At 53.1% G+C, this 57,671-nt stretch carries 55 protein-coding genes (2 of these 55 cut by a window edge); 13 read left to right on the forward strand and 42 right to left on the reverse strand.

All coding sequences use genetic code 11. The annotated features are described in order from the left end of the window. From hscA to trmJ, 7 genes are all read right to left on the reverse strand, one after another. Positions 1–1,071 carry the 5' portion of a Fe-S protein assembly chaperone HscA gene (gene hscA, locus QVF11_RS20905; RefSeq protein WP_287858987.1) on the reverse strand. The gene continues 780 nt to the left of window position 1, outside the view, so the window shows 1,071 of its 1,851 coding nt (coding positions 1–1,071); the start codon lies at positions 1,069–1,071; its stop codon lies off the left edge, out of view. A 15-nt stretch (positions 1,072–1,086) separates the two neighbouring features. Then, entirely contained in the window at positions 1,087–1,602 is a 516-nt protein-coding gene (gene hscB, locus QVF11_RS20910) for a co-chaperone HscB (RefSeq protein ID WP_112215457.1), read from the reverse strand. A gap of 75 nt (positions 1,603–1,677) precedes the next feature. Further along, a complete protein-coding gene (gene iscA / locus QVF11_RS20915; protein WP_110272092.1) occupies positions 1,678–2,001 on the reverse strand; it encodes an iron-sulfur cluster assembly protein IscA in 324 nt (107 codons plus the stop codon). A 15-nt stretch (positions 2,002–2,016) separates the two neighbouring features. Next, a complete protein-coding gene (iscU, locus tag QVF11_RS20920; RefSeq protein ID WP_005120408.1) occupies positions 2,017–2,403 on the reverse strand; it encodes a Fe-S cluster assembly scaffold IscU in 387 nt (128 codons plus the stop codon). A 26-nt stretch (positions 2,404–2,429) separates the two neighbouring features. Beyond that, the gene (gene iscS / locus QVF11_RS20925) at positions 2,430–3,644 is read right to left on the reverse strand and encodes a cysteine desulfurase (RefSeq protein ID WP_112215456.1); all 1,215 of its coding nucleotides are present in this window, start codon (positions 3,642–3,644) and stop codon (positions 2,430–2,432) included. Positions 3,645–3,822: 178 nt separating this feature from the next. Continuing rightward, positions 3,823–4,314, reverse strand: a complete 492-nt coding sequence (gene iscR, locus QVF11_RS20930) for a Fe-S cluster assembly transcriptional regulator IscR (protein WP_112215455.1) — start codon at positions 4,312–4,314, stop codon at positions 3,823–3,825. 206 nt (positions 4,315–4,520) lie between these two features. Further along, entirely contained in the window at positions 4,521–5,258 is a 738-nt protein-coding gene (gene trmJ / locus QVF11_RS20935) for a tRNA (cytosine(32)/uridine(32)-2'-O)-methyltransferase TrmJ (protein WP_287858989.1), read from the reverse strand. A 120-nt stretch (positions 5,259–5,378) separates the two neighbouring features. Between trmJ and suhB the strand changes: the two genes are divergently transcribed. Continuing rightward, on the forward strand, positions 5,379–6,182 hold the full coding sequence (gene suhB, locus QVF11_RS20940; RefSeq protein WP_287858990.1) for an inositol-1-monophosphatase: 804 nt from the start codon (positions 5,379–5,381) through the stop codon (positions 6,180–6,182). Positions 6,183–6,229: 47 nt separating this feature from the next. Here suhB and QVF11_RS20945 read toward each other — a convergent pair whose 3' ends face one another. The 3 genes from QVF11_RS20945 to QVF11_RS20955 form a co-directional block, all read right to left on the reverse strand. Next, on the reverse strand, positions 6,230–7,057 hold the full coding sequence (locus tag QVF11_RS20945; RefSeq protein WP_287858992.1) for a hypothetical protein: 828 nt from the start codon (positions 7,055–7,057) through the stop codon (positions 6,230–6,232). Between the two features lie 105 nt (positions 7,058–7,162). After that, a complete protein-coding gene (locus QVF11_RS20950) occupies positions 7,163–8,143 on the reverse strand; it encodes a nickel/cobalt transporter (protein WP_287858994.1) in 981 nt (326 codons plus the stop codon). After that, the gene (locus tag QVF11_RS20955) at positions 8,134–8,772 is read right to left on the reverse strand and encodes a DUF1007 family protein (protein WP_112215451.1); all 639 of its coding nucleotides are present in this window, start codon (positions 8,770–8,772) and stop codon (positions 8,134–8,136) included. The genes QVF11_RS20950 and QVF11_RS20955 overlap by 10 nt, the downstream gene beginning before the upstream one ends. A gap of 124 nt (positions 8,773–8,896) precedes the next feature. Between QVF11_RS20955 and csiE the strand changes: the two genes are divergently transcribed. Continuing rightward, positions 8,897–10,174 carry a stationary phase inducible protein CsiE gene (gene csiE, locus QVF11_RS20960; RefSeq protein WP_287858996.1) on the forward strand — a complete coding sequence of 426 codons (1,278 nt, stop codon included), beginning with the start codon at positions 8,897–8,899 and terminating at the stop codon, positions 10,172–10,174. Here csiE and QVF11_RS20965 read toward each other — a convergent pair. From QVF11_RS20965 to QVF11_RS20995, 7 genes are all read right to left on the reverse strand, one after another. Next, a complete protein-coding gene (locus tag QVF11_RS20965; protein WP_287858998.1) occupies positions 10,171–11,304 on the reverse strand; it encodes a 3-phenylpropionate MFS transporter in 1,134 nt (377 codons plus the stop codon). The two genes, csiE and QVF11_RS20965, sit on opposite strands and share 4 nt — an antisense overlap. Before the next feature lie 91 nt (positions 11,305–11,395). Beyond that, the gene (locus QVF11_RS20970) at positions 11,396–12,277 is read right to left on the reverse strand and encodes an aldose 1-epimerase (RefSeq protein WP_287858999.1); all 882 of its coding nucleotides are present in this window, start codon (positions 12,275–12,277) and stop codon (positions 11,396–11,398) included. Between the two features lie 9 nt (positions 12,278–12,286). Then, a complete protein-coding gene (locus tag QVF11_RS20975; RefSeq protein ID WP_287859001.1) occupies positions 12,287–13,348 on the reverse strand; it encodes a zinc-dependent alcohol dehydrogenase family protein in 1,062 nt (353 codons plus the stop codon). Between the two features lie 17 nt (positions 13,349–13,365). Next, positions 13,366–14,364, reverse strand: a complete 999-nt coding sequence (locus QVF11_RS20980) for an ABC transporter permease (RefSeq protein WP_287859003.1) — start codon at positions 14,362–14,364, stop codon at positions 13,366–13,368. Positions 14,365–14,391: 27 nt separating this feature from the next. Then, positions 14,392–15,906: a sugar ABC transporter ATP-binding protein gene (locus QVF11_RS20985; protein WP_287859005.1), complete on the reverse strand. Its 1,515-nt coding sequence runs from the start codon at positions 15,904–15,906 to the stop codon at positions 14,392–14,394. 33 nt (positions 15,907–15,939) lie between these two features. After that, positions 15,940–16,923 carry a substrate-binding domain-containing protein gene (locus tag QVF11_RS20990; protein ID WP_287859006.1) on the reverse strand — a complete coding sequence of 328 codons (984 nt, stop codon included), beginning with the start codon at positions 16,921–16,923 and terminating at the stop codon, positions 15,940–15,942. 140 nt (positions 16,924–17,063) lie between these two features. After that, positions 17,064–20,345 (reverse strand): DUF5107 domain-containing protein, encoded by a 3,282-nt coding sequence (locus QVF11_RS20995; protein WP_287859008.1) that lies wholly within the window; start codon positions 20,343–20,345, stop codon positions 17,064–17,066. 115 nt (positions 20,346–20,460) lie between these two features. Here QVF11_RS20995 and QVF11_RS21000 point away from each other — a divergent pair, with 115 nt between their 5' ends. Together QVF11_RS21000 and QVF11_RS21005 are read left to right on the forward strand one after the other, a co-directional pair. After that, positions 20,461–21,654, forward strand: a complete 1,194-nt coding sequence (locus QVF11_RS21000; RefSeq protein WP_287859010.1) for an ROK family transcriptional regulator — start codon at positions 20,461–20,463, stop codon at positions 21,652–21,654. A gap of 74 nt (positions 21,655–21,728) precedes the next feature. Then, positions 21,729–22,151, forward strand: a complete 423-nt coding sequence (locus QVF11_RS21005) for a DoxX family protein (RefSeq protein ID WP_112215502.1) — start codon at positions 21,729–21,731, stop codon at positions 22,149–22,151. Positions 22,152–22,211: 60 nt separating this feature from the next. Here QVF11_RS21005 and glyA read toward each other — a convergent pair whose 3' ends face one another. Next, entirely contained in the window at positions 22,212–23,465 is a 1,254-nt protein-coding gene (glyA, locus tag QVF11_RS21010) for a serine hydroxymethyltransferase (protein ID WP_112215441.1), read from the reverse strand. A gap of 326 nt (positions 23,466–23,791) precedes the next feature. Here glyA and hmpA point away from each other — a divergent pair, with 326 nt between their 5' ends. After that, a complete protein-coding gene (gene hmpA, locus QVF11_RS21015) occupies positions 23,792–24,982 on the forward strand; it encodes an NO-inducible flavohemoprotein (RefSeq protein WP_287859012.1) in 1,191 nt (396 codons plus the stop codon). A 59-nt stretch (positions 24,983–25,041) separates the two neighbouring features. Here the strand turns inward: hmpA and glnB are convergent, their stop codons facing one another. The 5 genes from glnB to purL all read right to left on the reverse strand — a co-directional run bounded on the left by glnB (position 25,042) and on the right by purL (position 33,527). Continuing rightward, complete coding sequence (gene glnB, locus QVF11_RS21020) at positions 25,042–25,380, reverse strand: nitrogen regulatory protein P-II (protein WP_041146740.1); 339 nt, start codon at positions 25,378–25,380, stop codon at positions 25,042–25,044. A 213-nt stretch (positions 25,381–25,593) separates the two neighbouring features. After that, on the reverse strand, positions 25,594–26,931 hold the full coding sequence (gene glrR / locus QVF11_RS21025; protein WP_112215439.1) for a two-component system response regulator GlrR: 1,338 nt from the start codon (positions 26,929–26,931) through the stop codon (positions 25,594–25,596). Next, positions 26,918–27,622, reverse strand: coding sequence for a two-component system QseEF-associated lipoprotein QseG (gene qseG / locus QVF11_RS21030; RefSeq protein WP_112215438.1), 705 nt, complete (start codon positions 27,620–27,622; stop codon positions 26,918–26,920). The genes glrR and qseG overlap by 14 nt, the downstream gene beginning before the upstream one ends. Positions 27,623–27,639: 17 nt before the next feature. Next, positions 27,640–29,076, reverse strand: a complete 1,437-nt coding sequence (locus QVF11_RS21035) for a sensor histidine kinase (protein WP_112215501.1) — start codon at positions 29,074–29,076, stop codon at positions 27,640–27,642. A 563-nt stretch (positions 29,077–29,639) separates the two neighbouring features. Continuing rightward, complete coding sequence (gene purL / locus QVF11_RS21040) at positions 29,640–33,527, reverse strand: phosphoribosylformylglycinamidine synthase (protein ID WP_287859014.1); 3,888 nt, start codon at positions 33,525–33,527, stop codon at positions 29,640–29,642. Positions 33,528–33,699: 172 nt separating this feature from the next. Here purL and mltF point away from each other — a divergent pair, with 172 nt between their 5' ends. Continuing rightward, on the forward strand, positions 33,700–35,316 hold the full coding sequence (gene mltF, locus QVF11_RS21045; protein ID WP_287859048.1) for a membrane-bound lytic murein transglycosylase MltF: 1,617 nt from the start codon (positions 33,700–33,702) through the stop codon (positions 35,314–35,316). Here mltF and tadA read toward each other — a convergent pair. Together tadA and yfhb are read right to left on the reverse strand one after the other, a co-directional pair. Next, entirely contained in the window at positions 35,313–35,819 is a 507-nt protein-coding gene (gene tadA / locus QVF11_RS21050) for a tRNA adenosine(34) deaminase TadA (protein WP_220471462.1), read from the reverse strand. The genes mltF and tadA overlap by 4 nt on opposite strands. A gap of 59 nt (positions 35,820–35,878) precedes the next feature. Further along, positions 35,879–36,502 carry a phosphatidylglycerophosphatase C gene (gene yfhb, locus QVF11_RS21055; protein ID WP_167492856.1) on the reverse strand — a complete coding sequence of 208 codons (624 nt, stop codon included), beginning with the start codon at positions 36,500–36,502 and terminating at the stop codon, positions 35,879–35,881. Between the two features lie 225 nt (positions 36,503–36,727). On the opposite strand from yfhb, the gene QVF11_RS21060 reads away from it, so the two are divergent. Then, positions 36,728–37,576, forward strand: coding sequence for a MurR/RpiR family transcriptional regulator (locus QVF11_RS21060; RefSeq protein WP_287859017.1), 849 nt, complete (start codon positions 36,728–36,730; stop codon positions 37,574–37,576). Between the two features lie 39 nt (positions 37,577–37,615). On the opposite strand, the gene QVF11_RS21065 is transcribed toward QVF11_RS21060, so the two are convergent. Together QVF11_RS21065 and QVF11_RS21070 are read right to left on the reverse strand one after the other, a co-directional pair. After that, positions 37,616–38,533 (reverse strand): oxidoreductase, encoded by a 918-nt coding sequence (locus tag QVF11_RS21065; RefSeq protein ID WP_287859019.1) that lies wholly within the window; start codon positions 38,531–38,533, stop codon positions 37,616–37,618. A 21-nt stretch (positions 38,534–38,554) separates the two neighbouring features. Beyond that, complete coding sequence (locus tag QVF11_RS21070) at positions 38,555–39,751, reverse strand: L-lactate MFS transporter (protein ID WP_112215431.1); 1,197 nt, start codon at positions 39,749–39,751, stop codon at positions 38,555–38,557. Positions 39,752–39,867: 116 nt separating this feature from the next. Between QVF11_RS21070 and QVF11_RS21075 the strand changes: the two genes are divergently transcribed. Further along, complete coding sequence (locus tag QVF11_RS21075; RefSeq protein ID WP_112215430.1) at positions 39,868–40,794, forward strand: LysR family transcriptional regulator; 927 nt, start codon at positions 39,868–39,870, stop codon at positions 40,792–40,794. A 37-nt stretch (positions 40,795–40,831) separates the two neighbouring features. Then, a complete protein-coding gene (locus tag QVF11_RS21080; protein WP_110272062.1) occupies positions 40,832–41,092 on the forward strand; it encodes a YfhL family 4Fe-4S dicluster ferredoxin in 261 nt (86 codons plus the stop codon). Here QVF11_RS21080 and acpS read toward each other — a convergent pair. From acpS to rseD, 12 genes are all read right to left on the reverse strand, one after another. Then, positions 41,089–41,469 carry a holo-ACP synthase gene (gene acpS, locus QVF11_RS21085; protein WP_182207578.1) on the reverse strand — a complete coding sequence of 127 codons (381 nt, stop codon included), beginning with the start codon at positions 41,467–41,469 and terminating at the stop codon, positions 41,089–41,091. The two genes, QVF11_RS21080 and acpS, sit on opposite strands and share 4 nt — an antisense overlap. Beyond that, positions 41,469–42,200, reverse strand: coding sequence for a pyridoxine 5'-phosphate synthase (pdxJ, locus tag QVF11_RS21090; protein WP_287859023.1), 732 nt, complete (start codon positions 42,198–42,200; stop codon positions 41,469–41,471). The genes acpS and pdxJ overlap by 1 nt, the downstream gene beginning before the upstream one ends. A gap of 11 nt (positions 42,201–42,211) precedes the next feature. Then, a complete protein-coding gene (recO, locus tag QVF11_RS21095) occupies positions 42,212–42,949 on the reverse strand; it encodes a DNA repair protein RecO (RefSeq protein ID WP_287859049.1) in 738 nt (245 codons plus the stop codon). Between the two features lie 131 nt (positions 42,950–43,080). Beyond that, positions 43,081–43,986, reverse strand: coding sequence for a GTPase Era (era, locus tag QVF11_RS21100; protein WP_112215426.1), 906 nt, complete (start codon positions 43,984–43,986; stop codon positions 43,081–43,083). After that, positions 43,983–44,663, reverse strand: coding sequence for a ribonuclease III (rnc, locus tag QVF11_RS21105; RefSeq protein WP_110272057.1), 681 nt, complete (start codon positions 44,661–44,663; stop codon positions 43,983–43,985). Before rnc ends, era begins: the two co-directional genes overlap by 4 nt. Positions 44,664–44,888: 225 nt before the next feature. Further along, positions 44,889–45,863 (reverse strand): signal peptidase I, encoded by a 975-nt coding sequence (lepB, locus tag QVF11_RS21110; protein ID WP_287859025.1) that lies wholly within the window; start codon positions 45,861–45,863, stop codon positions 44,889–44,891. A gap of 15 nt (positions 45,864–45,878) precedes the next feature. Next, positions 45,879–47,678, reverse strand: a complete 1,800-nt coding sequence (gene lepA / locus QVF11_RS21115; RefSeq protein ID WP_110272054.1) for a translation elongation factor 4 — start codon at positions 47,676–47,678, stop codon at positions 45,879–45,881. A 186-nt stretch (positions 47,679–47,864) separates the two neighbouring features. Continuing rightward, entirely contained in the window at positions 47,865–48,344 is a 480-nt protein-coding gene (gene rseC / locus QVF11_RS21120; RefSeq protein ID WP_112215424.1) for a SoxR-reducing system protein RseC, read from the reverse strand. Continuing rightward, positions 48,341–49,297 carry a sigma-E factor regulatory protein RseB gene (gene rseB / locus QVF11_RS21125; RefSeq protein ID WP_110272052.1) on the reverse strand — a complete coding sequence of 319 codons (957 nt, stop codon included), beginning with the start codon at positions 49,295–49,297 and terminating at the stop codon, positions 48,341–48,343. The genes rseC and rseB overlap by 4 nt, the downstream gene beginning before the upstream one ends. After that, positions 49,297–49,947, reverse strand: coding sequence for an anti-sigma-E factor RseA (gene rseA, locus QVF11_RS21130; protein ID WP_112215423.1), 651 nt, complete (start codon positions 49,945–49,947; stop codon positions 49,297–49,299). The genes rseB and rseA overlap by 1 nt, the downstream gene beginning before the upstream one ends. A 32-nt stretch (positions 49,948–49,979) precedes the next feature. Beyond that, positions 49,980–50,555, reverse strand: coding sequence for an RNA polymerase sigma factor RpoE (gene rpoE / locus QVF11_RS21135; protein ID WP_110272050.1), 576 nt, complete (start codon positions 50,553–50,555; stop codon positions 49,980–49,982). Next, the gene (rseD, locus tag QVF11_RS21140) at positions 50,552–50,692 is read right to left on the reverse strand and encodes a rpoE leader peptide RseD (protein WP_167492730.1); all 141 of its coding nucleotides are present in this window, start codon (positions 50,690–50,692) and stop codon (positions 50,552–50,554) included. Before rseD ends, rpoE begins: the two co-directional genes overlap by 4 nt. Positions 50,693–50,977: 285 nt before the next feature. Between rseD and nadB the strand changes: the two genes are divergently transcribed. Beyond that, the gene (nadB, locus tag QVF11_RS21145; RefSeq protein ID WP_287859029.1) at positions 50,978–52,597 is read left to right on the forward strand and encodes an L-aspartate oxidase; all 1,620 of its coding nucleotides are present in this window, start codon (positions 50,978–50,980) and stop codon (positions 52,595–52,597) included. Here the strand turns inward: nadB and trmN are convergent. Beyond that, positions 52,582–53,319, reverse strand: coding sequence for a tRNA(1)(Val) (adenine(37)-N(6))-methyltransferase TrmN (gene trmN, locus QVF11_RS21150; RefSeq protein ID WP_287859031.1), 738 nt, complete (start codon positions 53,317–53,319; stop codon positions 52,582–52,584). The two genes, nadB and trmN, sit on opposite strands and share 16 nt — an antisense overlap. A 132-nt stretch (positions 53,320–53,451) precedes the next feature. On the opposite strand from trmN, the gene srmB reads away from it, so the two are divergent. Continuing rightward, entirely contained in the window at positions 53,452–54,783 is a 1,332-nt protein-coding gene (srmB, locus tag QVF11_RS21155; protein ID WP_112215420.1) for an ATP-dependent RNA helicase SrmB, read from the forward strand. A gap of 44 nt (positions 54,784–54,827) precedes the next feature. Here srmB and grcA read toward each other — a convergent pair whose 3' ends face one another. Continuing rightward, positions 54,828–55,211 carry an autonomous glycyl radical cofactor GrcA gene (gene grcA, locus QVF11_RS21160; RefSeq protein ID WP_110272046.1) on the reverse strand — a complete coding sequence of 128 codons (384 nt, stop codon included), beginning with the start codon at positions 55,209–55,211 and terminating at the stop codon, positions 54,828–54,830. A 311-nt stretch (positions 55,212–55,522) separates the two neighbouring features. On the opposite strand from grcA, the gene ung reads away from it, so the two are divergent. Beyond that, positions 55,523–56,212: a uracil-DNA glycosylase gene (ung, locus tag QVF11_RS21165; RefSeq protein WP_112215419.1), complete on the forward strand. Its 690-nt coding sequence runs from the start codon at positions 55,523–55,525 to the stop codon at positions 56,210–56,212. 109 nt (positions 56,213–56,321) lie between these two features. On the opposite strand, the gene QVF11_RS21170 is transcribed toward ung, so the two are convergent. Further along, the gene (locus tag QVF11_RS21170) at positions 56,322–57,392 is read right to left on the reverse strand and encodes a tRNA/rRNA methyltransferase (protein ID WP_287859034.1); all 1,071 of its coding nucleotides are present in this window, start codon (positions 57,390–57,392) and stop codon (positions 56,322–56,324) included. A 203-nt stretch (positions 57,393–57,595) separates the two neighbouring features. Here QVF11_RS21170 and trxC point away from each other — a divergent pair, with 203 nt between their 5' ends. Continuing rightward, on the forward strand, positions 57,596–57,671 hold the beginning of the coding sequence (gene trxC / locus QVF11_RS21175) for a thioredoxin TrxC (RefSeq protein WP_112215417.1). 350 nt of this gene lie beyond the right edge of the window; the window shows 76 of its 426 coding nt (coding positions 1–76); its start codon is at positions 57,596–57,598; its stop codon lies off the right edge, out of view.

Here is a 57,671-nt window from a genome sequence, read left to right on the forward strand (position 1 = left end):
CAGCGGCGTGCGGCCAAAGAACTCGCCAACGCGTTCACGGACCAGCGGTACGCGGGTTGAACCGCCGACCATCACCACTTCCAGCACCTCTTGCGCCTCAACGCCCGCATCTTTCAAGGCGCGACGGCAGGCCAGCAGCGTGCGTTTCACCAGCGGCGCGATCAGGTCATTAAACTGGTTGCGGGTAATTTCGCCCTGCCAGCCGCCAACGTCCACCCGCGCCACATCGGCATCGCTTAGGGCAATCTTCGCAGCGATAGCCGCATCGAGCAGCTCACGCTGCAGGCGGTTGTTGCTACGATCGGCAATACCCGCCTGTTCGCGGATATGATCGGCCAATAGGTGATCAAAATCGTCGCCGCCGAGCGCGGAATCGCCGCCAGTCGCCAGCACTTCAAACACACCGCGACTTAAACGCAACACGGAGATATCAAAGGTGCCGCCGCCGAGGTCATAAACCGCAATCACTCCTTCCTGACCGGAGTCCAGGCCGTAGGCAATCGCCGCCGCGGTCGGTTCGTTCAGCAGACGCAACACGTGCAGGCCCGCCAGACGCGCGGCGTCCTTAGTCCCCTGACGCTGGGCGTCGTCGAAGTAGGCCGGAACGGTAATCACCACCCCGTCAAGCTCGCCCGCCAGCGCTTCGGTAGCACGTTCGGCAAGTGCCTTCAGGATATCGGCTGAAACGCGAATCGGGTTGAGCAGGCCGCCAGCGGTGTGAATCAATGGCAGGCCGTTTTCACTGGCCTGCAGTTGATACGGTAGATGCGGATACCGAGCTTCGATATCCGCCAGAGAGCGTCCCAACATGCGTTTAACGGAGCTGATGGTGTTGACCGGATCCAGTGCCGCGTTCTGTCGCGCGTCATAGCCAACCGTCAAACCTGAAGCCTGATAGTTAACCACTGACGGCAGCAGGTAGCGCCCTTGATGGTCAGGCAACGTTTCGGCCTGACCGCTACGCACGGTAGCAACCAGTGAATTGGTGGTGCCCAGGTCGATACCGGCCGCCAGACGACGCTGGTGCGGCGCGGCACTCAGACCGGGCTCACTAATTTGTAATAAGGCCATAATTGCTTCCGAAAATTAAAAATCGAGCAGTTTTTCTTCGAGTTGTTCCGCACTGCTTCGCAGTTTATCGAGAAAACGCAGCTTGCGTACAGTATCCGCTGCCACATCCCACGCCTCGTTATTCAGTTGTTCGACCATCAACTGATGGCGGGTATCAAACAGCACTTTTACCCGCTTGATAAAGCTTTCCAGACGCGCTTCATCTTGCGCCTTTCCTATCTCATCGAGCTCTTCGCGAAGTTCCAGTTGTTCCATCAGGAACGCAGTATCACGCACGGTGTGCTGCTCGCTGGCGAGATCAAAACCGTGAAGCGAAAGGAGATATTCGGCGCGGGTCAACGGATGGCGAAGGGTTTGCCATGCCTGATTGATAGTCGCAGATTGCTGCACCGCTGCAAGCTGTTCAGCTGCGCTGCCGTTGGCGAATTTATCGGGGTGGTACTGGCGCTGTAAATCCTGATACCGGGCAGCCAGGGGTTCTAATGAAAGGGTATAGCTGGCCGGTAACCCGAAGAGGGTAAAATAGTCCATAGCAACCTCAGGGTTAACGAGATAAAGCAAACCCCACTTACGGACGTCCGCAGCGGGGTTTTGATTACATTGCAATTATACGTTAAAGCTTTCGCCGCAGCCGCACTCGTCTTTCACGTTAGGGTTGGTGAACTTAAACCCTTCGTTCAGACCTTCTTTGACGAAGTCCAACTGAGTGCCGTCAAGGAACTGCAGGCTTTTGCCGTCGATCACTACCTTGACACCTTTATCTTCAAACACGGTGTCCTCTGCCGCCGGCTCGTCAACAAATTCCAGCACGTAGGCCATGCCTGAACAGCCCGAGGTGCGAACACCTAAACGCAGGCCAAAGCCTTTGCCACGGTTGGCCAAGAAGGTATTAACTCGCGACGCTGCGCTGTCGCTAAGAGTAATCGACATACAATAACCTCTTAATTATTTCGCTTCACGTTTGCTTTTGTAATCCGCAATCGCGGCTTTAATCGCGTCTTCCGCCAGGATAGAGCAGTGAATTTTCACCGGTGGCAGTTCAAGCTCGTCTGCAATATCGGTATTTTTAATCGCCTGTGCTTCGTCCAGTGATTTCCCTTTCACCCACTCGGTGACCAGGGAGCTGGAGGCAATGGCGGAACCGCAGCCGTAGGTCTTGAAACGCGCGTCTTCAATGATACCTTCATTGTTGACTTTAATCTGCAACTTCATCACGTCGCCGCATGCCGGTGCACCGACCATGCCACTACCGACGCTTTCGTCGCTGTTGTCGAAAGAACCCACGTTACGTGGATTTTCGTAATGATCGATTACTTTTTCGCTGTAAGCCATGATGAATTCTCCTTATTGGTGCCGAATTAGTGATGTGACCATTCAATGCTGTTGATATCCACGCCCTGTTTGAACATTTCCCACAACGGAGAAAGATCGCGCAGACGGCCGATGGAGTTACGAACCAGCTTGATGGTGTAGTCAATCTCTTCTTCGGTAGTGAAACGACCTAAAGAGAAACGAATGGAGCTGTGCGCCAGCTCGTCGGTCATGCCCAGCGCGCGCAGCACATAGGATGGCTCAAGGCTCGCGGAAGTACAGGCTGATCCGGAGGAAACCGCCAGGTCTTTCAGCGCCATAATCAGCGACTCGCCTTCAACGTAGTTAAAGCTGACGTTGAGAATGTTCGGCGCGCCCTGCTCGAGGTCACCGTTTAGGTACACCTCTTCCATGTCTTTCACGCCTTCCCACAGACGGTTACGCAGACCGCGCAGACGGGCCATTTCGGTCTCCATCTCTTCTTTCGCGATACGGTAAGCTTCGCCCATGCCGACGATCTGGTGGACAGGCAGAGTACCGGAACGCATGCCGCGCTCGTGACCGCCGCCGTGCATCTGCGCTTCGATACGGATACGCGGTTTGCGACGCACGTACAGCGCGCCGATGCCTTTCGGGCCGTAAATTTTGTGACCAGAGAAGGACATCAGGTCAACTTTCAGCTGGCTCAGATCGATAGGCAGTTTGCCCACGCTCTGAGTCGCGTCAACGTGATAGATGATACCGCGGGCGCGGCACAGTTCGCCGATGGTCGCGATATCCTGCACCACACCGATTTCGTTGTTAACGTGCATGATGGAGACCAGAATGGTGTCATCACGCATCGCCGCTTCGAGTTCTTTCAGATCGATAATGCCGTTAGGCTGCGGAGCGAGGTAAGTCACTTCAAACCCTTCGCGCTCGAGCTGACGACAGGTGTCCAGTACGGCTTTGTGTTCGGTTTTGCTGGTGATGATGTGCTTGCCTTTTTTCTGATAAAAGTTGGCTGCACCTTTAATCGCCAGGTTGTCGGACTCAGTCGCACCGGAGGTGAAGACGATTTCGCGTGGGTCAGCACCGACCAGCTCGGCAATCTGATTACGGGCGATATCTACCGCCTCTTCAGCATGCCAGCCAAAACGGTGTGAACGGGAGGCCGGGTTACCAAAGTTTCCGTCCAGGGTTAAACACTGCATCATTTTCTCGGCAACACGCGGGTCCACCGGCGTGGTTGCGGAGTAATCGAGATAGATCGGTAATTTCATTGCTCTATAAACTCCGTACATCGCTTCAATGCAATGAACCAGGCTACCGGTTGGATGTACGACCGAGTAGACGGGATATCGAAACATCCCGGCCTGATTCGAAAATCTTTTTTATAATCTTTTCCCCTGCCTGTTTCAGCTTGCAGCCAGGTAGCCGCAAGATGAAACGAAGTGAGGACTACGCGCGCAGTTTAACGTCGATAGCGTCCTGAACACGGGTATTACGCTGGGATTCATGGCTATGCTGACGACCGGAAACATCAAGGATTTCCTGGTTATTCACCAGTTCGCCCAGCGTGATGTTATTCAGAAAACTGGTCAGCCGCTCGCTCAGATCGCGCCACAGCGCGTGAGTGAGGCACTTATCGCCACCCTGGCAGCCGCCTTTACCCTGACAACGAGTGGCGTCAACGGATTCGTCTACTGCGCTGATAACTTCGCCAACCGCGATGCTACCCGCTTCTTTACCTAACAGATAGCCGCCGCCTGGGCCACGGACGCTGGATACCAGGCCGTTTTTACGCAGGCGAGAGAATAACTGTTCCAGATAGGAGAGCGAAATTCCCTGACGCTCTGAAATATCAGCCAACGGAACCGGACCCGATTCAGAGTTGAGCGCAACGTCAAGCATCGCGGTCACGGCATAACGCCCTTTAGATGTCAGTCTCATGTCTTACTTAACCTCAAACTCGCCCCTGCCCGGGCTTTTTATTAATATGGGTATTGCATAGCAAGGGCAAGTCTGACATTCCCGAGTAAATTGGTCAACTATTTACTTGACTGTTTTAGTCAAGTATTTGGCTTTCAGTGCCGTTTTACCTCAGCACGACCAAATGCTCTCACCCCTGCCCTCTCCCACAGGGAGAGGAAGGGAGATTACTCTTTATTCTTTTGCTGCTGCTCAATCGACGCCAGCATCCCGCGCAGGATGTTCAGCTCCTGGCTTTCCGGGCGCGCACGGGTAAACAAACGACGCAGCTTGTTCATCACCTGGCCCGGATGGCTGGCGCGGATAAAACCGGTCGCCAGCAACGTCTGCTCGAGGTGACCGTAGAAGCGCTCTAAATCATCCACCAGCGGGTACGGAGTCTCTTCGTGCTCAACGACGGGTTCGTCTTGTTCCTGCGCCGCCAACCAGGCCATACGCACTTCGTAGGAGATAACCTGCACCGCCATCGCCAGGTTCAGCGAGCTGTATTCCGGGTTCGCCGCAATCGCTACGTGGTAGTGGCATTTCTGTAACTCGTCGTTAGTCAGGCCAACGCGCTCGCAACCAAATACCAGCGCGACTGGCGCATGCTGTGCCTCAGAGACGCTTTTCAGGCCACATTCACGCGGGTCGAGCATCGGCCACGGCAGCGTGCGGGAGCGTGCGCTGGTACCGACCACCAGGCTACAGCCCGCCAGCGCTTCATCAAGGGTATCAACGATGTTTGCGTTGCCAATCACGTCGCTGGCACCGGCCGCAAGGGCGATGGCCTGGGAATCGGGTTTAACAAGCGGGTTGACCAGCCAGAGGTTGGTTAACCCCATGGTTTTCATTGCGCGGGCGACGGAGCCCATATTGCCGGTGTGTGAGGTTTCTACCAGTACGATTCGAATATTTTGCAGCATTATGGTTCTTCGGCTAAAGATTATTCATGCATGCTATCATAAAACGGAGACATAAGCAGATTTCACTGTTACTATATGCGCCGTTTTTTCCCGTTCTTTAACATCCAGTGAGAGAGACCGATGCATCCGATGCTGACCATCGCCGTGCGCGCAGCGCGCAAGGCGGGTAATTTAATTGCCAAACACTACGAAACCCCTGACTCCGTAGAAACCAGCCAGAAAGGCAGCAATGATTTTGTGACTAACGTCGATAAAGCCGCTGAAGCGATTATTATCGAAACCATTCGCAAATCTTACCCGCAGCACACCATCATCACCGAAGAAAGCGGTGAACATGAGGGTGAAGATAAGGATGTTCAATGGGTTATCGATCCACTGGATGGCACCACCAACTTCGTAAAACGTCTGCCACACTTCTCCGTATCCATCGCCGTACGCATTAAAGGCCGTACTGAAGTGGCTGTGGTTTACGATCCAATGCGTAACGAACTGTTTACTGCAACCCGCGGTCAGGGCGCACAGTTGAACGGCTACCGTCTGCGCGGCAGCAGCGCTCGCGATCTGGATGGCACCATCATCGCCACCGGCTTCCCGTTCAAAGCGAAACAGCACGCAACCTCTTACATGAATATCCTCGGCAACATGTTTACTGAATGTGCGGACTTCCGTCGTACCGGTTCCGCGGCTCTGGATCTGGCCTACGTTGCCGCAGGGCGCGTTGATGGCTACTTTGAAATCGCGCTGAAACCGTGGGATTTCGCGGCAGGCGAGCTGATCGCTCGTGAAGCAGGCGCGATCGTTTGCGATTTTACCGGCGGCCATAACTATCTGATGTCCGGCAACATCGTTGCAGGCAACTCGCGCGTCGTAAAAGCCATGCTGGCGAATATGCGCGAACAGCTGAGCGAAGCGCTGAAGCGTTAATTTTTTATCATTGAGTAAAAAGGGAAGCTTTGTGCTTCCCTTTTTTATTATTTCACTAAGCTAGCTACAATCCGCACGGCGGTATTTATCGCCATACACAATATCGCTACGCCGTTAAACAGAGCGAAATGCGCGCGCCATTTCTGACAACCCGCTTCGCCAACCCAATGGCGTATCAGGCAGGCTATCCAGCCTGTCACCAGCCTGGATAATAAAACCCCAACCATCACCGGAACAAATAGTAGCCACCCCAACTGCACATAGTCATTTTCACGTGCGCCATGCAACAGCAATACAATGTGAAATGGCAAATAAAATGCCAGCGCAAAAATAAGCGGCAGTTGGAGATTACTCACCGGAATTTCAGGCGTTTTCACCAGTCGCCAGGCATCGCGAACCAGCATCAGCCCCAACACAAGCGTGGCGAGATAGCAGATATAATTGAAAATTGAGACAAAACGCAGCAGCGTATCGGTGGGCAGGTCGCGCATAAATCCAATGCGCCAGAAAATAATGATCAAGAAGCCGCATTGCAGGATCCAACTGCGTACTATCCAGCTAAAAAAATGTCTGCGCGACGGCTGGTTATGCAGCATCCAGGCGACAATTGGCATCTTACTGTGCCCCGGGTGCAAAAAAGCCAGCACAAAACCGGCAATCAGCAGCTGGCCGTAAACAGCCAGTGGGAGGGTTTCAATGCCGGTTTGTCCTAGCCCGATAAGACGATACAAAGTTGAGTAGATGCGAGGGAGATCGCCAGGCCACCAGCTTGCTAACTCAGGCCAAAAATAGATGATAGTCAAACCAACCAGCAGCCCTGCCGCGGCGGAATGCCAAAGAAAACGCGTGGAAATAGCAGAATGGTTAACGGTCATTATGACTCCTTGTCATGACCCGATTACAAAGCTGAAAACTAAAACATCAGCGGATGGGTAACAATCATCCGCCGATATTTTCAGATTTCAGCCCGGTAAAGTCGATTAAAATGGCCTTAACCCCCGCCCCACCGGCACAGCGCTGCTCCACATCACTACCGCCGCCGCCAGTAATATCACGCCGCCAGCGAGCGCCAGCGTTGCCCAGCCAACCTGCTTCCACAGCGCCGGAGCCTGCCTGGCGCTCAACCTGACCGCCAGTTGACGAAAACCGTGGACCAGCAGCGCCAGAGCGCTAATCGTCAGCGAGGTTCCCGCAGCCATCGCCAGCGCCGCCGCCATCCCCCAGCTAAATACGCCGATGACCTTACTGAACAGCAACACCATAATCGCCCCTGAGCAGGGTCGCATCCCCATCGACAGCACAATCACCAGCCGTGCGCGCCAGTCGTCGCCGCTTTGCATCTGCTCCGGCCCCGGCATATGTTGATGCCCGCATCCGCAGTTAGCATCATGTACATGGTGCGGGGTAAACGCGGTAAATTTCGGTCGTCGCAGCAGCGCCCACAGCTTTTTCAGCGCCCGCCAGCACAGCAGCAATCCCAACGCACCGACCAGCAGGTAGCTCCCCTTCTCTAGCCAGAAGCTACTCTGATGCAACTGCCTTGCCGGAAGCTGTAGCAACGTGAGCACCACCACTACCAGAGCGATAGCGACCATCCCCTGCAACAGTGAAGCCGCCAGGGTCAGGCCAATACTCGATTTCAGCTTCGAGGGATGGGTCGCCAGCCAGGTGGTAATCACCACCTTGCCGTGCCCCGGCCCCAGCGCGTGCAGAATGCCGTAAGCAAAACTAAACCCCAGCAGCGAGAGTCCCGCGGCTGACGGGTTCTCCGCCACCGCTTGCAGCAGACGGCTCAGTTCGAGATTCAATGCCCGCTGCCAGACGGTGCTTTTCAGCAGCACCTCAGGCCAGGCCCGCCATAGCCAAAAGCCCACGCCTGCGGCCAGCAGGATAAAAAGTACCAGCGGCCACAACTGACGCCATCGCGAGGAACGGCCGGTTTGAGCGAAAATTAGTGACATTGCAGCGTTACCTTTTGCGCGAAGTAGTTCCCCAGTTCCATATCTTCCGGCGGCGCATCCGCTTTATCCAGCGACTGGGCATAGGACAGCATTTTTTCATTGGGCTTCGGCGTCATGACTTTCGCCGTGCACGTCGCCTTTATCGCAACTGGCAGGACGAAGTCAGAATCTTTGTCGTAATACATATCAACATAATAAGTGGGATCGTATGTCGAGAAGGTGAAGGTTTGCCCGGCCAGAGGCTGCGGCTTCGCCAACGGCAGAGTGAAGGTAAGCACTGCCTGAAGCCCGCTACGCTCAAGCCCATAGCCGTCCGGGCGATTATCAAACTTGATCCGCTGACCGTTATGCCACAGCTCGCTAAAATAGTGCTGACCCAGCACGTTCGCCATCACTTCCGCCGCCAGCTTTTTCCAGATTTCACTACCGGGTTTGGCATTACCGGCATCGTAAAGCAGGTCAGCGGAGGTGATTTCATCCATCGTCCAGCGCATTTTAAATCCGGTGAGCAGACCGTTTTCCGCCACGGCCTCCGTTTGCAAACTGATGAAACTGTGCGGATGCGCCGCCGCTGATAGCGATAAAAACATGAAAAACGCCGCGCTGACGCATTGTTTCACTCTCTTCATCTGTTCCTCACGTGAAAAATTCTGTGAACCTCGCCAGCAATCCTGATGTAAAGACGCGGGACTGCCCTGCTCACCCTAAATACATTAACTACTCTTAACGAAAACCCTAACTGGAACTAACCGGATGATGACAGTGATTGAACCACCATCTGTGCTTTCCAGTCCACAGCGCCGTAGCCAGGTGCTCCTGATGTTTTATCTGCCAGGGCAAAGCGTGACGCCCGAATGGCTGGGTAGCCTCACTCAGGTTGATGAGGATACCGCCAGGCAGGACATCGCGGAGACAGGACGCGAAATTCAGCGTTATCACCGCTTGACCCTTGCGTCACAGGCGGACGGCAGCTATCGGATGGAAGGTGCCGCGCTCGATCAACGCCTGTGTCTGCTGCAAGGCTTACGCCGCGGGCTGCGCTTATGCCCGCATTTTATTAGCCACCATTTTACCCCGGCATTAAAAACGCAGCTTAAACAGCAGGGTATCGCACGCACGCTGTACGACGACACTAACCTTCAGGCGCTGGTTAACCGCTGCGCACGGACCATGAACCGCCAGTTTGATTGCCGCGATGTGCATTTTCTGCGTCTCTATTTACAGTATTGCCTGCTGCAACACCATCTCGGACAGACGCCCTCTTTTACCCTTGAGCAACAGCGCTGGGCGCAAACCGCCGCCGAGTTCTCTCTCGCCGAAGAGATTGTCCGCCACTGGCAGCGGCGGGTTGCCACCTCACCGCATGCAGGGGAACAGCTGTTTCTGGCCCTGCTGTTTATGCTGCTGAAAACGCCCGACCCGATCCGCGATGGTCATCAGCAGGACCGTCGCCTGCATCTGGCGATCTCGGGATTAATTCATCGCTTCCAGAACCTGGCGGGCCGCCCGTTTAGCGACGAGCAGGGGCTGAGCGATCAACTCTATATCCACCTATCTCAGGCATTACACCGCAGCGTGTTTGCTATCGGCATCGATAACGCGCTACCAGAGGAGATCGGCCGTCTTTATCCACGATTAATGCGCACGACTCAGACTGCGCTGGAAGATTTTGAAGCTACCTGGCAGGTGCATTTTAGCCAGGATGAAGTCGGATTAATCGCGGTAATTTTCGGTGCGTGGCTGATGCAAAAAGGCGACTTGCAGGAGAAACAGGTGGTCCTGCTTACCGATAATGATCCAGGTCTTGAACAGTCGCTGGAGCAACAACTGCGCGAGCTAACCCTGCTACCGCTCAATATTAAATATTTGAGCGTAAGGACTTTTCAGAAGGAGGGCGCGCCGAAAGGGATAACGCTTATCGTCACCCCCTATACCACGGCGCTGCCGCTGTTTTCGCCTCCGCTGTTTCATGCTGAAGAGACGTTCAGCGATCATCAGCGGCAGCAGATTTGCAAAATGCTGGAGGGCTAAGACACTGCTTTTGGCCGTAGCACCAGCGCCGGTAAAGCCACCAGCGCCATGACCCAGAAAACGCCCTGGTGCAGGTGCTGATAAAGGAAACCGGAAAATACCGTCATGACCGCAATGCTGCCGCCCATCGCCACGGCGGAGTAAACCGCTTGCAGACGGATCACTTCGCTACCCTGACGAGCGGCGATATAGCGCATCGCCGCCAGGTGGCACACCGTAAAGGTGCCGCAATGCAGGATTTGCGCGACGATAAGCCACGGCAGCGCCGTGGTCCAGCCCATGAGCGTCCAGCGGATCAGCCCGCACACGGCGGAAAGCAGCAGTAAATCGCGGGCGCTGAAGCGACGGAACACCTTTTTACTTAATGCGAAAATCACCACTTCCGCCACCACGCCCAGCGACCATAAATAGCCCACGGCAGAGGCCGAATACCCCGCCTCCTGCCAGTAGATAGCGCTAAAGCCATAGTAGGCGGCGTGCGCCCCCTGTAACAAACAGACGCAGGCGAGGAAGCGCCAGCTTTGCCGCACCAGCGTGAGCCATGCCGACATTCCCGCAGCTTCCTGCTGGCGGGATTCCCCCTGCGGCTGCACCGAGGGTTTAATCAGCATGCCGAGCAGCATTGAGGCAATACCAAGGCTGAGCATCACCAGAATCATCCGCGAGTCATAAAGGCTGACCAGTTTACCGGTCAGCGCCGAGCCAATCACAAAGGCTATCGACCCCCACAGGCGCACGCGCCCGTAGTCCATCGTTATCTGTTTTTGCCAGGTATTCGCCAGCGCGTCGGTCAGCGGCACCAGCGGTGAGAAAAAGAGGTTAAAACCGACCATCACCACCATCAGCCAGGCCACGTGGTTTCCGGCCCAAAAGGCGATAGCGAAGAGAAGCGTCAGCAGCGCCAGAATGCGCAGCGCCGAAATCAGCCGGGAGGGATCGCTGACCCGTGGCGCAATCAGCAGGCTGCCAAGAAAACGCGCCACCAGCCCGGCGCCAAGCAGCATGCCGATCGTTTCCGGCGTCAGCCCCTGCCCGGAGAGCCAGACGCTCCAGAATGGCAGGAAGATGCCGTAGCTAAAAAAATAGGTGAAATAACTAAGCGCCAGCCAGCGCGTGGAGTGCAAGACCATGATTTCCTCCCGAATGGAGGCGACAGTCTGGCGATAAAGCGGAGCGGGTGCAAGATGAAGTTATCCCTGCCCGTTTCCGGGCAGGTCAGGCTTAAACAGAACGGATTTTCAGCACCATTTTTTGCCGCATGCTTTCACCACGCGAAAGCATAGTCAACTGACCAAAGGCCGGACGATGATGATCGTCTGGCGCATGACTCATTGGCTCAAAACAGAAGAAATCAAACTCATAGCCCTTATCAAATGCTGGATCGGAAACGAAAACAAAATAACAGGGTGCAGGAGGCTCCGTCGTCATAGAGAGCTGATAGCCAAGCCCTGGCTGTTGGATTATCGCTACACCATCCCAACCAGAGAAGCCATTATTCACCCAATGCCCAGGTAACGGCGCGGGCTGATTGAAATCCAGTGCCTGCGGCAAACTCTCCTGATACTCCCCGGTTAGCCAGCCTTCTCTCTCAAGCCAGTAGCCGGTGGTATGCGCCTGTACCCGAGTTTCCGGCGACAGCGGAAAATAAGGGTGCCAACCGAGACCAAACGGCAACGCATCGCCATCATTAGTCACTACCAATTCCACCTCAACCCCGCATCCGCTTAAGGTAAAGATCTGCTGCACAGTGTAATGATAGATGCCCTGGCGGTGGACATACTCTAACTTAAGCTGTACGGGAGACTGCTCAACGCAGCGCCAGATATTCAGCCAGCCGTCACCGTGAAGGTAATGACTGTCCCATTCAACGTTGGGCCGTAGCTGATGCTCTCCTGCTGGCGATTGAAACCGATTACCGCTCACACGATTACCAAACGGTACCAGCGGGAAGCATGAAGACTCCACCGCCACACCGCTCTTCAGGCCCGGGCGCAGCACAGGGATCATTTTCCCCTGATGCTGCCACCATAGCCCTTCAATCGCGCCACCTTGATCCGCAATCTGAAGTTTCAGTTCGCCATTATCCAGAGTAAAAAACGTCATCTGGTCTCCTTAATCTGGAAAGTTAATCACCACTTTGCCGCATTTACCGCTCGCCATCAGCGCATAGGCTTCCCCCGCCTGCTCAAGAGAAAAACGATGAGTAATGGCGCTATGTGGCCACAGCTTCCAGTCGGTCAGGTCGCGGGCACATTTTTCCATATGGAACAGGCTGGTCACCCAGGAACCGATAATGCGTCGCTGGTGGTGCATCAGATCGGCGCTAACTTCAAACTCAACCTTTCCGGTTTCCCCGATATAAACCACCCTTCCCCAGTCCGCCGTAGACTGCAATGCCAACAAACGACCTGCCGCATTACCAGAACAATCCAGCGCGACATCCGCCCCGCCGTGAGTCAGCTCGGCAATCAGCGCCGGAAGGTTCTCCGTTGTCGCCAGGAAACCATTGTCCATCGCACCCAGTTGCTTTGCCGTCGCCAGACGATCCGGTAGCATGTCCACGCCAATCACGCGTTTCGCACCGCGGCCTTTTGCCAGCATCATAGCCATCATGCCAACAGGCCCTAACCCGACAACCAGCACGTTGTCGCTTCCGGAAACTTCACCGCGCAGAATACCTTCGTACGCCGTCCCCACGCCGCAGCTAATAAACGCGCCGTCTTCATAGCTCAACGCATCCGGCAGATGAATCAGGTCTTTTTCTTCCGCCAACAAATATTCCGCGTGTCCACCATCGCGCTGCCAACCATAGGCTGCTTTGCCTTCTCCGGTACAGGAGATAGGAAAACCACGGCGACAGTTGGAGCAGAAACCACAACCGGAAATATGGTAAACCAGCACCCGGTCACCCGCTTTAAAGTGGCGGCACCCTGCACCCGTCTCAACAATTTGCCCGCAAGGCTCATGGCCATTAATAAACCCCTGATACAGCGGTTTGTCCGGCGCTGCAGCGGTGCCACGATGCTGATGATAAATATAATGGACATCGCTACCGCAAATTCCTGAAGACTTCATTTTAATCAGGACCTGGTTAATCCCCGGCGTGGGTACAGGAACTTCCCGAAGTTCAACGGTTGAGTTTCCTGGTAAATAAGCAGCCAACATTGTTTTCATAATTCCCTCTATACAAATTAATGTTTAAGTTTACTGTTGCGTTGGGTCAGCAATATATTTGCCAGGACAGCCACCACAATAATTAATCCGCGAACGACCTGCTGGAAGAATGAGTTAATCCCCAGAAGCACTAATCCATTGCCAATAAGAGTGATAACCAGCACGCCTAATAAAGTGCCGAATAGCGAACCACGCCCGCCGGACAGTGCGGTTCCGCCGACCACCACTGCGGCAATAACGTCAAACTCCAGACCGTTTGCTGCACCCGCATTACCCGAGCCAAGCCGCGCCGCCAGGAGAATACCGGTAATCGCAGCCAGCAAGCCTGAAAGTGTAAAAATCAAAATACGCACTCGCTTGACGTTAATCCCGCAGAGTTGCGCTGCAGTAGCGTTGCCGCCAGTGGCAAAAACAGAGCGGCCAAAAGCGGTCTTACGACTGATAAAGACAAAGAGAACAAACAGAATCAGCATAATTAATGCCGATATTGGGATGCCAAAGAGCTGCCCGCCAAGCCAGTCCAGTACTTCATTTTCATCGATGGGGACCGGCAGCGCGTTGGTCATGAACAATCCCATGCCACGCAATGCGCTCCATAAACCTAACGTCGCGACAAAACTGGGAACACTGAATACGCCGCGCAAAACCCCGGCGAGCGTGCCCAACACAGCGCCCAGTATTAACACCAGCAGGCAGGCAATGCTAAGCGGTACCTGAAACTGCAGCAGGTAAGCCAGACAGACAGAGGTAAACGCCACCATTGGACCGACGCTGACATCTATCTCGCCAGAGATAATAATGAGCGTCATGGCCCATGCAGCAATACCAATCGTCGCGGCATCGCGCAGCACGTTCATTTGATTGTTTAAAGAAATAAAGCCCGGTGCGTTAAAAGAAAAGACCAGATATAAAATAGCAATCACCACCAGCAGACCAATTTCATTAATATGGCGGCTGATGAACTGCTTGGGTGTGGCATTTTTGCCTTGCGGCAGCGTTAATGATGAGGCAGACATCTTTTAATTCCTCAATAAACGTAATGACTAATGCGTGGATAAAATTGCCGACATTAATTCATCGACATTTACAGGGGCTAAAAGCTCGCGGGTAAACTCGCCGTTTTGCAGCAGCAAAATACGATCGCAGACTAAAGGCAGCTCTTCTATTTCACTGGAAATGAATATGACGCTTTTACCTTCGGCGGCCAGTTCCCGCACGATACGGTATATCTGCTGCTTGGCTTCGATATCGACTCCGCGCGTCGGCTCATCAAGTAGCAAAATTTCGCTTCCGGCGTAAACCCAGCGACCGATCACTACTTTTTGCTGATTGCCGCCCGATAACGTCCCGATTGCGGTCTCGGTATTTGCGGCTTTGACCGTCATGCGACTCATGACTGCCGCGGTTAACTCCTGAATCCGCTGCCAGTTCAATACGCCACGTCGACTCACTTTATGTCGGTTGGTCATCACCGTATTTTCATCCACGCCCAGTAGCGGAACAATCCCTGCTTCCTTACGGTTTTCCGGGGTATAGCCCACGCCGCTCTTGAGCATCGCGGTATATTGCGGGTGTGGAATGTTGGCACCATTCAGCGTGATTTTTCCATCAGCAAACGTTTCTAAGCCGATGATAGCTTTGAGTAACTCACTACGACCCGAGCCCAGCAGCCCGGCAATACCCAGCACTTCACCGCGGTGCAATGTAAAATTGATATTGTGAAGCTTGGGCGGATGACACAACTGAGCAACCTGTAAAACCGGGATTGTCAGCGGTTCTTCAGATTTAACCAGAGGAAGATCGACATGCTCCCTTCCCAGCATCAGCGAGACGATTTCCTGCGTTGTCGTACTCTCCAGCGTGACATCGCCAGCAACCTGACCATCGCGCATAATCGTGGCGCATGAAGCGATGCGGCGGATCTCCTCCATCCGATGACTGACATAAACCACGGCAACGCCCAGCGCAGACATGCGCTTCACCGCGTTGATCACCAATTCGACCTCCGCATTCGCCAGTGAACTGGTCGGCTCATCAAGAATGACGACCTGCGGCTGACCTTTCATCACGCGAGCAATTTCAACAAGCTGCTTTTGCGCCGGGCTAAGCGTGTCGACCAGCGCATCCGCTGGGACATCAACACCGAGCGCCGCCAACGCTTCCCTGGCCTGGCGGGCCATGATGCCCTGGTCAATCATGCCATTACGGCGCGGCCACTGGCCAAGGCAGAGATTCTCCGCCACGGTCAGCCCCTCAACCAAGCTCAGCTCCTGATATACGGCTCTGACCCCTAACTCTGCTGCGCGCCGCGTCAGCATTGCATCGTTACCCTCAAGCCGGGTTCCGTTCAACCAAATTTCGCCGCTATCCGGGCTTTCACTACCGGTCAACATGCGGATTAAAGTGGATTTTCCTGCGCCATTCTTTCCCAATAGCGCCCGAACCTCACCTTTTGAGAGCGTAAAATCAACGTTATCCAGCGCCACAACGCCGGGGTAACGCTTATTGCCTCCAACGATCTTCGCAACCGGCGTCGACGTTTTTTCTATTACCGTCATGACATCTCTACCTCAGTTAGCAGACAGGGGTGATCAAGGCAGACCATCAACATGTGTAGCCAGCCACTGCTTACCGTCTTCAGATTTAGCGTAGGTATCGATATCTACTGGAATGATTTTATTGGCTGGCGGGGTTTTGTTAATGACATTCATGGTTTGCGCAAAAACGGCATTGCCCATTTTCTTGCCGGAAATATCCACGACGACTTTCAGCACCTGATAGCTTTGCAGCTCCTGAGCAATCTCCGTCGTCATATCAGAGCCAAACACGGCGATCTTACCCACTTTACCCTGATTACGAACCGCTTTGACGGCCCCCAGCGTCGCACCGCCAGACTCACCCATAATGGCGTCGAGGTCAGACGTGGAGATAATCAATTTCTCGCCAACTGAGATGGCTTTATCAAGAACGGTGCCTTCCTGATTCGCGACGATCTGCATATCCGGAACGCGTGCCTTCAGTGCGGCTTCAAAGCCTTTTCGCCGCTGTACACATACTTCAAATGCTTCACAGTTGATGACCGCAATTTTCGGCGCACTGACTTTATTGGCAATGAAATAATCGGCTGCGGCATCACCGAGTTTTTTGCCGAACTCTAGCGGATCGCCGACCAAATAGGCAGAGACATATTTATCTACGCCTTTCTCATTGATGCAGGTGTTGTAGCAAATCACCGGAATACCGGCCTCATTAGCTCGGCGAACTGCACGGCTACTGCCATTTTCTGAGACAGCGGAAAGAATAATGGCGTCTACGCTACGCGCAACCAGCGTATCGATAAACGAACTCTCTTTAGAGATATCGCCCTGGGCATTGGTTTCTATCAGCTGGATTTTCGCTTCAGCGCTTTTTGCGGAATCCTGCACACCCTGCCGGACGCCAGCATAATAGCCCTGCGTATCAAGGTAGATAGCCCCAACGGTGATATCTTTTTCTGCGCTATAGCTGGGTGATGAAATACTCAACAGCGTTAACAGTAAACATGAAAAAAATGAGACTGCCTTATTTTTAGACATACGTGCCTCCTGTAGGGTCAGGTATTTATTGTTGTTTGGCTTCTGCGATAAATGGGCATAACGCAGAACGATTTCACATATTCTAAACATCTCGAGGAAAGCGGCGGGTCAGGCCGCTCAAAGATTACAGTAAACACTCTTTAGTTAATGAGGTGCAGCACAAATGGCATTGTCTGTCGGAACAACGCTGCTTTTGCCCAAGCTGGATTCAGCATTTCTAGTTCGGAAAGCGCCTGTTCGTATTGCAATCCCCCCCCTAATCCTGCCGTTGCCAGAGTGCGCACAAACAAACATTTCTCCTGATGTTGTTTTTGGATATCGGCATATAACGCCAGCAGGTCCGGCTGGGATACCGCGAAGAAATCGGCCTCGATTTGCGCCGTTTCCATATGCTGAGCCCACTGCAACATTTCAGTGAAAAGCTGCTCGCTGGCCAGACTATCGCCAAGCATCCGCAGCGCTACGCCTTGCCAGAAGAGATAGTCCACAGGCTGATCGTTGTAATAGCTATGAATATTGATCGCCCGATCGCCAAACACCGCCTTGTGGAAGCATTCGACAGCGCGGTCTTCTCTACCCTGCTGTCTGGCACAAACCCCCAGCCAAAACCAGATATCGTTATCGGTCTGTCCCGGTAGTCGCCCTTCGCTAAGGTTATCCGGATAGTGCAGTGCCGATAACAGCAGCGCTTCTGCCTGCTGCGGTTGCTGCTGGTGAATATGCTGCCAGGCACGCAATAGTTGGTTGATAACAAACTGGCTGGTCACTTTTCCTTCACCGCCTTCCCAGGGGTGAAATTTACGCGAGGAGAGCACGCAGGCCGCCTGCTCAGTTTTCCCGGCGAGATGCCAGAGATGCAGTAGCTCCGCAGTTAAATCATCACGTTTCAAAGCCGTTGCGAGATGGGCTTCCAGCCGGGAAAGACGTTTTTCCGGCTCCGTCGCGGTCAACTTATCCAGCAGATCGCGTTCAAAGAGCAAACGAGCATCTTCCGGTTGCTGAGCGCAGGCTTTATCCAGATACGTCGCCGCTAGATCAGCATTACCTTGCTTATTCCATGCATGAATTGCCAGCCCTCGCCATGCATCGGCAAAATCAGGAGCCATTTCAACGCAGCGATGCCATAGACGAGTCGCTTTCTCATAGTTACGGCGACTATAGTGGAAGCAGGCGAGCAGGTGCTGAGCAAAATAGCACTCGGTTATATTCTCCAGCGCCGCCACTTCCACCAGCAAATTGGGGAAACGCACGAAGTCAGGAAATACCTCGCGAGCGCGGTTTATTAGCGCAGAGCGCTCATCCCCCTCGCTCAGGCTGGCTTGTAAATAGAGAGGCAGCGTTTTCTGACAGTTAAGCCTGGCCAGCACGACCTTTGCCCGATCGACCATTCCCCAACTCAGCAATAATCCGGCGGTTTGCAGGGCGTTAATGTCCCGCGACTGGCATACGGCTGACCATCGCGCCATATCCGTTTCGGCCCCTGATATCACTGCGTTTAGCCACCACAGGGTCGGATTTAGCGGATAATCACGCAGCAGTTTCCCGACGTGCTGCTGCGCCTCGCGGCGACGGCCCGTGAGATGCAGTAACAAGGTTTCCAGAGACAGCACGTCCTGGTTGGTCGGGCACGCCAGCAGGCTTTGCCGACAAAAACTCAACGCATCGTCATAACGCTCGTTTCGTGTAGCCAGCCTGGCAAGCCCGTAATATCCACCCGCTTTGCTGTTGCCGCTCCACACCGCGCGCCAAAAATCCTCTTGCGCATCGTGCCACTGCTGTAGACGCTCTCCGGCACTGGCGCGGATCATGCTAGCCTGCCCACACTGAGGGTTTTTATTCAATTGATGGGCGCGCGCCAGCGCCCGAGTCGCATAATCGATTGTTCGTGGGTAGTCTGCGCGATTATATTCCAGCATCGCCAGCGCCAGGTTGCAGCGATAATCCTGTGGATCCAGTTCAATGCCGCGAAGGTAATAGTCGAAAGGTGAACGGCTGGCGTGGTGATACTGCTCCAGGTGCTGACCAATAAACCACGCCTCATCGACGCTGTTTATCTCTCCCGCGCTTAACGGCGTTATCGCCACTTCCGGTAACGGTAACTCCTGCGGTTGATGTTCCTGATAACGCAATACGCACTTGCCATGACTATCAAGCAATTCCACCGTCAGGCGAGCAGGCTCGATACCGGCTAGCGCGCCCTGAACGGCGGTACATGGCGTCAGCTCAATCATTTCATCCAGCAGCGGCTGCGGATTGCCCTCTTCACGAAGGGTAAGGCGATGTGCGCTAAGAGGAGAAATAGCATAGACGCCCCATGCAATGCCGCCATCTTCTCGTTGCAGCTTAATCACCGCATCACGCGAAGCGTTCTGCACCATACCCAGTGAATGATAAGGCAGGAAATATTGCTCGAAGCGTTTTTCTTCAAACGGATCGAGCCAGGTAAAGTCAGGCTGGTTGTCGGCAAAAATACCGGTCATCAGTTCGATATATGGCCCGTTCTCATCGGTCAGATTTTTATCCCACGCCTGGCCGAATTCGCTATAGCCCCAGCTCCACTGCTTTTTCCCCGGCGCAATGTGATGATCCGCAACGTGCAGCAGCCCGCCATTTTCATCGTGGCACCAGGCGCCGACAAAATCGTACTCTGATTTTTCAGCCATGTAGGAGGTCGGGACCGGGACGTTCTTATAGCGTGAGATATCGACGCCAGCCGAGTAGTCCACCTTGTAATAAGTGCCGGTGGCGATCGGGAAGGCTGAAACCGCACGTTTGCCGTGATCGAATACCGCAGTCACATCCGGCGGGAATACGCTTTGATGCCCGTCGCCGCCTTTTACAGCCGGATTCGCCCACCATAAGAAATGGCGCGGGGTAGCATTGTTGTTGTAGACCCGGCTGCCAATTTCCAGCGCCGCACGCTCCGGGCGCAGCGTAAATCCGGTCATTACCTGCAGCCCATGCATCGGCTCTGTCTCGCCAACCCAAACGGTTTTTGAGCCATCATCATTTTCGCTAATCGTAAAATCTATCGGCATATAGGTGGTGGGACGGTGGTGCTGCGGCCAGTTAAACTCAATTCCGCCGGAGATCCATGGGCCAAGCAAGCCAACCAATGCGGGCTTGATGACATCATTGTGATAAACGAAATCGCGCTGTCTGACCTTATCCCATGCACGGTGTACGCGCCCCCCTAACTGGGGCAGGATCATGATCTTGATATAGTCGTTTTCCAGCCATACAGCCTGCCAGGCCTTTAGCGTTTTATCCTCGCTCAGCGTATCCGTTACACCATAGGGATACACTGCCCCGGAAGACCCTTGATAAACCCGGTTCTCCAGAAACATGGGGTGAGTATCCTGCGCCCCTGTTTCATAGGTTGGAATCTGTACCGTTTCCTGCCAAACGTTTACTGAACTCATAATGCCCTCAAAGTTAACAAGACATACTGAAGTGAAATAATGGGAGCAGTTTAATGGACAGAATCACGGCTTTTACGCACAATAATCACGCAATTTAGTTAACAAGGTTTAGTTTATGAAAGCCTGTATTAACAATCAGCAGATTCGTCATTACAACAAGGGCGTACTACTGGAATATCTGTACCGCAAGAAACGGGCTAGTAAATCGACACTCGCACGGCTGGCGCAAATCTCTATCCCGGCGGTCAGTAATATTCTCCAGGAGCTGGAGGAGGAAGGACGTGTCGTTAACGTCCAGGACGATCGTCTGTCGCGCGGGCACAGCAGCGGTGCCTGGCTTATCGCACCCGATGGCGACTGGACCTTGTGCATGAACGTCACGCCAACCAGCATCGAGTGCCAGCTTGGTAACGCCTGCCTGAGTGCAAAAGGTGATGTTGAATACCATGCCATTGAAGCCCCTACCCCCCAGGCATTGTTGGCTGCCATTGAGAAATGCTGGCATCAGTTCCGTAAGCATTGGCCAAATCGCAAAATCAACCTGGCGCTGGCGGTTCATGGACAGGTTGATGCGGGAACGGGAGTCTCACAAACGATGCCGCAGGCTCCCTGGAAGCAGCCCGTGGAGATGAAATATCTACTGGAAGAAAAGCTCAATGTGCGCGTCATGGTCGATAACGACTGCGTGATGCTGGCGCTGGCGGAGAAATGGCAAAATGACGGGCAGTATCGGGATTTTTGCGTGATCAACGTTGATTACGGTATTGGCTCCTCATTCGTTATCAACGACCAGGTCTGGCGCGGTAGCCTTTACGGCAGCGGACAAATCGGCCACACGATTATCAATCCTGATGGTGTGGCCTGCGACTGCGGGCGATACGGCTGCCTGGAGACCGTGGCTTCCCTTAGCGCATTGAAAAAGCAGGCAAGGATGTGGCTTAAAACACAGCCCAACCTCGCGGATAATCCGGAAGCGCTCACCATCGATGCTTTAATTGAAAAATGGCAGCAGGGTGATTCCCGGCTGCATACATGGGTTGAGGACTCGGCAAATGCCATCGGGCTTAGCCTCTACAACTTTCTCAATATATTAAATATAAACAATATCTTATTGTACGGTCGCAGCTGCGGCTTTGGCGAGAAGTGGCTAAATACCATCATCAAACAAACCGGTTTCAATCCGTTTGATCACCGTGATGCCCCGCGAACCCGCGCTACCCAAATCGGCTTTGGCAAGCTGACCCGCGCTCAGCAGCTGATGGGGATCGGTTATCTGTACGTTGAGGAGCAGTTACAAACGCTGCGTTAATCGCGAGCGGCGCGTGGCGGAGCGCAAAATTGTGTATTACGTTTAAATCACACGTCTCTCATAACGAGCTGATTATGAACACACTACGCTATTTTGATTTTGGCTCTTCCCGCTCCCTGCTGCTGTTGATTGCCCGTATCGCGGTAGTGGTTCTGTTTATTCTTTTTGGCTACCCAAAACTGCTGGGCTTTAGCGGTACGGTGCAATATATGGCTTCATCCGGCGCGCCGATGCCGACGCTGGCGGCGATTATTGCCATCATAATGGAAGTCCCGGCGGCCATTTTGATTGTGCTGGGCTTTTTCACCCGCCCGCTGGCGGTGCTGTTTATTTTTTATACCCTGGGCACGGCGGTTATCGGTCATCACTACTGGGATATGTCCGGCGATGCGGTACTGCCGAATATGATTAACTTCTGGAAAAACGTCAGTATTGCCGGAGCCTTCCTGCTACTGGCGATAACCGGACCCGGGGCTATTTCGCTCGATCGGCGTTAATCCGCCAGACGCAAAAAAGGCCGCAATCGCGGCCTTTTATTCGCTTTAAATAACAGAGCGTTATGCGTAAACCGGGAAGCGTGCGCAGATATCCAGCACTTTACCCTTCACGCGCTCAATGACCGCTTCGTCATTGATGTTGTCCAGCACGTCGCACATCCAGCCGGCCAGTTCTTTCACTTCCGCTTCTTTAAAGCCGCGACGAGTGACCGCCGGAGAACCGATGCGGATACCGGACGTCACGAACGGACTTTTCGGATCGTTCGGTACGCTGTTTTTGTTGACGGTGATGTTGGCACGACCCAGCGCCGCGTCAGCTTCTTTACCGGTCAGGTTTTTGTCGACCAAATCCAGCAGGAACAGGTGGTTTTCAGTACCGCCGGAAACCACTTTGTAGCCACGGTTCAGGAACACTTCCACCATCGCTTTGGCGTTTTTCGCAACCTGCTGCTGGTAGACTTTGAACTCTGGTTCCATCGCTTCTTTCAGCGCCACGGCTTTCGCCGCGATAACGTGCATCAACGGGCCGCCCTGAGCGCTTGGGAATACGGCTGAGTTCAGTTTTTTGTACAGCTCTTCGCTACCGCCTTTCGCCAGGATCAGGCCGCCGCGCGGACCCGCCAGGGTTTTGTGGGTAGTCGTGGTGACAACGTGAGCGTGCGGAACCGGGTTCGGGTAAACGTCAGCAGCAATAAGACCGGCAACGTGGGCCATATCAACGAACAGATATGCGCCGATGCTGTCAGCGATTTCACGCATTTTTGCCCAGTCAACCACACCAGAGTAAGCAGAGAAGCCACCGATAATCATCTTCGGTTTGTGGGTCTGCGCCTGCTTCGCCATGTCTTCATAGTCAATTTTACCGGACTCATCGATACCGTAAGGGATGATGTTGTACAGTTTACCGGAGAAGTTAACCGGGGAGCCGTGAGTCAGGTGACCACCCTGCGCCAGGTTCATACCCAGAACGGTATCGCCCGGTTGCAGCAGCGCGGTGTAGACCGCGAAGTTAGCCTGAGAACCGGAGTGCGGCTGAACGTTAGCGTAGTCGGCGCCGAACAGCTCTTTTGCGCGGTCGATAGCCAGTTGCTCAACGATATCAACGTATTCGCAGCCGCCGTAGTAGCGCTTGCCCGGATATCCTTCAGCGTATTTGTTGGTCAGCTGAGAACCCTGTGCCTGCATGACGCGCGGGCTGGTGTAGTTCTCGGAGGCGATCAGTTCGATGTGCTCTTCCTGACGTACTTTTTCCTGCTCCATAGCCTGCCACAGTTCGGCATCATAATCGGCAATGTTCATTTCACGCTTTAACATCCGCATCTCCTGACTCAGCTAACGATAAAATTTCTGCCTAAAAAGGCGGTCCAATCGGACAACGGCCCACAGTATAACTGAATCATTCTGTGATAACAGGTCTTGACAAATGATTTTACGCAAACGATTGGCTCCGCATTACACAAGGCTTTGAGCAATAACGCTCCTGAGATTATCAACGGATTTCTTTTCAGGTTTGTGATGCAAATAATTCATGTTGTAACCACCTTACGGCAAAGTGTTAAAGAACCATTTACAAAGCAGGGGTATTTTTATAAGATGCATGTAAAATACATTATTAAGATGACTCATATAAGGAAGCTGCTATGCTCGACGCTCAAACCATCGCAACGGTGAAAGCCACCATTCCCCTGCTGGTTGAAACCGGTCCAAAGCTGACCGCCCATTTTTACGATCGCATGTTTACGCATAACCCTGAACTCAAAGAAATTTTCAACATGAGTAACCAGCGCAATGGCGATCAGCGTGAAGCGCTGTTTAACGCGATTGCCGCCTATGCCAGTAATCTTGAGAACCTGCCCGCCCTGCTGCCAGCGGTCGAGAAAATTGCTCAAAAGCATACCAGCTTCCAGATCCAACCAGAGCAGTACAACATTGTCGGTACTCATCTGCTGGCCACCCTGGACGAAATGTTCAGTCCGGGCCAGGAAGTACTGGACGCCTGGGGCAAAGCTTACGGCGTGCTGGCCAACGTCTTTATCAATCGTGAAGCGCAAATCTACAGCGAAAGCGCCAGCAAAGCCGGCGGCTGGGAAGGGACTCGTGCGTTCCGCATCGTGAAGAAAACCCCGCGCAGCGCACTCATCACCAGCTTTGAATTTGAACCTGTCGACGGCGGTGCGGTGGCTGAATATCATCCAGGTCAGTATCTGGCGGTCTGGCTGAAGCCGGAAGGTTTTCCGCATCAGGAAATCCGTCAGTACTCCCTGACCCGCAAGCCTGATGGCAAGGGTTACCGCATTGCGGTGAAACGTGAAGATGGCGGTCAGGTGTCGAGCTGGCTGCATAACTCAGCCAAAGAAGGGGATGTGATTTATCTGGCGGCACCAGCAGGTGATTTCTTCCTCAACGTCGCCCCGCAAACGCCAGTCACGCTGATCTCCGGCGGCGTCGGCCAAACGCCGATGCTGGCGATGCTGGATGTTCTGGCGAAAGCGCAGCATCCGGCGCAGGTTAACTGGTTCCATGCGGCAGAAAACGGCGACGTTCACGCCTTTGCTGACGAGGTAAAAGCGCTGGGGGCAAGCCTGCCGAAGTTTGCTTCTCACGTCTGGTACCGCAGTCCGAACGAAGCAGACCGCCAGGCGGCACAGTTTAATAGCGAAGGTTTGATGGATTTATCGGTACTGGCCAACAAGCTCAGCGACCCGCAGATGCAGTTTTATCTGTGCGGCCCGGTGGCGTTTATGCAGTTTGCCGCGAAGCAGTTGGTTGAGCTGGGCGTAAACAGCGAGAACATTCATTACGAGTGCTTCGGCCCGCATAAGGTGCTGTAACCGGAGCGACGGATACAGGCGACCCGGGAAATGACCGGGCCGCCATCTAGTTTGTCCGATTAAATCGCTTCGTCGTCTTCTTCACCGGTACGAATACGAATCACGCGCGCAACGTCAAAGACAAAGATTTTGCCATCGCCAATTTTGCCCGTCTGGGCCGTGCGGATAATGGTATCGACGCAGGTATCGACGATGTCATCGGTAACAACAATTTCGATTTTCACTTTCGGCAGAAAATCCACCATGTACTCCGCGCCGCGATACAGCTCGGTGTGCCCCTTCTGACGGCCAAAGCCTTTCACTTCTGTTACCGTCATCCCGGTGATGCCGACTTCGGCCAGCGCTTCACGCACGTCATCCAGTTTGAATGGTTTAATAATCGCATCAATCTTTTTCATGGTTTTCCTGTCTTAGAGCCTATCCCATTAAGGCTATTTTACTTGCCATTTTGAACCTGGGCAGTGCTCAAAATCCTCACGTACTACGTGTACGCTCCGGTTTTTCCGCGCTGTCCGTGTTCAAACTGCCTGCGACAATAACGCCTACTGGGATAGGCTCTTAATCGCGTAACCGGTTGCTAACCGTATCATAACTTGCGTCATCTTGCGGAGCTACTCTTTAAAGTCGTTGGCTTCAAGCTCGTGGCGCGACAGCAGCTTATAAAACTCGGTACGGTTGCGCCCCGCCATCCGAGCCGCATGCGTGACGTTGCCTTTGGTGATTTGCAGCAGCTTGCGCAGGTAGTTCAGCTCAAACTGATTACGCGCCTCGACAAACGTCGGCAGAGCGGTATTTTCCCCCTCCAGCGCCTGCTCCACCAGCGCATCGCTGATCACCGGCGAGGAAGTCAGCGCCACGCACTGCTCAATCACGTTCACCAGTTGGCGTACGTTCCCTGGCCATTTAGCGGCCATCAGCCGCTTCATTGCATCCGTGGAGAAAGCGCGAACAAACGGTTTATGGCGATCGGCAGACTGGCGCAGCAGATGATTAGCCAGCAGCGGGATATCTTCAGTACGATCGGCCAGCGGGGGAATTTTCAGATTCACCACGTTCAGACGATAAAACAGATCTTCACGAAACTCACCGCGGGCCATCGCTTTCGGCAGATCGCGGTGGGTAGCGGAGATAATCCGCACATCAATATCAATATCGCGATTGCTGCCCAGCGGGCGTACTTTGCGCTCCTGCAGGACGCGCAACAGTTTCACCTGTAGCGCCACCGGCATATCGCCTATCTCATCAAGAAACAGCGTGCCGCCTTCGGCTGCCTGAAATAAACCTTCGCGATTGCTAACCGCACCGGTAAAAGCACCTCGCGCGTGGCCGAATAGCTCCGACTCCAGCAACTGTTCGGGTAACGCGCCGCAGTTAATGGCGATAAAGGGTTTGTCACGGCGCGGGCTGGCGTTATGGATTGCCTGAGCAACAATCTCCTTCCCGGTACCGCTTTGCCCATTGATCAGTACGCTCACGTCCGACTGCGCCACCATTCCGGCCTGCTCCAGCAGCCGCTCCATCAGCGGGCTGCGGGTAACAATCGCCTGGCGCCAGCGTTCATCGGTTGTCGGCGCGCTTTGCTCCAGCGCGTCATCGATGGCCTTATACAGGGCGTCTTTATCCACCGGTTTGGTCAAAAAGCTAAATACGCCCTGCTGCGTCGCAGCAACAGCATCCGGAATGGAGCCATGCGCGGTCAGGATAATCACCGGCATTCCCGGCTGTACCTTCTGGATTTCGCTGAACAGCTGTAAACCATCCATCTCATCCATCCGCAGATCGCTGACCACCAGATCGACTTTGTCACGCCCCAGAATGCGCAGCGCCTCCGGGCCGCTTTCGGCAGTGACCACACGATACCCTTCGCTGATAAGACGCATCCCGAGAAGCTTCAACAAGCCCGGATCGTCGTCTACGAGCAGCAGATGGGCGGGTTTACGGATCGTCATGAATCACCTCCGGGACTTTCTCGCTGCCGTGCCCGGCATCAGAACTGAAATTGCCTCCAGGCTTACGGCTGGAGAGCTGGCGCTCAATATCGGTGAGGTTTTCCAGCTTACGAGTGGTGAGCTCAAGCTGGCTGCGTAACTCCAGCGCCTGCTGGTGCAGCGCCTCAAGCTCGGCATCGCTGGATTGCTGCAATTTGGCGTAGCGGGAACGCTCATCAACCAATTGAAGCTGTCGGCCCTGGCCTTCGCGCCAGAGCTGATAAAGCGGGCGTACCTGCACGGCGATTTGCGGGCTGAAAGTATCCAGACTATTCACCAGCGCCCGGCGTTCATCTGGCGTAATTTTGGCATCCGCCAGCAAAATACCGCGCTTAAAAGCATCCTGCCAGCTGTCATCATTATGCAGCTTAGCTTCCGCACGCGCCTGCGCCGGGGCCAGACGATCTGCACAATCGATCCCCCGCAACCAGTAGAGCGGGTTTTTATCGCTGGTCTCGTTTTGCAGATCCCAGATGTCGGCGCACTCTACCGAGAGAAAATCGGCGACCTGATGCTGCGGCAGCGCGGAGAGCGTTTTACCATCCGCGGCCTGTGGTGATGTGGAGGCGGAACATCCCGCCAGCGCCAGGCAAGAAATACCTGACAGCAGCCATCCCCTAAGAGGACGGACAAATGCGAAGAAGTGGGACATATTCACCCAATATTAATTTATGCGTTGTTTTTTCCAGGCTCAGCGGCGGGCAGCGTGATACGAAAACAGATAAGCCCAGATTTATCATCAACCAGGCTCAGCTCGCCCTGCATTTGCCGTACACAGTCACGAGCGATGCTTAGCCCCAGACCGCTGCCTTTTACCGCCCCTTTACGCTGGTGGCTTCCCTGATAAAAAGGCTCGAAAATCATCTGTTTTTCCGCAGGCGGGATCGGCTCGCCATTATTGATAACGTCAATGCACACCTGCTCGCCGTGCCGATAGCTATGAATTTGAATGTTACCGGATTCAGCACCATAGTGCACCGCATTGGAGTAGAGATTGTCCAGAACGCTCACCAGAAGTTCGGGCTCCGCCAGGCAAAAGCGCTGGGTGAGCGTCAAGTCGGTTTGCATCATTTTAGCTCTTGCCGGCAGGCTATGGGCGGAAACCACATTGTTCACCAGCTCAGCGAGATTGACCGTCTCGCGTGCAACCGGGCCATCGGCCTGCTGCCGGTTGTAATCCAGCAGTTGTTCAATCAGCTTTTGTAGATTGCGGCTGCTACTATCAAGAATCTCCACGATCTCCTGCTGTTCGGGCGTTAGCGGCCCGGCCACGCGGTCAGCGAGCAGTTCCGTCCCTTCACGCATGCTGGCCAGCGGCGTTTTCAACTCATGGGAAAGATGGCGCAAAAACTGATGACGCTGGGATTCCAGCCAGGCGAGACGTTCGCTCAGCCAGATAATGCGTTTGCCGACGGATCGCAGCTCTCGCGGGCCGGTAAACATCGCGGTATCATCCAGCGATTTTCCTTCACCCAGCCGATTAATCATTCTCTGAATACCTTTCACCGGGCCGATAATCATGCGGGTGAAAAGCAGTACCAGCGCCAGGCTGAGCAGAAACAGAACCAGCGCCTGCCAGCCGAAGAACTGGCCGCGTTCGGCAATCTCCTGTTGTAGCTGCTGCCCGCGAGAGTAGACCACCGTTCGGGTCGCCTGGACCATATCGCTATTGGCAGCGGCAAAAGCTTCCAGGCTGGCGGCAGATTTCGCCGTCGGACCGCTATTTTTGCACTGGAGCTCCGCCAGATCGTCGAGATCCTGACGTAGCGCCTGCCAGATTTTTTCATCCGGCAGGACACCCGCGTGAGCATCAAGCATTTCACTGTAGCGCTTACGCTGATTTTGATAGACCCGCGCCAGGGTTGGATCATCCAGCACGCAATACTGCCGGTAGCTGCGCTCCATCTCCAGCGCAGCATTGATCATCGCCTCGCTGCGCCGGGCATCGATAAGAGTGGTGCGATTGATATGCGCCGCCTGCGCGCTCAGCGCGTTAAGGCTTTGCCACGCCTGCCAGGCCAGAACCAATAGCGGGAGCAGGATCAGCACAAAGGAGAGCGTGACCAGCTGGCGCAGTGAACGGGGGAACAAGGAGAGTCGCTTCAAGGATATCGTCTCAATCATTAGCTCACTACGATGCTAACTGAGGACGCAATAAACATCTACGCCAGAAATAATAAAGCCAGGCTACAAGAGCCTGGCTTTATTAAGCAATGAGGCGGTGCCTTACTCGACGTTTCGCCCGATGACTGATAAAGCAGAGCTGTTATCAGGAGTTGGACGGCAGGCACCTGTTTGTGCGTCATTCGAGGTTTATGTAGCGCTTCCCGAGGGGGCTGACATAAGAAGGTGAATGAGCCACTGGTTATAATTATGCACGAACTATGCCAAATCGCAAAACATTTTATTAACACAATGAAATATAATGTCTTTTTACCATTTTATGACAGTAATGATAATGGTCATTATCTTTGCAAAGTGTCGCTAATTAGCAACACCGAATAAGTGATTTATTAACACCATTTTAAATCAATGAGTTAAGTGTCACCTTTTGACGACACCGCTATTGCACGTTTGTCGGCGATCCCCGACACCTTTTTCCCACGGTCATCACAAACAAAAAAGCCCCCTGCGATTACAGGAGGCTTAATGAGGTTTGCAAAGAAGACTTAGCCCAGCTGTTTACGCGCGTTGCGGAAAATACGCATCCACGGACTGTCTTCGCCCCAGTTTTCCGGATGCCAGGAGTTCGACACGGTACGGAAGACGCGCTCCGGGTGCGGCATCATGATAGTCGCGCGTCCGCTTTCGCTGGTCACCGCGGTAATGCCGTTTGCCGAACCGTTCGGGTTAGCCGGGTAGTTCTCCGTGACCTTACCAAAGTTATCGACGAAGCGCAGCGCCACCAGGCCTTTGCTCTCAAGCTGGGCCAGATGCGCACCATCACGAACTTCTACCTGCCCTTCACCGTGAGAAACGGCAATCGGCATCATCGAACCTACCATTCCCTGCAACAGCAGCGACGGGCTTTGGGTCACTTCAACCAGGCTGAAACGAGCTTCAAAACGGTCAGAGTGGTTGCGCACAAAGCGCGGCCACAGGTCGCTGCCGGGGATGAGCTCACGCAGGTTAGACATCATCTGACAGCCATTGCACACGCCCAGCGCCAATGTCTGTGGGCGATGGAAGAAAGTGGCAAACTCGTCGCGTACACGGTCATTGAACAGAATTGATTTCGCCCAGCCTTCACCCGCGCCTAAAACATCACCGTAGGAGAAACCACCGCAGGCCACCAGCGCCTGGAAATCAGCAAGACCGGTACGGCCCGCCAGCAGGTCGCTCATATGCACGTCGATAGCATCAAAGCCCGCACGATGGAACGCTGCCGCCATTTCTACATGGGAGTTCACTCCCTGCTCGCGCAGCACGGCAACCTTCGGACGCGCGCCGGTGGCGATATAAGGCGCAGCGATATCCTCATTGATATCGAAAGAAAGCTTCACGTTGAGGCCCGGATCGGCATCGTTAGTTTTCGCCTCGTGCTCCTGGTCGGCACACTCTGGGTTATCACGCAGACGCTGCATCTGCCAGGTGGTTTCAGCCCACCACATACGCAGCGTAGTGCGGCTTTCGCTGAACACCGGATGACCGTCGGCAGTGATGACAAAGCGATCGCCCGTGGTTGCCTGGCCAAGATAGTGAACACAATCCGCCAGGCCATTTGCGGCCAGCAGCGCTTCCACCGCCTGACGATCGGCGGCACGAACCTGAATCACACCGCCCAGCTCTTCGTTAAACAGCGCAGCCAGATGGTCATTGCCGAGCGCGGCGATATCCACGTTAACGCCGCAGTGACCGGCAAAGGCCATTTCGGCCAGCGTCACCAGCAGGCCGCCGTCGGAACGGTCATGCCAGGCCAGCAGTTTGCCTTCGGCAACCAGCGCCTGCATCGCATCCCAGAAGCCTTTCAGCTGAGCAACATCACGAACGTCTGCAGTAACATCGCCAAGCTGACGGTAAACCTGGGCCAGCGCGGTCGCGCCCAGCGCATTGTTTCCCTTACCTAAGTCAATCAGCAGTAGCGCATTATCTTCGCCAGAGAGCTGCGGGGTCACAGTGCGGCGTACGTCTTCCACACGGGCAAAAGCGGAAATCACCAGCGACAGCGGGGAAGTCATTTCGCGCTGCTCGTTGCCGTCCTGCCAGCGGGTTTTCATCGACATCGAGTCTTTACCCACTGGAATCGTCAATCCCAGCGCCGGACACAGCTCTTCGCCCACCGCTTTTACCGCTTCATATAAACCCGCGTCTTCACCCGGGTGACCGGCAGCGGCCATCCAGTTTGCCGACAGCTTCACGCGATTGAGCGCGCCAATCTGCGTCGCAGCAATGTTGGTCAGCGCTTCGCCCACCGCCAGACGAGCGGAAGCAGCGAAGTCCAGCAACGCAACCGGCGCACGTTCGCCAATTGACATGGCTTCACCGTAATAGCTGTCGAGGCTGGCGGTGGTTACCGCGCAGTTAGCGACCGGGATCTGCCACGGACCGACCATCTGATCGCGTGCGACCATGCCGGTCACGGTGCGGTCACCGATGGTGACAAGGAAAGTTTTCTCCGCCACGGTCGGCAGATGCAGCACGCGATTTACCGCGTCAGCAATAGTTATGCCCTGGCGTTCCAGACTCTGCCCCTGTGCTTTAAGGGTCTGCACATCGCGGGTCATTTTCGGCGTTTTACCCAGCAGCACGTCGAGCGGCAGATCAATCGGTCGATCGTCAAAATGGGTATCGTCAAGGCTCAGGTGCATCGCTTCAGTCGCTTCGCCAATAACCGCGTACGGTGCGCGCTCGCGACGGCACAGCTCATCGAATAGTGGCAGCTGCTCCGGCGCTACCGCCAGAACATAGCGCTCTTGAGATTCGTTACACCAGATTTCCAGCGGGCTCATGCCCGGCTCATCGCTGAGGATGTCGCGCAGCTGGAATTTACCGCCGCGTCCACCATCACTCACCAGCTCCGGCATGGCATTGGACAAACCGCCTGCGCCGACGTCATGAATAAACAGAATTGGGTTGGCATCGCCCAGCTGCCAGCAGCGGTCAATAACTTCCTGGCAGCGACGTTCCATTTCCGGGTTGTCGCGCTGTACGGAGGCAAAATCCAGGTCTGCATCAGACTGTCCCGACGCCATTGAAGAAGCAGCACCGCCGCCGAGGCCGATGTTCATCGCCGGGCCGCCAAGAACAATCAGCTTCGCGCCAACGACAATCTCGCCCTTCTGCACGTGTTCGCCGCGAATGTTGCCGATACCGCCCGCCAGCATGATGGGCTTGTGATAGCCGCGCAGCTCTTCGCCGTTGTGGCTAGTCACTTTCTCTTCATAGGTACGGAAATAACCGTTCAGCGCCGGGCGACCAAATTCGTTGTTAAACGCCGCACCGCCCAGAGGGCCATCGGTCATGATATCCAGCGCGGTCACAATACGATCCGGCTTGCCGAAATCTTCTTCCCATGGCTGCTCAAAGCCAGGAATACGCAGGTTGGAGACGGAGAAACCCACCAGCCCTGCTTTCGGCTTAGCGCCACGACCGGTCGCACCTTCGTCACGGATTTCACCGCCGGAACCGGTCGCCGCGCCCGGCCACGGAGAGATCGCCGTCGGGTGGTTATGGGTTTCAACCTTCATCAGAATATGCGCGTCTTCCTGGTGGAAGTCGTAGCGGCCCGTTTTGTGGTCAGCAAAGTAACGTCCCACCGCCGAACCTTCCATTACCGCAGCATTATCTTTATAGGCAGACAGCACGTAATCCGGAGTTTTCTCAAAGGTATTTTTGATCATCTTGAACAGCGACTTCGGCTGCTGTTCGCCATCGATGATCCAATCGGCGTTAAAAATCTTGTGCCGGCAGTGCTCGGAGTTGGCCTGCGCGAACATATAGAGTTCGATATCATTCGGGTTACGACCCAGATTATGGAAGGCATCCTGCAGATAGTCGATTTCGTCTTCCGCCAGCGCCAGCCCCAGACGGAGGTTGGCGTCAATCAGCGCCTGACGACCTTGTCCCAGTAGGTCAACGCTGGTTACCGGGGTCGGCTGATGGTGAGCAAACAGCTTTTCGCCCTCTTCCAGCGCGCCAAATACGCTTTCCATCATTCGATCGTGCAGTTCAGCCGCCACCTGCGCCCACTGCTCTTCAGTCAGGCTGCTCGCTTCAACGTAGTACGCAACGCCGCGCTCCAGGCGTACAACCTGAGACAGGCCACAGTTACGGGCAATATCGGTAGCTTTAGAAGACCAGGGAGAGATGGTGCCAGGACGGGGGGTAACGAGCAGTAGCTTGCCGGTTGGGGTATGGCTGCTTAAGTTCGGGCCATATTTTAGCAACCTCGCCAGATTCTCACGATCGTCGCCGCTTAGCGGGGCGCTGAGATCGGCAAAATGAACATACTCGGCATATATAGTGCTTACCGGAAGGTTGGCCGCCTGGAAACGTGCCAGCAGTTTATTGATACGGAATGCCGACAGTGCAGGTGAACCACGCAAAATTTCCATCATAAGTCTCTCGTCTTCGAAGCTTTCAGGGTGAGCCGGGGGAAACGGGCGCCATTATAGTGAATCCTGCGCCCCGACGAAACCGTTTGCGTAGAAATAAAATGGTTGCCAGGGTTTATCAATAAATGTGACCCGACTCGCGAATAAGTTGCCAACTGGCGCATTCTTAAGCAAAATGCCGCTCATTCGACGACAACCTTTTACTTTTTCCGGTCATAGTCTGCTGAGGAACGCAAAGCTGCAGAAGATTAACTATCTGAAAAAACTAAAGATTAATTATCTGCTCATCGGCATTGTAACCCTCTTGCTGGCGGCTGCCCTGTGGCCGTCTCTCCCGTGGATGGGGAAACCAGAGAACCGTGTGGCGGGGATTATGGCGCGCGGAGAACTGCGCATCAGCACCATTAATTCGCCAATGACCTTCGCGACCCTCAATGACAAAATCTACGGTTTCGATTATGAGCTGGCACAGCAGTTTGCCGACTACCTTGGGGTCGAGCTGAAGGTGACCGTCCGACAAAATATCAGCCAGCTATTCGATGACCTCGATGAGGGAAAAGCCGACATGCTGGCGGCAGGACTGGTCTACAACTCTGAACGGGTAAAGAACTATCAGCCCGGGCCAACCTACTATTCCGTTTCACAACAGCTGGTGTATCGCAAAGGTAGCCTGCGCCCGCGCAGCCTCGCTAATCTTACCGCGGAGCAGTTGGCTATCGCCCCCGGGCACGTGGCGATTAACGACCTGCAGGCATTAAAAGAACAAAAATATCCGGACCTCGACTGGCGCGTGGATGATAAACGCGGCACCACGGCGCTGATGCAGGCGGTGATCGACGGTAAGCTCGATTACACCATCGCGGATTCGGTCGCCGTCAGTCTGTTCCAACGCGTCCACCCGGAACTGGCCGTCGCGCTGGATATCAGCGATGAGCAACCGGTGACCTGGTTTAGTGAAAAAGGCGAAGATAACTCGCTGTCGGCGGCGATGCTCGATTTCTTCAATAACATTAATGAAGACGGCATCCTTGCGCGACTGGAAGAGAAATACCTCGGCCACGGTAACGATTTTGACTATGTTGATACGCGCACCTTCCTGCGCGCCGTGGAGAACGTCCTCCCTGATCTACAGCCGATGTTCGAAAAATATGCCCGGCAGATAGACTGGCGCCTGCTGGCGGCCATCTCATGGCAGGAGTCGCATTGGGACCCTCAGGCTACCTCTCCGACCGGCGTACGCGGAATAATGATGCTCACCCGCAATACCGCCCTGAGCCTGGGACTGACCGACCGTACCGATGCAGACCAAAGCCTCGACGGCGGCATGCGTTATCTACAGGATATGATGAGTAAAGTGCCCGACTCCGTTCCCAAAGACGAACGTATCTGGTTTGCGCTGGCGGCTTACAATATGGGCTACGCGCATATGCTTGACGCGATGGCGCTAACCAAAAAGCAGAAAGGTAATCCCAATAGCTGGGCCGATGTGAAGCAGCGTCTGCCGTTGCTGAGCCAGAAAAACTATTACAGTCGGCTGAAGTACGGCTTTGCGCGCGGTCATGAGGCCTACGCCTATGTCGAGAATATCCGCAAATACCACATCAGCCTTGTGGGTTACCTCTCTGAGAAAGAGAGAAAAGAGGCGCAGATTGCGGCGCTTGGCGAACACTATCCGGCGGTCATGCCGGATGAGTTAAATAAAGAAGAACAGTACGCCATGTCCTTTTTCAGCTTTCGCGCCGAAACGCTGGTCGATAACGCAAAATTTAAAATCCCAGGACTGGGCCATTAATCTTCCGTTTGCTGACGCGCCTTTTTAAGCAGTTTTTTCTCTTCGCGCCGCCAGCGGAAAAAATCGCTCAGCATACCGGAGCACTGTTCTGCCAGGAGTCCTTCGGTTATTTCTACCCGATGATTCATCCCCGGATGATGCAGCACGTCGATCAACGACCCGGCAGCGCCGGTTTTCGCATCCCTGGCACCGAATACCAGCCGTGAAATGCGGCTATGCACCATCGCCCCGGCGCACATTACGCAAGGCTCAAGGGTGACGTACAGCGTCGCGTCAACCAGACGGTAGTTTTGCAGCACCATCCCCCCCTGGCGCAACGCCATAATCTCAGCATGCGCAGTAGGATCGTGACGGCCAATTGGCCGGTTCCAGCCTTCACCGATGACCTGATGATTGTGCACCAGCACCGCGCCGACCGGCACCTCGCCCTCTTCCCAGGCGCGTTTCGCCAGCGTCAAAGCATGACGCATCCAGTATTCATCATTTAATTCATGGTCAGACAAAGCGGGCACTCCTGCGGAAAAAGCGGGGCGCATTATACATGGACGCTATGTATTACACACTATTCTAACTGCTGAAGATCGCCTTGTGGGGTTACTCGCCAGCGGTGCTGGCAAAAATAGAGCAGCGGATTGTCCTGTTCGCTGTCGCTATAGCCACTGTACAAGCGCAGCGGAGCACCGATTTTTTGCTCCAGTTGCGCGACTTTTTCGTTACCCAGACAGCGCAGCGTTAAAACCCAGCCGCCGCAACGGCGCTCCATCCGACTGGCAATCAGATTCACTCGCGGCAACCATGCAGTATCAAAATAGACCTGCTCCACCAGCGACTGCGGCGACCCGGTAATCAACCAAACGTCCGCATCGGTGCTGGTCAGATAATCCGTCAACCGTGACTGAACAACAGGAAAAGCCGTGACATGCTGCCGGAACCAGTGAACAAAACTCGCCTCAAGACGTTTCAGATGCCTCTCACTGCGCCCGAAAGTCGTAGCCCACAGCAGCAGACTCATCGGCCAGCGTGCGGCCCGACCGTTTAGCAACAGCCCGGCAAGAATAACGGGCAACAGAGGAAGAACCAGCAATGTATTCAACGGCTGATGACGTAGCACATAGCGCAAGAAACTGCCGAACATGTCCTGCTGATGCAAGGTGCCATCCAGATCAAAGAAAACCACTCGCCGCATGCTACTATTCAAAACCGCCTCCTCTGGATTAACACCTCGATAACCAATAGCTTAACAGCCTTACGCATTGAATAGCGAAAACATCCGCCATCGTTGAGCCGGGATTAAGGTAAAACCTCCTTGCAGAGAAATCTGAGCGGTTGAATTTTTAATTCGCACTATTCCCCTTATAATTGAATACAAAATTCTTTCAGCCGAGGGTGAAAGCTGTCCTCCGGAGCCGCTATGAACTGTTTGACCCGAATCCGCCAACGCTACCCCACGCTGGCCACAAGTGATAAAAAACTGGCCGATTTTATTCTGACCCAACCGGATCAAACCCGCCACCTCAGCTCACAGCAGCTGGCGGGCGAAGCCGGAGTCAGCCAGTCGAGCGTGGTGAAATTCGCGCAAAAGATGGGTTTTAAAGGTTTCCCGGCGTTGAAACTGGCGTTAAGCGAAGCGCTGGCTAGCGCCCCCACTCCGCAATCCGTACCGGTGCATAACCAGATTCGCGGGGATGATCCTCTCCGGCTGGTGGGCGAAAAGCTGATTAAAGATAATATTGCAGCAATGCATGCCTCTCTGGACGTCAACAGCGAAGAAAAGCTACTGGAAGCCGTTGCGCTACTGCGCAATGCCCGGCGGGTCATTATTACCGGTATTGGTGCATCGGGTCTGGTGGCGAGGAACTTTAGCTGGAAGCTGATGAAAATCGGCATTAACGCCGTTTCTGAGCAGGATATGCATGCCCTTCTGGCAACGGTACAGGCGATGGCGGCAGACGATCTGCTGCTGGCCATCTCCTACTCTGGTGAACGACGTGAAATTAATATGGCGGCAGGTGAAGCATTGCGAGTGGGGAGCCAGATCCTGGCGATCACCGGTTTTAACCCCAATGCCCTTCAACAGCAGGCAACTCTGTGCCTGTATACCATCGCTGAAGAACAGGCCACGCGCAGCGCCGCGATCTCCTCAACCAGCGCGCAAATGATGCTGGCCGACCTGCTGTTTATGGGGCTGGTCCAGCAGGATCTTGAACGCGCCCCGGATCGCATTCGTCATAGTGAAGCGCTGGTGAAAAAGCTGGTCTGAAAGCGGGCTCTTCTGCATTTCGCAAAAGAGCCCCTGGATTTATTGCGCTTCTTTGGCGTGAATCAGCTGAGTCAGAAGCTTGTTAACCGGTACGGCAATATTGTTCTGCATCCCAATACGCGCAATCGCCCCATTTAAATAGTCAATTTCAGTGAGTCGCCCTTTATGTAAATCCTGATACATAGAAGGATAGTGATGGCCGCTTTCGCGTGGGTCGAATACTTTCTTCACCGTATTCATCACCATTTCCTGTGTCAACGGAATATTCTGGCTGGCTGCTACCAGAACAAACTCATCTACCACTGCCTGCGCTAAATCTAATGCTCCCGGTCGATTGCCAAAACCGCCAACATTACAATCCAGCAGTGCACAATAAGTATTCATTACGCTATTAAAAGCCGCTTTCTTCCAGATTGATAATAATACGTCAGGACTAATTTCCGCATTCAGCCCGGCGCTATTAAGGGTGGCAACCACTCTGGCTTCCTGGTCAGCATCCTGACTGGCAATGGGCTGCAGCTCAATCGTCCCCGTGCCGGTGGCCATAATATGTCCGGCACCCTCCAGTTCGCTCGACCATAACGTGACGCCAGCATAGATTTTTTCCCGATCAACGTAGTTTGCCAGCGTTTCGATATTTCCCAGACCATTAGATAAAATCATCACGACTTTCGCTGCGGGTAGCAACGGCTTAATACGCTGTAGCATGCTGTCCAGTTGCATGGCTTTGGTAAACAGAATAACCAGTTCAAATTCCCCCTGTGCCTTATCAGCCATAACTGCGGGTATCGGATAATACTGTTGAGTCGTTTCCGTTTCGACAAACAATCCCTTACTGCAAATAGCATCAACATGTTCCTGCCAGCTATCGATAAGCGTCACGTCATGTCCGGCAGCCAGTAACATATAGCCAAAACGGCACCCCATAGCCCCTGCACCTGCGATTGCAATTTTCATCTTTATTTCCTTATGATTTGATCAATGTATTTTGGCTAAAACCATTCCAACATAACGTTTAGTCACCAGCGTGAGCACTACCCCAATAAGCAATAAGACCGTGGTGAGAATAAATACCGTATTATAACTCCCTGTATATTTCGCTATAGCTGATGTAACATACGGCGCAATAACCGCACCAACGGCAAAACCAAAATACATAAATCCATAGTTTAATCCCTGATTACGCATGCCAAAGTTCTGACTGGTCAGTCCTGGGAAGATAACTAATATCCCGGCATAAGCAAAGCCAACGCCCAGTGCACTGAAATAGAACACCGAAGTATTACCGTTAAAAAAGAGCAACAGCAGCATACAAAGGCAGGTAAAGAGATAAACAATCACCAGCGTATTATACCCGCCTAACTTATCGGTCAAACCTCCCCAGAACAGGCGACCAATAGAGTTAAATATCGATACCAGACTGACAATCAATGCCCCGGATATTAAACCATATTGCGTCATACCAATTTGTGCAGAGCTTGAACTGATCACCATTCCGGAGAATACGCCCAGCGCCAGAATCATAAAGAGTAGCCAAAAACGCAGATCCTTAAGCATGTGTCGATAATCTTTATCCATTGGCGATGCTTTAATTCCCCCACTATCTTTTGCAGGTGCGCTTCGAATAAAGAACTGCACGATAAAAATGACCACCAGATATACAATCCCAAGATATAATAATGCCCGGCTGACATCATGGGTTTGCGACATAAAGTATTCGGCAAGGCGGGTGCATAGTAGCGTCCCTACACCAACACCGGCCAGAACGATGCCGCTGGCAAGTCCTCGCCGATCAGGGAAAAACTTCAAGATATTATTAAGATTACCCGTGAAAGCCAGTCCCGATCCCAACCCGGCGATGACCCCGTAGGTTAAGAATAACATTGGCAAATTATCCACGAACCCGGACAAGATAAAACCTAAAGAAAACAGGATGCCACCGATGACAATCGCCTGTTTTCCTTTGCCGTTATCGATCATCCTCCCGCCCCAAATCATCGGTAAAGGAATGATCCCCATATTGATAGAAAATGCCAACGCCAGGGTCGCGGGGTCCCAGTGATATTGCTCCATTAATGGCGTTTTAAAATAGCTAAATGCATAGACGCCCCCGAGTACAAAATTTATGCACACGTGGGCGGCAAGCATTCCCCAGCGGTTGATTGATACCGACATAACTTTTCCTTTTTTAAAATGCACTGATCACAGTTTAAAAAAAGCAAAATAGGCAAACAATTTGGTATTTTTTATAATCGTTATAACAAAACCCAATCGATTGGCGTTAAATTTTAATGAATATCAAACAACTGCATTCCTTCCTGATATTGTGTGATGAACTACATTACGGTCGGGCAGCCAGTCGCCTGTTTATCACTCAGCCATCATTAAGTCAGCAAATCAAACAACTTGAGTCATCACTTAAGACAATATTATTTAAGCGCAAAGGAAGAGGCATTGAATTAACAAAACCAGGCTTTATTTTGCAACAGCACGCTAACAAAATAATGCTGGATTTAAAAAATGCTGAAAATGAACTTCTTCCCTATCAGGATCAACAGCGCGATACGATTTCCATCGGCGTGTCAGGCAGCTACTTGTTATTACCTGCATTCCGTAGCTTTATGGCACACCACCCGGAGATATCGTTAAATGTTAAAGAGTTCTCAACGGAACAAACCATTAAAAAGCTGACGGATAACGCTGTCGATATTGGCATCGTTTATCGGACAACGCTCCCTGCCCAACTAAGCTCGACCATGCTGTTTGAAGATGAAATTATTGCTGCAATCCCACTTTCCCATCCTCTGGCAAAACGCGAACGTCTGCATCCAAAAGATTTAAACGACCAACCCATTATCGTGCTTAATGACTCTCTGCTATTAAGAGGAATCATCACGACTGAATTTAATCACCGCAAAGTCGCCCCTAACATTATCTGCGAGCTGGATAACCACTACTCATGCCTTGAGTATGCTGAAGCACAAATTGGCATCGCATTTATTACCCGCTCGCTAACGCGTTTATCCACGCCCAAAAATGTCCGTCTGGTTTCGCTTGGTATTCCGGCTTTTTTCATCCCAGTGATGCTCGTACATAGCAATGACCTTTCGCTGGACAACGCAACTATCTGCCTGCTCAAGCAGATCAAAAATTTTTACACTACGGATAACGAATTGACGCCAGAAAAGAGCTGGCCTGAGCAGAAAATGGGCGTATAATGCCCGCCCTATTTGTGTTGTTTCTGAGAATTTCCTGATGGCGCTGTTAATCACCAAAAAATGCATCAACTGCGATATGTGCGAGCCAGAATGCCCGAATGAGGCGATATCAATGGGTGATAGCATTTATGAAATTAACAGCGACCGCTGCACCGAGTGCGTGGGTCATTATGAAACGCCGACCTGCCAGAAAGTGTGTCCAATCCCGAACACTATTCTGAAAGATCCGGCGCATAGTGAAAACGAAGAGCAGTTGTGGGATAAATTCGTCCTGCTGCACCACGCCGAAAAAATCTAGCTTTCGACGATGACCGTAGCGCAGGCATAGTGGCGCTCATCGGCCAGCGTCACATGAATGCTGCTGACTCCTAAACGTGCCGCCAGATTTTTCGCCTCTCCCCACAAACGCAGCTTTGGCTTACCTAGCTCGTCGTTGTAAACCTCAAACTGATTAAACGCCAGACCGTTGCGAATGCCGGTCCCAAGCGCCTTGGCTGCGGCTTCTTTTACCGCGAAGCGCTTAGCCAAAAAACGGACCGGTTGCTGATGCTGTTCCCATATCGCCCACTCATGGTCACTAAGTACGCGACGGGCCAGGCGATCGCCGCTGCGGGCGATCACCGCTTCAATACGGGCTATTTCAACAATATCAGTGCCCAGTCCGAGGATAGCCATTACGCGCGCGCTTCCTGCATCAGACGCTTCATTTCCGCAACCGCCTCTTTCAGGCCGCTCATCACCGCACGACCAATAATCGCATGACCGATATTCAGCTCGTGCATTTCCGGCAGTGCCGCAATGGCTTTAACGTTATGGTAGGTTAGACCGTGACCGGCATTAACCTTCAGCCCAAGGCTGGCGGCGTAAGTTGCCGATTTAGCAATACGCTCCAGCTCTTTTGCCTGCTCAGCATCGGTTGCAGCATCGGAGTAGCAACCGGTGTGAATTTCGATATAGGGTGCTCCCACGTCCGCTGCGGCCTTAATTTGCGCATTATCAGCATCGATAAACAGGGAAACCAGAATACCGGCGTCGGCAAGGCGCTTACAGGCATCGCGCATTTTGTCGAGCTGGCCCGCAACGTCCAGCCCCCCCTCGGTGGTCACTTCCTGGCGTTTTTCCGGCACCAGGCAGCAGAAATGTGGTTTCGTCTCGCAGGCGATATTCAGCATCTCTTCCGTCACTGCCATCTCAAGATTCATGCGAGTATCGAGAGTCTGGCGCAGGATACGCACATCGCGATCGGTGATGTGTCGGCGGTCTTCGCGCAGATGGACGGTAATACCGTCAGCACCGGCCTGCTCGGCGATAAAGGCCGCCTGCACCGGGTCAGGATAAGCGGTGCCGCGAGCGTTGCGTAATGTCGCAATGTGGTCAATATTGACCCCTAACAGTAATTCAGCCATGACAATCCTCGTTAATCGTTATTGGTTTTATTGGCTCGCGCCGCCCGCGCGGGCATAAACTGGCGAAAAAGCTCCCGGCTTTTCAGCGGTTTCCCACCAAGATACGGCTTCAGGGCGATACGAGTGAAACGTTTTGCCGCACGCAGCGCATCGCTGTCTGGAAATTCGCGGCTCGCCAACGCCTTAAGATGGTGCCCGGTAAAGGTGCTGTTATCAATAACCACGCTGGCGATAAAGCCTTTTTCTTCACGGTAGCGATAGGTCATGGCGTCGTCAACCGCTTCACCGCTCCCGGCACAGTGGAGAAAATCAACGCCGTAGCCAAGATGCCCCAACAGCGCCAGTTCAAAGCGACGCAGTGCCGGTTCAGGAGAACCGCTTGCACCAGCCAAAGACTGGATGCAGTGCAGATAATCGAAGAAAAGTTCGGAGAAGCGCGTTTCATGCTCAAGCACGCGGGCAAGCAGTTCGTTAACGTAAAGACCGCTATAGAGCGCGATACCGCTGAGAGGGAGCGCCAGCGAGACAGCTTCCGCGCTGCGTAGCGTTTTGACTTCACCACGCCCGCCAAAGCGAAGCAACAAGGGGGTAAAGGGCTGAAGAGCGCCTTTGAGATTAGAACGTTTGGAACGTGCGCCTTTTGCAACAAGGCGCACGCGGCCTGACTCTTCCGTGAAAACGTCCAGCATCAGGCTGGTTTCGCTCCAGGGACGACTATGCAGGACAAAAGCGCGCTGCCAGCCTTCCATCATACTCGTCGTCTTTCAAGTTGCAGGTGCGTTGGCTGCGCCCGTTCACCCCAGTCACTTACCTGAGTAAGCTCCCGGGGATTCGCGGTCTTGCCGCCTTCCTGCACCTCGAAAGCCATAGAGTATGAAAACTACTGGTCTTCGCCGTAACCGAGACTGCGCAACGCACGTTCGTCATCGGCCCAGCCGGATTTCACTTTCACCCACAGCTCCAGGTGAACTGGCGCTTCAAACATATCCTGCATGTCTTTACGCGCTTCAATGCCGATGGTTTTGATTTTGGCCCCTTTGTTGCCAATCACCATCTTCTTCTGCCCTTCACGCTCAACCAGAATCAGACCATTGATATCGTAGCCACCGCGTTCGTTAGTCTGGAAACGTTCGATTTCGACGGTCACGGAATACGGCAGCTCAGCGCCAAGGAAACGCATCAGTTTTTCGCGGATGATCTCAGAAGCCATAAAACGCTGAGAGCGATCGGTAATGTAATCTTCCGGGAAGTGATGAATTGCTTCCGGCAGATGCTTACGCACGATACCGGCGATGGTATCCACGTTCAGCCCGGTTTCCGCGGAAATCGGCACGATATCGAGGAAATTCATCTGACTGCCGAGGAACTGCAGGTGTGGCAGCAGATCGCCCTTTTCCTGCACGTTATCGACTTTGTTCACCGCAAGAATAACCGGTGCTCTGGCGTCGCGCAGCTTACCCAGAACCATTTCATCATCTGCCGTCCAGCGGGTACCTTCAACAACAAAAATCACCAGTTCAACGTCGCCAATCGAGCTACTGGCCGCTTTGTTCATCAGGCGGTTAATAGCGCGCTTCTCTTCCATATGCAGGCCAGGGGTATCAACATAAATTGCCTGATACGGACCTTCAGTATGAATACCGACGATACGGTGACGTGTGGTCTGCGCTTTGCGTGAAGTAATAGAAATCTTCTGCCCAAGCAGCTTGTTCAACAGCGTTGATTTCCCGACGTTAGGACGACCAACGATAGCAACAAACCCACAATAATTTTTTTCTTCGCTCATTCCAGCTCCAGCTTTTTCAACGCCTGTTCGGCGGCAGCCTGTTCCGCCTTGCGACGGCTAGAACCTGTGCCAACCACCGGTTCACTCAGGCCGCTAACCTGGCAGTGGATAGTAAATTCCTGGTCATGCGCTTCACCGCGAACCTGAACCACCAGGTAGGACGGAAGCGGCAGGTGTCGCCCCTGCAGATACTCCTGCAAACGGGTCTTAGGATCTTTTTGCTTATCGCCAGGGCTAATTTCGTCCAGACGACTTTGGTACCAGGAGAGAATCAGGCGCTCGATGTTTTGAATATCACTGTCGAGGAAAATCCCGCCGATTAATGCTTCAACGGTATCCGCCAGAATGGATTCACGGCGAAAACCTCCACTTTTCAATTCACCCGGCCCAAGACGCAAACATTCACCCAACTCAAACTCGCGGGCCATTTCTGCCAGCGTGTTGCCCCGCACCAACGTCGCGCGCATGCGGCTCATATCACCTTCATCGACCCGAGGGAAACGATGGTAGAGCGCATTTGCGATGACGAAACTCAATATAGAGTCACCTAAAAACTCCAGGCGCTCATTGTGTTTGCTGCTGGCACTGCGGTGAGTTAATGCCTGTTGCAACAGCTCCTGATGATGAAAAGTGTAGCCCAGCTTCCGTTGAAGCCGATTAATTACGATGGGATTCATGCGTTACCAATAAATGAATGCGTCAAAAATGCAGCACACGAAACCGACCTGAGTAAAAGCCAACGCGGTTTCGTGTGCTGTGTCAATCTTACGAGAGACAACCTAAAACTTCGGGGGGATATTCTATACGCAACGACAGGGGATGTCGTTAGTTTGAATAGATTTAAATCTTAAATAATTCACGCTGCAGTTATTGCAACGGCAGCGTGAATAGAGGTAGGAAAATTACTGGATACCACCGATACGTGACAAGCGTACTCCAGTAGGCCACTCGCCTTCCTGTTTTTCAAAACTCATCCAGATTGCGGTTGCTTTACCGACCAGATTTGCTTCCGGTACAAAGCCCCAATAACGGCTGTCGGCGCTGTTATCGCGGTTGTCACCCATCATAAAATACTGCCCCGGCGGCACAATCCAGGTCGCCAACGGCAGACCAGACTGCTGGTAATACATCCCCACCTGATCCTGAGCAATCGGCACGGTCAGAATACGGTGCGTTACCTCACCCAGCGTCTCTTTGCGCTCGGTCAGACGAATGCCGTCAGCTTTGGTTTCACCTTTCGGCAACTGCCAGAAACCGCTGGTTGCTTCACCGCCGTTATGACGGGAAAAAGTCTGCACGAAATCGCTCGGCTCAACGTTGGAGTAAGTCACCGGCAGGGCATTGCCACAGGCCTGGCCTGAACTACAGCCCGGCAGGATGGTGACTTGCTTGCTAATCGGATCGTATGTGACTTTATCACCCGGCAAACCGACAGCACGTTTGATGTAGTCCAGACGCGGATCTTCTGGATATTTGAAAACCACGATATCACCCCGTTTCGGATGACCCGTTTCAATCAGCGTTTTCTGGTAGATAGGGTCTTTAATGCCATAAGCAAACTTCTCAACCAGAATAAAATCGCCGATCAACAATGTAGGCATCATCGAACCCGAAGGGATCTGGAAAGGTTCGTAAATAAACGAACGCACTACCAGGACAATCGCCAGGACCGGGAATACCGAAGCACCGGTTTCCAGCCAGCCCGGTTTAGGGCTGACTTTCTTCAGTGTTTTTTTGTCCAACTGGTCGCCGGTCGCTGCCTGAGCTGCGGCCTGACGTTCACGACGTTTTGGCGCGAAAATAAATTTATCCAGGCACCACAATAGACCCGTCACCAGGGTAGCGATGACCAGGATCAGGGCAAACATGTTCGCCATGCCAACTCCTTAGGGTTATTTGCCGTCTTTACCAACGTGCAGAATGGCGAGGAACGCTTCCTGCGGCAGCTCAACGTTACCGACCTGCTTCATGCGTTTCTTACCGTCTTTCTGCTTCTGCAGCAGCTTTTTCTTACGACTGACGTCGCCGCCATAGCATTTTGCCAGGACGTTTTTACGCAGCTGTTTCACCGTTGAACGGGCAATAATATGGTTGCCGATAGCGGCCTGGATAGCGATGTCGAATTGCTGACGCGGGATCAGCTCTTTCATCTTCTCTACCAGTTCGCGACCGCGGTATGGCGCATTATCATTGTGCGTAATCAGCGCCAGCGCATCGACTCGCTCGCTGTTGATCAACACATCCACGCGTACCATGTTGGAAGCCTGGAAACGTTTGAAGTTATAGTCCAGCGACGCATAACCACGGGAAGTAGATTTCAGACGGTCAAAGAAATCGAGCACCACTTCCGCCATCGGAATTTCATAGGTCAGCGCAACCTGATTACCGTGGTAGACCATATTGGTCTGAACACCGCGTTTTTCTATGCACAGGGTAATGACGTTGCCCAAAAACTCTTGCGGCAGCAGCATATGACACTCAGCGATCGGCTCACGAAGTTCCTGAATATTGTTCAGCGGCGGAAGTTTAGACGGGCTGTCGACGTAGATAACTTCTTTCGAAGTAGTCTCTACTTCATAGACTACCGTCGGCGCCGTGGTGATCAGATCCAGATCGTATTCACGCTCCAGACGTTCCTGAATGATCTCCATGTGCAGGAGACCCAGGAAGCCGCAGCGGAAACCAAAGCCTAGCGCAGTAGAGCTTTCCGGCTCATAGAACAAAGAGGCATCGTTGAGGCTCAGTTTGCCCAGCGCATCGCGGAAGTTCTCATAATCATCAGAACTTACCGGGAACAAGCCAGCATAAACCTGTGGTTTGACCTTTTTAAAACCTGGCAGAGCTTTATCTGCTGGGTTACGGGACAGAGTCAGCGTATCGCCAACCGGTGCGCCGAGGATGTCTTTAATCGCGCAAACCAACCAGCCGACTTCGCCGCATTTCAGCTCGGTGCGATCAACCTGTTTCGGCGTGAAAATACCGAGACGATCGGCGTTGTAGACCTGACCAGTGCTCATTACCTTGATTTTGTCGCCTTTGCGCATGGTGCCGTTTTTAATACGCACCAGCGAGACAACACCCAAGTAGTTATCAAACCAGGAGTCGATGATCAATGCCTGTAACGGCGCTTCCGGGTCGCCTTCCGGCGGCGGAATATCGCGTACCAGACGCTCCAGGACATCGGGCACGCCAACACCGGTTTTCGCCGAACAGCGCACTGCATCGGTAGCATCAATACCGACAATGTCTTCAATTTCTTCCGCTACGCGTTCAGGATCGGCCGCAGGCAGGTCGATTTTATTCAGGACCGGCACTACTTCCAGGTCCATTTCCATCGCAGTATAGCAGTTAGCCAGCGTCTGAGCTTCAACGCCCTGACCCGCATCAACCACCAGCAGTGCCCCTTCACACGCCGCCAGTGAACGAGAAACTTCATAGGAGAAGTCCACGTGCCCCGGGGTGTCAATAAAGTTCAGCTGATAGATTTCGCCATTGGTCGCTTTGTAATCCAGCGTGACGCTCTGTGCCTTGATGGTAATCCCGCGCTCGCGTTCAAGATCCATGGAATCCAGGACCTGGGCTTCCATTTCACGATCGGAAAGGCCACCGCAAATCTGGATAATTCGGTCAGACAGAGTCGACTTACCGTGGTCAATGTGAGCGATGATTGAAAAGTTACGTATATTCTTCATATTTAGAGTTAGTTATGCCTTACGCGTATCATGAGGCCGCTATTCTGTGCCTGACGTTTTTTTGATCCGAAAACGCCGCATTCTACACTACATCCACGAAACCAGGAAATGCTCTTACGGCTAGCATAGTCGGAGTAAATGACGAGATCTTGCGGGAGTTGTAAATAAAGATTAGGGCCAGTGAAATCACTGACCCAATGGTGCGGAAGGCGTCTCAATGCGAACTAAATCTGGCGGTAAACCGACGCTAATAATCACCGGTTGCCACGACTGACGAGCCGCTAAACCAGGAGAAAGACCACGAGCCACCAAAAACCCGCCAACGCCACCAAGTATTGCCCCGCACAGCGAAGCAAAATCATTCGCGAACAGAACCTGGAAGATAGACGCCATCAAGAACAATCCAACTAACGGCGCCATATAGACCAATATGGCTGAGCCAAGCAAACTGCTTTCGGCAATCCCCAATTCTACTTTTTGCCCGGCAGCCAGCGGCTGTTCACAAGGCACGCTAATTGTATGGCTGGTTTGCGGCCCGAGCTTATTCAACACTCGACTACCGCAACCAGCACGGGAAGCGCAACTACTACAGGATGCTTTAACATCGCAATGCACCTGCGCAATTCCGTTATTCCAGGAAACGACCGTTGCCCACTCTTTGATCATTGTACGGCCTTGAATTTAATGCTGTCAGAAATACGCTTCGCGGTTTGCGGGGGCAGTTCGCCAACAATGGTTATCTCTGCATTATCGCGCACGATGGTAGCCACGGTGCGACGCCCGGTACGCAACAACTGATCGCTGCTATTTGCTGCGGCGCGATTAATATTGATGGAGAAACTAAATAGCCCATCAGAGTAGAGGCGGGACTCTACCGGACCATCAAACGTTGGTAGACGACGCTGGCTACTGGAGACTTCCGCAACACCCTGCGGCAGCCAGGTAGGTGCCCAGTTGAAGCTAGCCTTATCGCCACCTTCTGGTACGGAAAGCTGCGGCGGCAGGCTCGCCTTTGCCAGAGTTTCCATACTGGCGCTAACATTGTCGCCAACGCTGAAAGAAACGACCCGGAACTGCTCAAGGGTTTCCCCATCGCGATCGAGTAAATCAACACGCAGCGGCAGCTTTGTTTCAGCATCTAACCAGGCGATGTAGCTATAACGCGTACCGTCACGGGCCACGACTCGCACCACGTCGCATAAACGATCGGCAATACGCGTACGCCCAACAGAGATGAAATCATAATACGACGCCAGCCGTTTGAAGTCGCTGTACACCAATGAAGGCAGCGAATCTACGATATAGTCACCATTCAACGTGAACGGATCGAGGCCTGGTTCAAAATAGCTAATTTCAGTGCCGCGTAGTACGACTTCCCTGCGAGGGCCGTCTAGTTGTAATAGCTGAGCGAGGGGGCGGTTATTCAGTTTCGCGTGTCGATAGCGCAGCGACTCAACGCCCTGCTTGTTGATGCTGACGAAAGACAGCTCGTAATTGAGGGACTGGCTAGCCAGGTTCATCTGCTGCAACAACGCCCCGGACGATGTATCAGCCGAGGCGTTGGCGGAGAAGAACAAGCTGCCTGCCATGAGCGACATGGCACACAAAAGTTGCTTCATTACTGCGATTGCGTTCCTAAAGTTTGATAGCCCGGCACCTGAACAGCGGCTTGCTGAGTCTGGGCCTGACCAAACTGAAGCTGTTCAGCATGCAGGCGACGCTGCAATTCATAATCCTGCAGCATAGCATTAATTCTGCGGCGCTGTTCCTGCACTTGCGCCTGCTGACCGCTGCCTGCTGAAGCATCCGCTGGCACGCCCAGGCTAACCGGGCTGGCTTTCCCCATCATCGGCATGGTGTTAAACACCGGCGCTTCAGGCTGCTGAGATGCATCAGACTGCCCATTATACTGCTGGACGCCGACGATAACAGCAAGGGATACGCACGCAGCAACCCCCATTTGGGTTAAGGAACTTGCCCATGGGCGCACTTTTTGCCAGAAAGGCATCTGGCGCCACTGATGCGGGGCAGGCTGAGATTCAGGAATTAGAGGAACCGTCTGACGAACGGGCTCATTTTCAATGGCGGCCATGACGCGAGCGGAGATATCAAAATGGAGCATCTCACTGGTATCGCCTCGCAGCGTATCGCGGATGAGATGGTAGCTCTCCCAGGTTTTTTGCATTTCAGATGAACGACCTAGCTCATTGAGCAGTTCGTTATCCAGCGTTTCACCATCCATTAAGGCCGAAAGTTTTTCTTTCTGCATGCCTGATACCCTTTTCCAGTATTCCGCTATCGTCAACGCCGGATTAGCGGTTGAACTTTATTATCAATAGCTTCTCGTGCCCGGAAGATACGCGAACGCACTGTACCCACCGGACAATCCATGATGGCGGCTATTTCTTCATAGCTCATGCCATCCAACTCCCGCAAGGTAATTGCCATGCGTAAATCTTCCGGGAGCGATTCGATGGTACGAAAAACTATTTGTCTCAGCTCTTCTGACAACATTAAGTTCTCAGGGTTCGAAATTTCTTTCAATGCCCCGCCACTTTCGAAATTTTCTGCCTCATTGGCATCAACATCGCTAGATGGCGGACGGCGCCCCTGAGCAACCAGATAATTCTTCGCCGTATTGACGGCGATACGATATAACCAGGTGTAAAAAGCACTATCCCCCCGGAAAGAATCCAGCGCACGCCATGCTTTTACGAACGACTCCTGAACAACGTCAGCGATATCGCCCGGTGGCACGTAGCGGGAGACCAGGCTTGCAACCTTATGCTGATAACGTACCACCAGCAGGTTAAATGCTTTCTGATCTCCTTTCTGGACCCGTTCAACAAGGACCTGATCCGTTAACTGCTCGCTCATCCGAGGTAATGTCTCCCCAAACCCAATTCCCATGCGTATTCAAAACACCACCCAATGACTGCATAAATGAGCAAGCTGAGGGTTGGAGTGTCTGAAAACAATAAAGTTCCGTTACGCCTTTTTTTTTCGTCTGGCACCGGCTGACGGGTCGTTATCTCTCATTATATGCCCCGGTAGCTAAACGATATGTAAGATAATAAGAAAAAGCGCAAAGCCCGCCAGAAGGGTAACGTAACCCGACTTTTATTTCACTATAAAATCTGAAGCTAACGAGTTGCTTCGCAAAACTTTTCTTACATTTACAGCCCACCCCATCAAAGCGTTATGTTTAGCCGCCACAACATTGAGTAAAAAAAATGTACGATTCAGCGCAGGCTGGTGCTATTGTGCTGCAATCCTGTTTAGTAAATTAAACAAAGATCATGAAAACAACTTCTGATTCCTCTTGTGATGTACTGATTGTTGGCAGCGGTGCTGCCGGATTGTCACTTGCTTTGCGGCTGGCGGAACACTGCACAGTCACGGTACTGAGCAAAGGCCCTATCAGTGAAGGGTCAACTTTCTATGCTCAAGGCGGGATCGCCGCCGTCTTCGATGAAACCGACAGCATTGAATCCCATGTAGAAGATACGTTGGTTGCCGGAGCCGGCCTTTGCGATCGCCATGCCGTTTCTTTTGTCGCCAGCAATGCCAAACCCTGCGTTCAGTGGCTTATTGATCAGGGCGTTCTGTTTGATACTCAGGTTCAGGCTAACGGAGCTGAAAGCTATCACTTGACCCGGGAAGGGGGTCATAGCCACCGCCGAATTCTCCACTCAGCCGACGCGACGGGTAAAGCCGTAGAGACAACGCTGGTCAGCAAAGCACTTTCTCATCCCAACATCCGCGTGCTGGAACGCAGCAACGCCGTTGACCTGATTATCTCAGATAAAATCGGCCTGCCGGGAACGCGTCGCGTTGTGGGGGCCTGGGTCTGGAATCGAAATAAAGAAACGGTTGAAACTTGTAGTGCGAAAGCGGTGGTACTGGCTACCGGAGGCGCGGCTAAGGTATACCAATATACGACAAATCCAGACGTCTCTTCCGGTGATGGGATCGCCATGGCCTGGCGCGCAGGTTGTCGGGTCGCCAACCTTGAATTCAATCAGTTTCACCCAACCGCCTTATACCATCCACAAGCGCGCAATTTCCTGCTGACAGAAGCCTTGCGCGGTGAAGGCGCACTGTTGAAGCGCCCGGACGGCACTCGATTTATGCCGGACTTTGACGAACGCGGTGAACTGGCCCCCCGCGATGTGGTCGCCCGAGCCATCGACCATGAAATGAAACGCCTTGGTGTCGACTGCATGTATCTCGACATCAGCCATAAACCCGCAGAATTTATTCGCCACCATTTCCCGATGATTTACGAGAAGTTACTGGGACTGGGAATCGATCTGACAAAAGAGCCGGTGCCTATTGTTCCGGCTGCTCACTATACCTGCGGCGGTGTGATGGTTGACGATAACGGGCGTACTGATGTCGACGGCCTGTACGCCATCGGCGAAGTCAGCTATACCGGATTACATGGCGCTAACCGCATGGCTTCAAACTCGCTGCTGGAGTGTCTTGTTTACGGTTGGTCCGCAGCCGAAGATATCGTTAAGCGCATGCCTTTCGCGCAAAGAGTCAATGAGCTTCCTTTATGGGACGAAAGCCAGGTCGAGATCCCCGATGAACTTGTCGTTATCCAACATAACTGGCATGAGCTGCGCTTATTAATGTGGGATTATGTCGGCATTGTGCGCACCACTCGCCGACTTGAGCGCGCCCTGCGACGCATTACTATGCTGCAGCAGGAACTGGACGAATATTACACCCGATTCCGCGTCTCCAATAATCTGCTGGAGCTGCGTAACCTGGTCCAGGTTGCCGAGTTGATTGTGCGCTGCGCTATGCTGCGTAAAGAGAGCCGCGGTCTGCACTATACGCTGGATTATCCGGAGCAGTTGCCGAATAGCGGACCGTCAGTGCTGTCGCCACTGGCTCACATAAAAAGATAGAAATCCTCGGTCAGAGCGGTAAATCCTTCGGAATACTGCTGCTCTGGCCCACGGATAACCAACCTGTCGCTAAAGCACTCACCCGCTGTCGGCGAAAAAGCCAACAGAACCCGATGCGGTGGACGCATTTCCGTTTCCGCCACGTCGGTACGTAAACGTAGATGCCAACCCATGTTCTGCGCCCGCTGAACAAATGTATTGCCGATATCAACCGGCAACACAACGCAAAAAAATCCCTCTTCCGTAATGGATTCAGCGGCACAGGTTAACAGCGTTGTGTGATCGAGCGTGATGGTATAGCGGGCCTGCTCACGCTGCGAGGTCGCGCAAGGGACACCTTCAGCAAAAAAAGGCGGATTGCTGACAATCAGTTCGTAGCGTCGGGTTTGCGGCGACTGCCATTGCTGAATATCAGCCTGGTGGATCTGGATACGTCCGGACCACGGAGATTCTTCAGCATTTTCCCGCGCCTGTTCTGCCGCATCCTTGTCCAGTTCTACAGCGTCAACAGTGACCGCCTCTGCGGTTCGCTGCGCTATCATTAGTGCAAGCAGGCCACAGCCAGTACCGATATCCAGTACGTGCTTAACCTGCGCTATCGGAGCCCATGCGCCAAGTAAAATGCCGTCAGTGCCCACCTTCATCGCACAGCGATCGTGGGCGATAAAAAATTGTTTAAACGTAAAACCATTGCGCGGCAGCGCAAACTTCGACTGAGACATCCTCGATAACCTTGCGGGCAAAAAACTCCTGGGCTTAAGGCTATGCACAATACCGGAGAACAGATAGCCTTACAAACAGATGAACATTGCGTCCGTAACGTCTATAATCGGCGGTCCACTCAGAGGTAGATCATGACTGTAACGACTTTTTCCGAACTTGAACTCGACGAAAACCTACTGGAAGCGCTCCAGGATAAAGGTTTCACACGCCCGACAGCCATTCAGGCCGCCGCTATTCCGCCTGCGCTTGATGGCCGTGACATTCTCGGTTCAGCCCCGACCGGCACCGGTAAAACAGCGGCGTATTTGCTGCCAGCGTTGCAGCACCTGCTCGATTTTCCACGCAAGAAGTCCGGTCCGCCGCGCATTCTCATCTTGACGCCGACTCGTGAGCTGGCGATGCAGGTTGCTGACCATGCGCGTGAACTGGCAAAACATACTCATCTGGATATCGCCACTATCACCGGCGGCGTAGCGTATATGAACCACGCGGAAGTGTTCAGCGAGAACCAGGACATCGTGGTTGCTACCACCGGACGCCTGCTGCAATACATAAAAGAAGAAAACTTCGACTGCCGCGCCGTTGAAACGCTAATCCTTGATGAAGCAGATCGCATGGTCGACATGGGTTTTGCTCAGGATATCGAACATATTGCCGGTGAAACCCGCTGGCGTAAGCAGACTATGTTGTTCTCCGCCACTCTCGAAGGCGACGCGATTAAGGACTTTGCTGAACGTCTGCTGGAAGAGCCGGTAGAAGTCTCTGCCACCCCTTCCACTCGCGAGCGTAAGAAAATTCATCAGTGGTACTACCGTGCTGATGATATCAAACACAAAACGGCACTTCTCGTTAACTTACTGAAGCAGCCTGATGCCACACGTTCTATCGTCTTTGTGCGTAAACGCGAGCGTGTTCATGAACTGGCAGGCTGGTTGCGTGAGGCGGGTATCAATACCTGCTGGCTCGAAGGAGAGATGGTTCAGGCAAAGCGTAATGAAGCTATTAAACGTATGACAGATGGTCGTATGAATGTGCTGATTGCGACTGATGTCGCTGCTCGTGGTATCGATATTCCGGATGTAAGCCACGTCATCAACTTCGATATGCCGCGCACCGCAGATACTTATCTACATCGCATCGGTCGAACGGGTCGCGCAGGGAAAAAAGGCGTCGCCATTTCTCTGGTTGAGGCTCATGACCATCTGCTGTTGGGCAAAATTGGCCGTTATATTGAAGAGCCGTTAAAAGCTCGAGTCATCGATGAGCTGCGCCCAACGACTCGCGCACCGAGCGAGAAGCAGACTGGTAAGCCATCTAAGAAAGTATTAGCGAAGCGTGCAGAGAAAAAAGAGAAAGAGAAAGAGAAGCCGCGCGTGAAGAAACGTCACCGTGATACCAAGAATATTGGTAAGCGTCGCAAGGCAAGCGGGAGCGATACGCCGCAGCAGCCAAACGAAAAATAAAAAAACGCCGGGATATCCCGGCGTTTTCACATCAAAACTTAATCTTACAGGCTTTCGGTAAAAGTACGGGCGATAACATCGCGCTGCTGTTCCGGAGTCAGAGAGTTAAAACGTACCGCGTAACCAGATACACGAATAGTCAGCTGCGGATATTTTTCCGGATGTTCAACCGCATCCATCAACGTTTCGCGACGCAGTACGTTTACGTTCAGGTGCTGACCACCTTCAACGCGAACTTCCGGTTTCACGTCTACCGGAATTTCACGGTATTCGATCTCGCCCAGTTTGCTTACCGCAACCACGTCATCTTCAGCATAACCGGCTTTAGCGCACAGGCAGCGTGCTTCGCCTTTTTCACTATCCAGCAGCCAGAAAGAGTTCAGCAGGTCGTCGTTTGCAGCTTTAGTAATTTGGATACCAGTAATCATTTGATGCCTCCCAGGCAGTGTTTATTCGATTATTGGCCTTCGCGGCCAATTGGTAAAACCATTGTTGTATGAGTGTATATATAACAGCCGAGAACTCGGCATTCATTGATTTAAATCAACAAAAACCACTCAACAAAAGTGGGTATGGATGGATATTATTGTTTTACATCAAGTTACGCCATATCCAACACTAAATAAATTTGTAAAATTTCAATTTTTTTTGCATGCAGAACGTCAATCGCGTGGCGCAAATTTTGTGTTGTAGAAAGATGCAGTTAAGCTATGGCGATGACACTTTGCAGGAGAGCAAAATGACCACCCCATTAACATGGCACGATGTACTGGCAGAAGAGAAGCAGCAACCTTATTTTGTTAACACCCTGAAAACCGTTGCTGAAGAACGCCAATCTGGCATCACCATCTACCCACCGCAAAAAGATGTCTTTAATGCGTTTCGTTACACCGAATTAAGCGATGTCAAAGTGGTGATCCTGGGCCAGGATCCCTACCACGGACCCGGGCAGGCTCACGGCCTTGCCTTTTCTGTTCTACCAGGAATTGCGACACCACCATCACTGCTTAATATGTACAAGGAACTGGAAGGGACGATACCTGGATTTCAGCGCCCGACTCACGGTTATCTCGAAAGCTGGGCACGTCAGGGCGTGCTGCTGCTCAATACCGTATTAACGGTACGGATGGGGCAAGCGCACTCACACGCCAGCCTCGGATGGGAAACCTTCACCGATAAAGTGATTTCATTGATCAACCAACATCGGGAGGGTGTGGTGTTCCTGCTGTGGGGGTCACATGCGCAAAAGAAAGGGGCTATTATCGATCGTCAGCGCCATTGCGTACTGAAAGCGCCGCATCCGTCACCGCTTTCTGCCCATCGCGGGTTCTTTGGCAGCAACCATTTTGTCCAGGCCAATCAGTGGCTGGCTGAACGCGGCGAAGCACCGATTGACTGGGTTCCGGTGTTACCAACTGAAAACGAGTAAATGGCCGTCCGTATGAATCTACGGACCAATCATCGCTCAGATTCAGGACAAAAAAATACCAGCATTCGCATTACAGCTGTGCTGGCATTTTTTACTTTGAATTAAGGTATCAAGCCTTATTCTGACGCCACCACTCTGCCAGCAATACGCCGGTAGCAACAGAAACGTTCAGGCTCTCCACATTACCAGTCCCTTCGATAGCCACATTCAGATCGGCACTGGAGATCGCCGCATCGGACAGACCATCACTCTCTTGCCCTAACACCAGCACCATCTTCTTCGGCAGCTCGGCTTTAAACAGCGGAGTACCATTATGGCTGGAAGTAGAAACAATCGCGTAACCCGCGCTGCGGAATCTCTCGAGCGTATCAATGAAGCTATCGCCAGTGATCGGTTCAACGTGCTCTGCGCCACCTTCTGCTGTACGGATTGCGGCACCGGACTCCAGTACTCCAGCATCCTGCACAACAACGCCTTTAACGCCGAAATGCGCGCAGCTACGCATGATCGCACCGAGGTTATGGGGATTACCCACATCTTCCAGCGCCAGAACGCAATCTTCAGCATCAGCTTTAGCAACCCACTGTTCAACCGATGTGCCATGGCGCTTTTTAATCAGGAAGCAAACGCCGCCATGATGTTCAGTACCTGAAGCTTTAGCCAGTTCAGCTTCATCAACAACGTGATAGGCTTTGCGATTTGCCGCCATCCAGCGCAGAGCTTCTTTAAAGCGAGGCGTTACGCTCTGGATAAACCAGGCACGCACGATGGCATCTGGACGGCTCTGGAATAAGGCCTGGCAGGCATTTTCACCATAAACGCGGGTCTCTTCCGCACGCTGACGACGCAGCACTTCCGGATCGATAAAGCTTTTACCGCTGATCCCACCGTGATCGGCTTTTACCGGATTTTCTTCTCCAGGCGCACGAGACACAGTACGCCACGGAGACGAGCCTTCACCACCGAAATCATCACGCTTGCGATCGTCACGTTTACGGTCACCACCGCGGCTACTTCTTTCATCGCGCGCAGGGCGGTTGCGGCCGTCAACGCGTGATTTTCCTGGACGACCTCCCCCTTTCCCGGTACGCGGGTTTTGGGTGCGTTTCTCAGAATCATCATCACTGCGGACATACATCACTTTGACCTTGCCGCTTTTATTTTTCAGTTCGTCGCTCATCAATTTTCTCCACCTGCGCTGCGCGAAGCGCGCAGATTACCCGATGTGTCATCACTTAGCCATTATTTCATTTAAAAGCCTGGGTCTATCGTATTCATCGAACAAAACACATTGTCCTTTAATAGCTACCCATCGATAATATGTAACATTACAGATACAAATCGGCCACGTGCCACGCTGCAACCCATAACCAGAGGTTAGTTATGAATACCGTTTGTGCCAGTTGTCAGGCTCTGAACCGCATCCCAGACGATCGTAGCGCTGATGGCGCAAAATGTG

The sequence above is a fragment of the Klebsiella sp. genome (genome assembly GCF_027492335.1).
Taxonomy (GTDB): domain Bacteria; phylum Pseudomonadota; class Gammaproteobacteria; order Enterobacterales; family Enterobacteriaceae; genus Klebsiella; species Klebsiella huaxiensis.

Coding starts and splice junctions, on each gene's coding strand:
- QVF11_RS20970 (WP_287858999.1), bottom strand. CDS start 12,277: ATGACGTTTTTTACTCTGGATAATGGCGAACTGAAACTTCAGATTGCG.
- qseG (WP_112215438.1), bottom strand. CDS start 27,622: ATGTCCCACTTCTTCGCATTTGTCCGTCCTCTTAGGGGATGGCTGCTG.
- QVF11_RS20950 (WP_287858994.1), bottom strand. CDS start 8,143: ATGTCACTAATTTTCGCTCAAACCGGCCGTTCCTCGCGATGGCGTCAG.
- iscU (WP_005120408.1), bottom strand. CDS start 2,403: ATGGCTTACAGCGAAAAAGTAATCGATCATTACGAAAATCCACGTAAC.
- QVF11_RS20965 (WP_287858998.1), bottom strand. CDS start 11,304: ATGGTCTTGCACTCCACGCGCTGGCTGGCGCTTAGTTATTTCACCTAT.
- acpS (WP_182207578.1), bottom strand. CDS start 41,469: ATGGCTATCCTCGGACTGGGCACTGATATTGTTGAAATAGCCCGTATT.
- QVF11_RS20995 (WP_287859008.1), bottom strand. CDS start 20,345: ATGAGTTCAGTAAACGTTTGGCAGGAAACGGTACAGATTCCAACCTAT.
- rseA (WP_112215423.1), bottom strand. CDS start 49,947: ATGCAGAAAGAAAAACTTTCGGCCTTAATGGATGGTGAAACGCTGGAT.
- lepB (WP_287859025.1), bottom strand. CDS start 45,863: ATGGCGAACATGTTTGCCCTGATCCTGGTCATCGCTACCCTGGTGACG.
- QVF11_RS21075 (WP_112215430.1), top strand. CDS start 39,868: ATGAATATCAAACAACTGCATTCCTTCCTGATATTGTGTGATGAACTA.
- QVF11_RS21080 (WP_110272062.1), top strand. CDS start 40,832: ATGGCGCTGTTAATCACCAAAAAATGCATCAACTGCGATATGTGCGAG.
- iscS (WP_112215456.1), bottom strand. CDS start 3,644: ATGAAATTACCGATCTATCTCGATTACTCCGCAACCACGCCGGTGGAC.
- rpoE (WP_110272050.1), bottom strand. CDS start 50,555: ATGAGCGAGCAGTTAACGGATCAGGTCCTTGTTGAACGGGTCCAGAAA.
- glnB (WP_041146740.1), bottom strand. CDS start 25,380: ATGAAAAAGATTGATGCGATTATTAAACCATTCAAACTGGATGACGTG.
- rseC (WP_112215424.1), bottom strand. CDS start 48,344: ATGATCAAAGAGTGGGCAACGGTCGTTTCCTGGAATAACGGAATTGCG.
- grcA (WP_110272046.1), bottom strand. CDS start 55,211: ATGATTACTGGTATCCAAATTACTAAAGCTGCAAACGACGACCTGCTG.
- ung (WP_112215419.1), top strand. CDS start 55,523: ATGACCACCCCATTAACATGGCACGATGTACTGGCAGAAGAGAAGCAG.
- mltF (WP_287859048.1), top strand. CDS start 33,700: ATGCCGCTCATTCGACGACAACCTTTTACTTTTTCCGGTCATAGTCTG.
- lepA (WP_110272054.1), bottom strand. CDS start 47,678: ATGAAGAATATACGTAACTTTTCAATCATCGCTCACATTGACCACGGT.
- QVF11_RS21060 (WP_287859017.1), top strand. CDS start 36,728: ATGAACTGTTTGACCCGAATCCGCCAACGCTACCCCACGCTGGCCACA.
- trmN (WP_287859031.1), bottom strand. CDS start 53,319: ATGTCTCAGTCGAAGTTTGCGCTGCCGCGCAATGGTTTTACGTTTAAA.
- QVF11_RS21005 (WP_112215502.1), top strand. CDS start 21,729: ATGAACACACTACGCTATTTTGATTTTGGCTCTTCCCGCTCCCTGCTG.
- era (WP_112215426.1), bottom strand. CDS start 43,986: ATGAGCGAAGAAAAAAATTATTGTGGGTTTGTTGCTATCGTTGGTCGT.
- QVF11_RS20985 (WP_287859005.1), bottom strand. CDS start 15,906: ATGACGGTAATAGAAAAAACGTCGACGCCGGTTGCGAAGATCGTTGGA.
- iscR (WP_112215455.1), bottom strand. CDS start 4,314: ATGAGACTGACATCTAAAGGGCGTTATGCCGTGACCGCGATGCTTGAC.
- QVF11_RS20980 (WP_287859003.1), bottom strand. CDS start 14,364: ATGTCTGCCTCATCATTAACGCTGCCGCAAGGCAAAAATGCCACACCC.
- csiE (WP_287858996.1), top strand. CDS start 8,897: ATGATGACAGTGATTGAACCACCATCTGTGCTTTCCAGTCCACAGCGC.
- srmB (WP_112215420.1), top strand. CDS start 53,452: ATGACTGTAACGACTTTTTCCGAACTTGAACTCGACGAAAACCTACTG.
- QVF11_RS21170 (WP_287859034.1), bottom strand. CDS start 57,392: ATGAGCGACGAACTGAAAAATAAAAGCGGCAAGGTCAAAGTGATGTAT.
- QVF11_RS20975 (WP_287859001.1), bottom strand. CDS start 13,348: ATGAAAACAATGTTGGCTGCTTATTTACCAGGAAACTCAACCGTTGAA.
- glrR (WP_112215439.1), bottom strand. CDS start 26,931: ATGACGATCCGTAAACCCGCCCATCTGCTGCTCGTAGACGACGATCCG.
- QVF11_RS21070 (WP_112215431.1), bottom strand. CDS start 39,751: ATGTCGGTATCAATCAACCGCTGGGGAATGCTTGCCGCCCACGTGTGC.
- hmpA (WP_287859012.1), top strand. CDS start 23,792: ATGCTCGACGCTCAAACCATCGCAACGGTGAAAGCCACCATTCCCCTG.
- purL (WP_287859014.1), bottom strand. CDS start 33,527: ATGATGGAAATTTTGCGTGGTTCACCTGCACTGTCGGCATTCCGTATC.
- hscB (WP_112215457.1), bottom strand. CDS start 1,602: ATGGACTATTTTACCCTCTTCGGGTTACCGGCCAGCTATACCCTTTCA.
- QVF11_RS20945 (WP_287858992.1), bottom strand. CDS start 7,057: ATGACCGTTAACCATTCTGCTATTTCCACGCGTTTTCTTTGGCATTCC.
- pdxJ (WP_287859023.1), bottom strand. CDS start 42,200: ATGGCTGAATTACTGTTAGGGGTCAATATTGACCACATTGCGACATTA.
- iscA (WP_110272092.1), bottom strand. CDS start 2,001: ATGTCGATTACTCTTAGCGACAGCGCAGCGTCGCGAGTTAATACCTTC.
- yfhb (WP_167492856.1), bottom strand. CDS start 36,502: ATGCGGCGAGTGGTTTTCTTTGATCTGGATGGCACCTTGCATCAGCAG.
- rseB (WP_110272052.1), bottom strand. CDS start 49,297: ATGAAGCAACTTTTGTGTGCCATGTCGCTCATGGCAGGCAGCTTGTTC.
- QVF11_RS21000 (WP_287859010.1), top strand. CDS start 20,461: ATGAAAGCCTGTATTAACAATCAGCAGATTCGTCATTACAACAAGGGC.
- QVF11_RS20955 (WP_112215451.1), bottom strand. CDS start 8,772: ATGAAGAGAGTGAAACAATGCGTCAGCGCGGCGTTTTTCATGTTTTTA.
- glyA (WP_112215441.1), bottom strand. CDS start 23,465: ATGTTAAAGCGTGAAATGAACATTGCCGATTATGATGCCGAACTGTGG.
- QVF11_RS21065 (WP_287859019.1), bottom strand. CDS start 38,533: ATGAAAATTGCAATCGCAGGTGCAGGGGCTATGGGGTGCCGTTTTGGC.
- suhB (WP_287858990.1), top strand. CDS start 5,379: ATGCATCCGATGCTGACCATCGCCGTGCGCGCAGCGCGCAAGGCGGGT.
- recO (WP_287859049.1), bottom strand. CDS start 42,949: ATGGAAGGCTGGCAGCGCGCTTTTGTCCTGCATAGTCGTCCCTGGAGC.
- nadB (WP_287859029.1), top strand. CDS start 50,978: ATGAAAACAACTTCTGATTCCTCTTGTGATGTACTGATTGTTGGCAGC.
- trmJ (WP_287858989.1), bottom strand. CDS start 5,258: ATGCTGCAAAATATTCGAATCGTACTGGTAGAAACCTCACACACCGGC.
- QVF11_RS20990 (WP_287859006.1), bottom strand. CDS start 16,923: ATGTCTAAAAATAAGGCAGTCTCATTTTTTTCATGTTTACTGTTAACG.
- rnc (WP_110272057.1), bottom strand. CDS start 44,663: ATGAATCCCATCGTAATTAATCGGCTTCAACGGAAGCTGGGCTACACT.